Source organism: Pseudomonas sp. Pseusp9, from assembly GCF_059491265.1.
In genome coordinates this window covers 3,002,672-3,060,342 of record NZ_CP168500.1, presented here as the reverse complement: position 1 = coordinate 3,060,342, position 57,671 = coordinate 3,002,672, and the positions used below count along the sequence as shown (strand labels likewise).

46 protein-coding genes, 1 tRNA gene and 1 pseudogene (2 of these 48 running past the window's edge) are annotated in these 57,671 nt (G+C 56.6%); 11 read left to right on the top strand and 37 right to left on the bottom strand.

Annotation, left to right across the window (positions count from 1 at the left end; translation table 11 throughout):
• The 7 genes from ACEN8E_RS13730 to ACEN8E_RS13700 form a co-directional block, all read right to left on the bottom strand.
• Nucleotides 1-453, bottom strand: the 5' portion of a protein-coding gene (locus ACEN8E_RS13730) for a transporter substrate-binding domain-containing protein (RefSeq protein WP_495593086.1). It extends 279 nt beyond the left edge of the window; 453 of the gene's 732 nt are visible here — the first part of the coding sequence; the start codon lies at nt 451-453; the stop codon falls past the left edge of the window.
• A 31-nt stretch (nt 454-484) separates the two neighbouring features.
• Complete coding sequence (locus ACEN8E_RS13725; protein WP_495593085.1) at nt 485-1,738, bottom strand: OprD family porin; 1,254 nt, start codon at nt 1,736-1,738, stop codon at nt 485-487.
• Between the two features lie 168 nt (nt 1,739-1,906).
• On the bottom strand, nt 1,907-3,229 hold the full coding sequence (locus ACEN8E_RS13720) for an MFS transporter (protein WP_495593084.1): 1,323 nt from the start codon (nt 3,227-3,229) through the stop codon (nt 1,907-1,909).
• Nucleotides 3,230-3,288: 59 nt separating this feature from the next.
• The gene (locus ACEN8E_RS13715) at nt 3,289-4,341 is read right to left on the bottom strand and encodes a lactonase family protein (protein ID WP_495593318.1); all 1,053 of its coding nucleotides are present in this window, start codon (nt 4,339-4,341) and stop codon (nt 3,289-3,291) included.
• Between the two features lie 248 nt (nt 4,342-4,589).
• Nucleotides 4,590-7,268, bottom strand: coding sequence for an aconitate hydratase AcnA (gene acnA, locus ACEN8E_RS13710; RefSeq protein ID WP_495593083.1), 2,679 nt, complete (start codon nt 7,266-7,268; stop codon nt 4,590-4,592).
• Nucleotides 7,269-7,414: 146 nt separating this feature from the next.
• A complete protein-coding gene (locus ACEN8E_RS13705) occupies nt 7,415-8,326 on the bottom strand; it encodes a LysR family transcriptional regulator (protein ID WP_495593082.1) in 912 nt (303 codons plus the stop codon).
• Nucleotides 8,327-8,466: 140 nt separating this feature from the next.
• The gene (locus ACEN8E_RS13700; protein ID WP_495593081.1) at nt 8,467-9,042 is read right to left on the bottom strand and encodes a hypothetical protein; all 576 of its coding nucleotides are present in this window, start codon (nt 9,040-9,042) and stop codon (nt 8,467-8,469) included.
• A gap of 304 nt (nt 9,043-9,346) precedes the next feature.
• Between ACEN8E_RS13700 and ACEN8E_RS13695 the strand changes: the two genes are divergently transcribed.
• Nucleotides 9,347-9,595 (top strand): type II toxin-antitoxin system CcdA family antitoxin, encoded by a 249-nt coding sequence (locus ACEN8E_RS13695; RefSeq protein WP_495593080.1) that lies wholly within the window; start codon nt 9,347-9,349, stop codon nt 9,593-9,595.
• Nucleotides 9,596-10,125: 530 nt separating this feature from the next.
• Here the strand turns inward: ACEN8E_RS13695 and ACEN8E_RS13690 are convergent.
• The 3 genes from ACEN8E_RS13690 to ACEN8E_RS13680 all read right to left on the bottom strand — a co-directional run bounded on the left by ACEN8E_RS13690 (nt 10,126) and on the right by ACEN8E_RS13680 (nt 11,731).
• The gene (locus ACEN8E_RS13690; protein WP_495593079.1) at nt 10,126-10,482 is read right to left on the bottom strand and encodes a hypothetical protein; all 357 of its coding nucleotides are present in this window, start codon (nt 10,480-10,482) and stop codon (nt 10,126-10,128) included.
• Between the two features lie 49 nt (nt 10,483-10,531).
• Entirely contained in the window at nt 10,532-10,936 is a 405-nt protein-coding gene (locus ACEN8E_RS13685) for a DUF6957 family protein (RefSeq protein ID WP_495593078.1), read from the bottom strand.
• 66 nt (nt 10,937-11,002) lie between these two features.
• Nucleotides 11,003-11,731, bottom strand: coding sequence for a metallophosphoesterase family protein (locus tag ACEN8E_RS13680; protein ID WP_495593077.1), 729 nt, complete (start codon nt 11,729-11,731; stop codon nt 11,003-11,005).
• An 806-nt stretch (nt 11,732-12,537) separates the two neighbouring features.
• Between ACEN8E_RS13680 and ACEN8E_RS13675 the strand changes: the two genes are divergently transcribed.
• Complete coding sequence (locus tag ACEN8E_RS13675) at nt 12,538-13,005, top strand: helix-turn-helix domain-containing protein (RefSeq protein ID WP_495593076.1); 468 nt, start codon at nt 12,538-12,540, stop codon at nt 13,003-13,005.
• A 70-nt stretch (nt 13,006-13,075) separates the two neighbouring features.
• Here ACEN8E_RS13675 and ACEN8E_RS13670 read toward each other — a convergent pair whose 3' ends face one another.
• Both ACEN8E_RS13670 and ACEN8E_RS13665 read right to left on the bottom strand, forming a co-directional pair.
• On the bottom strand, nt 13,076-13,252 hold the full coding sequence (locus tag ACEN8E_RS13670) for a hypothetical protein (RefSeq protein ID WP_495593075.1): 177 nt from the start codon (nt 13,250-13,252) through the stop codon (nt 13,076-13,078).
• 175 nt (nt 13,253-13,427) lie between these two features.
• Nucleotides 13,428-14,255 carry a hypothetical protein gene (locus tag ACEN8E_RS13665; RefSeq protein WP_495593074.1) on the bottom strand — a complete coding sequence of 276 codons (828 nt, stop codon included), beginning with the start codon at nt 14,253-14,255 and terminating at the stop codon, nt 13,428-13,430.
• A 112-nt stretch (nt 14,256-14,367) separates the two neighbouring features.
• On the opposite strand from ACEN8E_RS13665, the gene ACEN8E_RS13660 reads away from it, so the two are divergent.
• Entirely contained in the window at nt 14,368-14,697 is a 330-nt protein-coding gene (locus ACEN8E_RS13660; RefSeq protein WP_495593073.1) for a tyrosine-type recombinase/integrase, read from the top strand.
• A 1,030-nt stretch (nt 14,698-15,727) separates the two neighbouring features.
• On the opposite strand, the gene ACEN8E_RS13655 is transcribed toward ACEN8E_RS13660, so the two are convergent.
• The 4 genes from ACEN8E_RS13655 to ACEN8E_RS13640 form a co-directional block, all read right to left on the bottom strand.
• Nucleotides 15,728-16,747: a hypothetical protein gene (locus ACEN8E_RS13655; protein ID WP_495593072.1), complete on the bottom strand. Its 1,020-nt coding sequence runs from the start codon at nt 16,745-16,747 to the stop codon at nt 15,728-15,730.
• Nucleotides 16,719-17,513, bottom strand: coding sequence for a hypothetical protein (locus tag ACEN8E_RS13650; protein WP_495593071.1), 795 nt, complete (start codon nt 17,511-17,513; stop codon nt 16,719-16,721). Before ACEN8E_RS13650 ends, ACEN8E_RS13655 begins: the two co-directional genes overlap by 29 nt.
• Nucleotides 17,514-17,543: 30 nt before the next feature.
• Nucleotides 17,544-18,434 carry a TniB family NTP-binding protein gene (locus ACEN8E_RS13645; RefSeq protein WP_495593070.1) on the bottom strand — a complete coding sequence of 297 codons (891 nt, stop codon included), beginning with the start codon at nt 18,432-18,434 and terminating at the stop codon, nt 17,544-17,546.
• Nucleotides 18,435-18,783: 349 nt separating this feature from the next.
• Nucleotides 18,784-20,580: a TnsB C-terminal domain-containing protein gene (locus ACEN8E_RS13640; protein ID WP_495593069.1), complete on the bottom strand. Its 1,797-nt coding sequence runs from the start codon at nt 20,578-20,580 to the stop codon at nt 18,784-18,786.
• 1,898 nt (nt 20,581-22,478) lie between these two features.
• On the opposite strand from ACEN8E_RS13640, the gene ACEN8E_RS13635 reads away from it, so the two are divergent.
• The 5 genes from ACEN8E_RS13635 (at nt 22,479) to ACEN8E_RS13615 (ending at nt 26,282) form a co-directional block, all read left to right on the top strand.
• Nucleotides 22,479-22,931, top strand: coding sequence for a histidine phosphatase family protein (locus ACEN8E_RS13635; protein ID WP_495593068.1), 453 nt, complete (start codon nt 22,479-22,481; stop codon nt 22,929-22,931).
• Nucleotides 22,932-23,669: 738 nt separating this feature from the next.
• Nucleotides 23,670-23,745, top strand: a tRNA-Phe gene (locus tag ACEN8E_RS13630).
• 193 nt (nt 23,746-23,938) lie between these two features.
• Complete coding sequence (locus tag ACEN8E_RS13625) at nt 23,939-24,394, top strand: VOC family protein (RefSeq protein WP_495593067.1); 456 nt, start codon at nt 23,939-23,941, stop codon at nt 24,392-24,394.
• A gap of 67 nt (nt 24,395-24,461) precedes the next feature.
• Entirely contained in the window at nt 24,462-25,430 is a 969-nt protein-coding gene (locus ACEN8E_RS13620) for an endonuclease (protein WP_495593066.1), read from the top strand.
• A 234-nt stretch (nt 25,431-25,664) separates the two neighbouring features.
• On the top strand, nt 25,665-26,282 hold the full coding sequence (locus ACEN8E_RS13615; RefSeq protein WP_495593065.1) for a 3'-5' exonuclease: 618 nt from the start codon (nt 25,665-25,667) through the stop codon (nt 26,280-26,282).
• A 126-nt stretch (nt 26,283-26,408) separates the two neighbouring features.
• Here the strand turns inward: ACEN8E_RS13615 and ACEN8E_RS13610 are convergent, their stop codons facing one another.
• The 5 genes from ACEN8E_RS13610 to ACEN8E_RS13590 form a co-directional block, all read right to left on the bottom strand.
• Nucleotides 26,409-27,437 carry a DUF1254 domain-containing protein gene (locus tag ACEN8E_RS13610; protein WP_495593064.1) on the bottom strand — a complete coding sequence of 343 codons (1,029 nt, stop codon included), beginning with the start codon at nt 27,435-27,437 and terminating at the stop codon, nt 26,409-26,411.
• Nucleotides 27,438-27,473: 36 nt separating this feature from the next.
• Nucleotides 27,474-28,880 carry a DUF1254 domain-containing protein gene (locus ACEN8E_RS13605; protein WP_495593063.1) on the bottom strand — a complete coding sequence of 469 codons (1,407 nt, stop codon included), beginning with the start codon at nt 28,878-28,880 and terminating at the stop codon, nt 27,474-27,476.
• A 142-nt stretch (nt 28,881-29,022) separates the two neighbouring features.
• Nucleotides 29,023-29,460 carry an acyl-CoA thioesterase gene (locus ACEN8E_RS13600; RefSeq protein ID WP_495593062.1) on the bottom strand — a complete coding sequence of 146 codons (438 nt, stop codon included), beginning with the start codon at nt 29,458-29,460 and terminating at the stop codon, nt 29,023-29,025.
• Nucleotides 29,457-30,608, bottom strand: coding sequence for an iron-containing alcohol dehydrogenase (locus tag ACEN8E_RS13595; RefSeq protein WP_495593061.1), 1,152 nt, complete (start codon nt 30,606-30,608; stop codon nt 29,457-29,459). Before ACEN8E_RS13595 ends, ACEN8E_RS13600 begins: the two co-directional genes overlap by 4 nt.
• Before the next feature lie 323 nt (nt 30,609-30,931).
• Nucleotides 30,932-32,044, bottom strand: coding sequence for an alpha/beta hydrolase family protein (locus ACEN8E_RS13590; protein ID WP_495593060.1), 1,113 nt, complete (start codon nt 32,042-32,044; stop codon nt 30,932-30,934).
• A gap of 318 nt (nt 32,045-32,362) precedes the next feature.
• Here ACEN8E_RS13590 and ACEN8E_RS13585 point away from each other — a divergent pair, with 318 nt between their 5' ends.
• Nucleotides 32,363-33,877, top strand: a complete 1,515-nt coding sequence (locus tag ACEN8E_RS13585; protein WP_495593059.1) for a wax ester/triacylglycerol synthase family O-acyltransferase — start codon at nt 32,363-32,365, stop codon at nt 33,875-33,877.
• Between the two features lie 52 nt (nt 33,878-33,929).
• On the opposite strand, the gene ACEN8E_RS13580 is transcribed toward ACEN8E_RS13585, so the two are convergent.
• The 5 genes from ACEN8E_RS13580 to ACEN8E_RS13560 all read right to left on the bottom strand — a co-directional run bounded on the left by ACEN8E_RS13580 (nt 33,930) and on the right by ACEN8E_RS13560 (nt 37,542).
• Complete coding sequence (locus ACEN8E_RS13580; RefSeq protein WP_495593058.1) at nt 33,930-34,511, bottom strand: DUF2889 domain-containing protein; 582 nt, start codon at nt 34,509-34,511, stop codon at nt 33,930-33,932.
• Nucleotides 34,512-34,559: 48 nt separating this feature from the next.
• On the bottom strand, nt 34,560-35,387 hold the full coding sequence (locus tag ACEN8E_RS13575) for an SDR family NAD(P)-dependent oxidoreductase (RefSeq protein ID WP_495593057.1): 828 nt from the start codon (nt 35,385-35,387) through the stop codon (nt 34,560-34,562).
• A 26-nt stretch (nt 35,388-35,413) separates the two neighbouring features.
• Nucleotides 35,414-35,833: a MaoC/PaaZ C-terminal domain-containing protein gene (locus ACEN8E_RS13570; protein ID WP_495593056.1), complete on the bottom strand. Its 420-nt coding sequence runs from the start codon at nt 35,831-35,833 to the stop codon at nt 35,414-35,416.
• A 10-nt stretch (nt 35,834-35,843) separates the two neighbouring features.
• Nucleotides 35,844-36,284 carry a MaoC family dehydratase N-terminal domain-containing protein gene (locus ACEN8E_RS13565; protein WP_495593055.1) on the bottom strand — a complete coding sequence of 147 codons (441 nt, stop codon included), beginning with the start codon at nt 36,282-36,284 and terminating at the stop codon, nt 35,844-35,846.
• Nucleotides 36,285-36,354: 70 nt separating this feature from the next.
• Nucleotides 36,355-37,542, bottom strand: a complete 1,188-nt coding sequence (locus ACEN8E_RS13560) for a lipid-transfer protein (RefSeq protein ID WP_495593054.1) — start codon at nt 37,540-37,542, stop codon at nt 36,355-36,357.
• A gap of 286 nt (nt 37,543-37,828) precedes the next feature.
• On the opposite strand from ACEN8E_RS13560, the gene ACEN8E_RS13555 reads away from it, so the two are divergent.
• Both ACEN8E_RS13555 and ACEN8E_RS13550 read left to right on the top strand, forming a co-directional pair.
• Entirely contained in the window at nt 37,829-39,736 is a 1,908-nt protein-coding gene (locus tag ACEN8E_RS13555) for a DUF1302 domain-containing protein (protein ID WP_495593053.1), read from the top strand.
• Between the two features lie 26 nt (nt 39,737-39,762).
• The gene (locus tag ACEN8E_RS13550; protein ID WP_495593052.1) at nt 39,763-41,133 is read left to right on the top strand and encodes a DUF1329 domain-containing protein; all 1,371 of its coding nucleotides are present in this window, start codon (nt 39,763-39,765) and stop codon (nt 41,131-41,133) included.
• A gap of 804 nt (nt 41,134-41,937) precedes the next feature.
• On the opposite strand, the gene ACEN8E_RS13545 is transcribed toward ACEN8E_RS13550, so the two are convergent.
• The 11 genes and pseudogenes from ACEN8E_RS13545 to ACEN8E_RS13495 form a co-directional block, all read right to left on the bottom strand.
• The gene (locus ACEN8E_RS13545; protein ID WP_495593051.1) at nt 41,938-43,635 is read right to left on the bottom strand and encodes an AMP-binding protein; all 1,698 of its coding nucleotides are present in this window, start codon (nt 43,633-43,635) and stop codon (nt 41,938-41,940) included.
• Between the two features lie 86 nt (nt 43,636-43,721).
• Nucleotides 43,722-44,828, bottom strand: coding sequence for a thiolase C-terminal domain-containing protein (locus ACEN8E_RS13540; RefSeq protein ID WP_495593050.1), 1,107 nt, complete (start codon nt 44,826-44,828; stop codon nt 43,722-43,724).
• A gap of 64 nt (nt 44,829-44,892) precedes the next feature.
• Complete coding sequence (locus ACEN8E_RS13535) at nt 44,893-45,774, bottom strand: MaoC/PaaZ C-terminal domain-containing protein (protein ID WP_495593317.1); 882 nt, start codon at nt 45,772-45,774, stop codon at nt 44,893-44,895.
• 33 nt (nt 45,775-45,807) lie between these two features.
• A pseudogene (locus tag ACEN8E_RS13530) lies at nt 45,808-46,710 on the bottom strand (SDR family oxidoreductase); the annotation flags it as partial.
• Between the two features lie 22 nt (nt 46,711-46,732).
• Nucleotides 46,733-47,872, bottom strand: a complete 1,140-nt coding sequence (locus tag ACEN8E_RS13525) for an acyl-CoA dehydrogenase family protein (RefSeq protein WP_495593316.1) — start codon at nt 47,870-47,872, stop codon at nt 46,733-46,735.
• A gap of 32 nt (nt 47,873-47,904) precedes the next feature.
• A complete protein-coding gene (locus tag ACEN8E_RS13520; RefSeq protein WP_495593049.1) occupies nt 47,905-49,050 on the bottom strand; it encodes an acyl-CoA dehydrogenase family protein in 1,146 nt (381 codons plus the stop codon).
• Between the two features lie 319 nt (nt 49,051-49,369).
• Nucleotides 49,370-52,051, bottom strand: coding sequence for a winged helix-turn-helix domain-containing protein (locus ACEN8E_RS13515; protein WP_495593048.1), 2,682 nt, complete (start codon nt 52,049-52,051; stop codon nt 49,370-49,372).
• 332 nt (nt 52,052-52,383) lie between these two features.
• Nucleotides 52,384-53,526: an acyl-CoA dehydrogenase family protein gene (locus tag ACEN8E_RS13510; RefSeq protein WP_495593047.1), complete on the bottom strand. Its 1,143-nt coding sequence runs from the start codon at nt 53,524-53,526 to the stop codon at nt 52,384-52,386.
• A 120-nt stretch (nt 53,527-53,646) separates the two neighbouring features.
• Nucleotides 53,647-54,708, bottom strand: a complete 1,062-nt coding sequence (locus ACEN8E_RS13505) for an NAD(P)-dependent alcohol dehydrogenase (protein WP_495593046.1) — start codon at nt 54,706-54,708, stop codon at nt 53,647-53,649.
• Between the two features lie 287 nt (nt 54,709-54,995).
• Nucleotides 54,996-56,453, bottom strand: a complete 1,458-nt coding sequence (locus tag ACEN8E_RS13500) for an acyl-CoA reductase (protein ID WP_495593045.1) — start codon at nt 56,451-56,453, stop codon at nt 54,996-54,998.
• 3 nt (nt 56,454-56,456) lie between these two features.
• A protein-coding gene (locus tag ACEN8E_RS13495; RefSeq protein WP_495593044.1) for a hypothetical protein crosses the window boundary here: on the bottom strand, nt 56,457-57,671 show its 3' portion. 216 nt of this gene lie beyond the right edge of the window; 1,215 of the gene's 1,431 nt are visible here — the last part of the coding sequence; its start codon lies off the right edge, out of view; the stop codon is at nt 56,457-56,459.

Here is a 57,671-nt window from a genome sequence, read left to right as displayed (position 1 = left end):
TGCAGCTCGTTCAAGCTGCGCATGCTTCAAAGTGCGAGAAAGAAACAGGTCATAGGCTGCGCCTTTGCCCACCGCGATTTTCAGCCCTGACTGGTCGAGATCCTGGACATGCTGGTAGGTCGACTCAGCTGCCACCAGGTAAGTACCCTCGATAATGACGTAAGGGTCGCTGAACGCGATCTGCTCTTCGCGCACCGGTTCAATGGCCAGAAACGCCACGTTCCATACGCTCTCCTCAAGCGCCGCAAACACTTTGCCGGCGGCGTCGAAGGTGACCATCTCCAGCCGCACGTTCAGCTCCTGAGCCAAAGCCTTGGCCAATGCCACCGATACGCCTTGAGGCGAACCATCCTGCCCCTGTTGAGCCAAGACAGGATTGCCGAAATTAATCGCGGCGCGCAGCACACCTTCCGGGGCCAGGTCTTCAAGCACATCACGGTCGAGAGAGGTCATTTGTTTGCTCCAAGTATGAGTTCAGTAGTCCTCACCAAATTGGCAAGGTGTAGGAAACAATCAGTCGATTTTCATCAATTCCGCGAGCAAAGCTGGAACGATAACTGGCATTACGCCATTTGAAGCCGACGTTCTTGAGAGCACCGCTCTGTATCACATAGCCGACGTCCGTATTGCGCTCCCATTCGTGACCTTCTGTTGTGGAGGTCTTGGCGTCTGCATGGTCGCCACTGACGTAACGCGTCATGAATGTCAGACCCGGAACACCCATTGCCGCGAAGTCATAGTCGTAACGCAGCTGCCACGAACGCTCGCCTGGCTCAGCGAAATCGTTGATCTGAATGTAGTTGGTCAGGTATGGGTCGGTACCGTTGATGTACGGCATCGATGTGGAGCCGTTCATCTTTTGCAAACCGACACCGAAGGCATGCCCACCCAGGATGTAGGTGAACATGCCATTGAGAGCACCGCTATCAATCTTCCCGCCGCGAGCCGCGCCAGCGTCATCGCTGAGCATGTAGCGCAGGTCACTTTTCAGCTTGCCAGGGCCAATATCAAGGTTGTTGACGAGACCGAAAAAACTTTGGCTGTAGACATCCTGAAGTTCGGCATGCTGGTAGCTGATCACAAATGACTTGTTGATCTGGTAATCAGCACCGCCGATCCAGTAGTCATCGCCTTCTGCCGTGGTGGTGAAGCGTCGGTTACGATTGTTGAGCGTGATATTTTGCGCATCGGTGGAGTCACGATCAGTCACTCGATTGAACCGAACCCCGGTCAGGGTTAGGCCATCGAATTCTTTCATCGTGACCATGCCGCCTTGGAATGTCTGCGGCAAAATCCGGCCAGTGTTGGCTTGCACCGTCGCCAGCTTTGGGATGAATGTTCCGTACTTGAACTCTGTTTTAGAAATCTTGGCCTTGGCGGTCAGCCCCAAACGACTGAACTCATCGGCTGCGCGACCATCATCATGCGTAGGTAGAAGACCAGAGCCAGTTCGATCAGGACTGGAGTCCAGTTTGAGCCCTAACATTCCCATTGCATCCAAACCGAAACCTACAGTGCCAGGGGTGTAGCCAGAACGATAATCAAGGATAAATCCTTGAGCCCACTCTTCGCGCTTGTTTTGGCCCGCGCCGTCACGAAAGTCACGATTGAAGTAGTAGTTTGTAGTTTGCAGAGTTGCTTTGCTGTCATCAACGAAGCCTTCAGCATTGACCATGCCAACGGCAAAGCACGGTGAAACTGTGATCAAAGTGCGAATTACATTTTTATTTTGATGCATGTCTGCTCCAAATGCGACACAGCAGAGCCCATCTCGGTCAGATGTGGCCGATTTCAAAGAACGCGAAAAATCAGAGAGTTGAACAACGCTTTCTGGGGATGGCGATGACGCCATTTACGAGACTTAGAACTGGCAGCACCGATCTGGATGCTGCCAGCCATAATTTGCTTAGTGAGCCTCTCGGGTTACCGGATTGCCCGCCTCCGCCTCGCTTTTATTGTTGACGCGCATCAGGATGGTCATGAGAAAACCGGCCACTAGCAATGCACTCAGGAACAACAGGCCAGTGGCTGCGCTTTGGCTATTGCCTTTGACCATGCCGATCAACGATGGCCCGGCGAAACCGCCCAGGTTGCCGATGGAGTTAATAACGGCAATCGAGACTGCGGCGGTGGTACGGTCGAGAAAGAGGGTTGGCAGCGCCCAGAACGGCGATTTGAAACTGTAAAGGCCGGACAGAGCGACACAGATCATCGCCGTTGCGAGGTAGGGGTTTTGCAACACACCTGCACCGACCATACCTAATGCCGCGATGAGCAACGGAATGGCGGAGTGCAACTTGCGCTCGTTGCGCTTATCGGAGCTTCGCGACCAGACAATCATTGCGGCAGTAGCAACGATGTAAGGCAGCATTGCGATCAAACCAATCTGGGTGTGCGTCAAGGACTCCGAAAAGCTCTTGATGATCTGTGGCATCCAGTAGCCAATACCCAGGCTTCCGCACTGATACACGAAGTAGATGAAGCTCAGGTACAACACCTTAGGGTTGGTCATCGTCTTGAGCACACTCAGATGCTTGACGTTTTTGCGGCTTTGACGATCACGCTCAAGCTCTTCGAGCAACCAGGCTTTCTCTTCGGGCTTGAGCCATTTGGCCTGCTCCGGTTTGTCCGTCAGGTAAAAGTAGCAAGCAACACCCAAGAAGACAGCAGGAATACCTTCGAGGAACAACATCCAGCGCCAACCACTCCAGTTGAACCAGCTGATGTTGTCCATGATCCAGGTGCTCATCGGGGCACCGATGATGTAACTCACGGGGATAGCTGCAGTAAACAGCGCAACCGTCGTGGCCAGCTCCTTGGAGCGAAACCAGAAGGTCAGGTAGACAATGATGCCCGGGAAAAAGCCCGCTTCAGCAACGCCAAGGAAGAAGCGAAGTATGTAGAGCTGATTGGCCGTTTGTGCGAAGGCAGTCAGTGCTGCAATCGCGCCCCAGGTTACAAGGATCCGGGCAATCCAGACCCGAGCTCCGAATTTGTTCAGCATCACGTTGCTGGGAACTTCAAACAGGAAGTAACCAATGAAAAAGATGCCCGAGACGAATCCAAAGGCCTCACTGGATAGCGCCAATTCTTTATTCATTTGCAAGGCCGCATAGCCGATATTGGCGCGGTCTAGGTAGGACACGATATAGAGCAGAAAAACGAACGGGATGATGCGCAACGTAACCTTACGTACGATGGCGGATTCATCAGGCTTGTTGTTATTCATGGCGACCTCATCGGAGCAGACCTTAGCCCGCTCCCTTCATTATTGTAAGACTCGACCGGTCAGGCCGAGAAAATCATGCAGACTGGGCTACCGGTTGAAACCGTGAATCCCGTCTTACTCAACGCACCGGTCTTGGCATCCGTCGCCATCGAGATAATGGTGTCGCTGTCCTCATTGAGCGCAAACAGGAATCGCTCGTTAGGCGTGAGGGTGAAAAAGCGCGGCGTCTTGCCGTCAGTGGGCATGAACTCCACCGAGCTGAGCATCCCGGTGCCCTGATCAATGGCGAATACGGCCACGCTGTCGTAGCCCCGGTTCGACGCGTAGAGGAAACGGCCACTGCGGTCGATCTCAATCTCTGAAGCACGGCTGTTGCCGGTGAAGGTCGCGGGCAATGACGGCAATACTTGTATCGGCGAAAGCGCTCCGGTCTGGCCATTGAACCGGTACGCGGTCACGCTTGAATCAAGCTCATTGATCACATAGGCAAACCCAGCCTTGGGGTGGAACGCCAGATGACGCGGCCCTGCGCCTTCTCGGCTGGTCACAAAAGGCTGATCTGCCGGATACAACTTGCCGTTGTCGAATTTAAAGCTGAACACCCTATCCAGGCCTTTGTCAGGCACCAGCACAAACTGGCCCGAAGGATCAAACGGGTTGAAATGCGGCTTAGCGAATGGCTGCTCGACGCGGTGAGGGCCTAGCGGGCCTTCCAGCTTAAGCAATTGGTTGATACTGCCGAGCGATCCATCCTCGGCGATGTTCATGACCGCTAGCGATCCACCAACGTGGTTGGAGACAACCAGAAAGCGCTGTGAGGGGTCGAGCGCCAGGTGAACCGGGTTCTTTCCTTCACAACTTTGGCGGTTGATGAACGTGAGCTTGCCAGTGGCTTTATCGACACTGAAAGCACTGACTTCTGTCAGGTCTCCATGCACCGTGTACAACCGATCTCCGGCCTTGTTGAGAGCAAGAAATGAAGGGTTAACCAGATCCTTAACGACCTGCACAAGGGCCAGCGTGCCGGCGTCCTGATCGACCTTGTAAACAGTGATCCCTTCACCGCGTGCTTTACGCTCACGTGTAGTGCGCGACCCGACATAGGCGTACATAGGGGTATTTCTCCGTGACTCAGTATTGTTATTAAGAAGGCTAGCGGCCTGCGCGAGACCAGAGGGCAATAACGCACCCAGCGCTGAAATACCGGCTACAGTGCCCATCTGTTTGAGTACAGTACGGCGGGTTGCGCCGTTTGAAGCAGGCAAGCGGGTGCCTGCGCCTTGATCATCGCTGTGCATAGATGCGTCCTTCTTATTGTTAATCGCATTTTGTCCGGCCCCTGAGCGAGGCCGGGGTCGAATCAGTGCTGCGTTCGCGCTACCACTTTGCGGATGACGAACGGGAGAACGCCTCCATGCATCAGATAACGAATCTCTTGCAGCGAATCCAAACGGACACTCAGCTCCACATGCTGTTGGCCACCATTGTCACGATGGATAACCAGGGTCACTCGGTTGTCACCTACAGCCAGGTCATCCAGGCCAATGAAATCGAAGCGCTCATCACCCGCAAGATGGAGGTCACTCACTGACTGCCCATTTTTGAATTGCAGTGGAATCACACCCATGCCAATCAGGTTACTGCGGTGGATACGTTCAACGCTTTGCGCCACCACCGCCTTAACTCCGAGCAGAGCCTGAGCTTTCGCCGCCCAGTCACGACTGGAGCCTGCGCCATAGTTGATCCCTGCAAAAACGACCATTGGGGTCTGCTGGGCAGCATAACTTTTGGCTGCCTCATACAGCGGCAGACAGGCACTGTGATCCGCGTTCCAGGCCCATACTCCTAGCCCTGGCTGGTTCTCACCCAGCTGCAGGTTCTTGACCGACTTATTGGTGAAGGCACCACGCAACATGACTTCATGGTTACTGCGGCGGGTGGAGTACTGGTTCAGGTCTGCCGGATCTTCACCGCGTTCGAGCAACCACTGGCCTGCCAGGCTATCTGCCGGAATGGAGTAGGCTGGGGAAATATGGTCGGTGGTCACGTTGTCACCCAGCACCATCAGCGTACGAGCGCCGCTGATCGCCAAGCTCGTTTTAGGTTCGCGAGCGATGTCAGCCAGGTATTGGGGCCGACGCAGGTACGTCGAGTCAGGGCTCCAAGGAAATTGCACGCTGCCCTCTGCCGACAGAGCTTGCCAGTGGTGGGTGCCTTCCCAAACCTTGGCCAGACGCTGCTGGAAGAACTCGGGCTTCACTGCTTTCGCAGCTTGCTCGGCAATCTCTCCGTCCGAAGGCATCAAATCGCGCAAGTACACGGGCTTGCCATCACGATCATTGGCCAGCGGATCAGATTGGAGGTCGATATCAATGGTGCCCGCAATGGCATAAGCCACGCACAAAGCCGGAGAAGCGAGGTATCCCGCTGGGATCTTCGGGTTTACTCTCCCTTCGAAGTTACGGTTACCCGACAGCACCACAACGCCTTTGAGGCCTTGATCTGCGAACCGATCTACATGCTCTTCAAGCGAGCCCGAGTTACCGATGCAGGTCATGCATCCGAAACCTGCCAGATCGAATCCCAGCGCCGAGAAATCCTCAAGCAGGTTTGCCTCCGCCAGATAGTCCGCAACGACGCGAGAGCCTGGAGACAAGGAAGTTTTTACCCAGGGCTTGCTCTGAACGCCCAGCTCGCGAGCTTTGCGGGCCAGCAAGCCAGCCTGGATCATCTGCGCGGGATTCGCGGTGTTTGTGCAACTGGTTATCGCCGACATCACCACCGCGCCATGAGTGATCGGCTGGCCGAAAGATGGTTCGAAAAAGCTTTGCTGCGTAGGAGCCGTGATCAACTTTCCTTCACCCATCACTTCCCGATGGAATGAAGCGGCAGCATTCGAAAGCTTCTGACGCTGATGCGGTTGGTGAGGGCCTGCGACACTGGGTTCAATCGCAGCCAGATCCAGATCGATCAGCTCATCAAACTCCGGCTCGGCGAACTCATCGCGACGCCAGAGAGGCTGAGCGCTCATGTAGCTGGTGACTTTCCGGCAAAGCTCCGGCGACCGGCCGCTGAGCTCCAGATACGAAAGGGTTTCGATGTCGAACGGGAAGAACACCACGGTCGCGCCGTATTCGGGCGCCATGTTGGAGACAGTGCCGCGTGCGGCCCAGCTCAGGCCGGAAAGCCCAGGGCCAGTGAACTCCACGAACTTACCGACGACTGAACGCTTGCGCAGGATTTCCGCCACATGCAATGACAGGTCGGTAGCAGTCACCCCGGGACACAGCGCATTGGTGACGCGGATACCGACAACCTTTGGAAAGCTGATTGGCACCGGTTCGCCAACCATGGCTGCCTGCCCTTCCAGACCACCGACACCCCAGCCCAGCACACCGATGGCGTTGATCATGGGAGTGTGGCTGTCGGTCGCCACCATATCGTCGGGATGCAGCAGCCGCTTGCCATCCTCGGTGGTGCTTTCCCACACCACTTGTGCCAAGGCTTCCATGTTCATCTGGTGAATGATGCCGGTGCCAGGAGGAATCACGCCGAAATTGGTCAGGCTCTTCTGAGCCCATTTGATGAAGCGGTAGCGCTCGCTGTTGCGGCGAAAATCAATGTCCAGATTCTGCTCGACCGCATCCGATTCGGCGTAGTGCTCAACGATTACGGAATGGTCAATCGCCAACACCGCTGGAATCAGCGGATTCATGGTTTTTGGATCGCCTCCCAGCTCAGCTACAACATCGCGCATACCAGCAAAGTCAGCCAACGCAGGCAGACAGGTGGTGTCATGGAACATCAATCGATTAGGCTGAAATGGCACTTCACAGTCAGGGCCTTGACCAGTGGCACGAGCCAGCACAGACGGCAATGCTTCAGGGGAGCAACGCGCTACGTTCTCCAGCAGAATTCGGATCGAATAAGGAAGTTTCGATACCTGTGCGGAGGAAAGCATCTTGGTCAGATCAACATAGGCAAATTGCTCTTCGTCGATCACCAGATGATTGATGAGGTCGTAGGCAGTCTCGGTCATTCTCGTATCGCTCAGGCTTTTTATAATGGTCGCGGGATTCGGGGGCTAGCCGATCTATACCGCTGATGAGCCGATACTAGGACTACTTCAGACTGGTGAAAATTGATGAATCGCCATAGCAGCGTTCTCCAAAGGAGAACGCTCAATTAGTCCTCTGTTAGCCTCAAATTGTCGATGAGAGTTTTGAGTGTGGATGAGGCCGTGTCGTATCTTTTGACGACTAACTGCAACGATCTGCGGGCCCAAGGCTCGTCCAGCGTCACCGCTTTCAACTTGTGGCTGCGCAGGTATTGGTTGATTACGCTACGTGGCAGGACGGCCAGCCCCAGCCCCGCAGAGACCATCCGACACATGCAGTCGAAGCTGCTGATCCTGATTCTAAGCTTGAGCGCCATGCCCAGTTTCTCAGCCTCGGTGGTCAGCAACGTGTGCATCGAGCTTTCAAGATGGGGCCCGACAAATTCGTGCTCCAGCACTTCCTTGAAGCGGATGGTCTTACGTCCCGCGAGCACATGCCCAGCGGGTACAACTAACGTCAGTTCATCATTGCGATACGGTATTGCTTCTAACCCTTGAGCAGGTGTCTGACTGGCAATGATGCCAAGATCTGCTCGGCCATCCGCAACCGCCCGAATGACCGCAGACCCGACTCGTTCCTCGATGTCGAACTTGATTTGCGGATAAAGCGAAACGAAGTCGGCGATGTCCTGAGGAAGGAACTGAGAAAGAGCGGAGGTGATCGCATGTATACGCAGATGACCTTTGACCCCCGCTGTATAGTCGCCAAGTTCTTGGTCAAGCTGCGAAAGCGTCTGCCTCACCTGCCGCGCATAGAAAAGCAGTGATTGTCCCGCCGGGGTGAGATCCACTCCTCGGGCGTTACGCACCAAGAGCGGCGATCCAACCTGGTTTTCGAGTTCAGATACGCGCTTGCTGATCGCAGAGACCGCCAAGTGTTTCATGCGGCCCACTCGCGTCAAGTTCCTCTCTTCCGCGACAGTGATGAAAATATCTAAGCTGGTCAGGTCATAACGCACGGCGGATTCCTTGATACCCATCGGAATGATCTACGGCTGCACGATACAACCGGAGAACAGGCTGATGGTAACTGTCGTTGGATGTCTATGGCTAACGGCAGAAAGAAACCCTGGGCTGAACGTCGAAATACGATCGCTCTGACCATGCTTATACCCTAATTTTATTTACTGATTGTGGGGCTCGGCTTTGTTGCCAAAAAAACCGCAGTCCATAGCTGTTCCGCCAACCACTGAGCTTCACTTCGGCTAAAGCTCCAGCCAACCCAACCAAAACACATTAAGACGTATTGGCCGTCTAGTCTGATCTGAAAATCATAAATAGGCTCATCACCGTCGTTAAATCCTATCGCCGGTTCGGGATCGAGCAGGGCTCCTTCCACCGAGAAATTTCCACCAGTCATCATAACTTGGAGCAGATCCGATCTTTCCTGAGATCCGAAAGACTCATGGCGCTCGATGAGAGCGCTCCAATGGTCATGAGTTGTTTGGATATTAGACTTATCCAGCTTTGGATAATTGTGATCAACCGAGCTGAGTACTGCTTTGATTAGACCAGACGCAACCTCGTAAGCTTGCTGTGTGGTGAAGCATGCTTTGAAGTGGTGAAGGGTTACACGTATGAGTCGAGACGGAGTGAGTTTGACCGTCGCACGATAATGATCGTCTGTTCCCAGAAAAGTGAAAAAAACAGAGGACTTGAAGGTAAGGCGGGATTTCAAACGGTCGTTGTCGCTCATAGCACTCTCGAAAAATTGGCTTACTAAATGCCAATCGGCTCAACTCCTACGAACCTTTAACAGGCTCCAAAAATTTTATTGAGCACGTCAGCCTGAGGGATGAGTCGAAATTGACCAAGCTCTTCTGAGATTGAACCAAAAAACTACTTTCAATGTGCCATCAGCAGTAAAGCAATCGCTTCTTCGCGTAAGCGGCTAGCCGTGCGGGCTGGAATGTTGCAATCAGGAACGGTCTTAATGGCCATATAAAATGGGGTGTTTGCTTAAGTGTAAGCTTGGTTGTCGCGGCTGAGGACGCAACACCATGCAGAGTGAGGAGGAAATTCAATTTGAGCTGGCTCTGGCCGAGGCACTGAGGAAGAAGCAGTGCGAGCAATGGCTGGCAGAGAACAGCGAGGCCGTAAAGCCCACGGCGTTTTTAGCGACGACGTACGGAGCTTCTGATGCCTATCTCTCGCTACGTGGCTGTTTTTCGGCCTGCAACAACGGGCCTCAGATGAATATCGGGGGTTTCATCTCCCACCTGGAGACGCGGGCCGAATCAGCTGGCTGAAACGAATATCGAGGGTTTGATCTCTCGCCTCCAGGGCTGCTGCGACCCGCAACACCTAGTCTCAGAGGAATATCGGGAGTTTCATCTCCCACCTGGGGACGCGAGCGAATCAGCTGGCTGATACGAATATCGAGGGTTTTGTCTCTCAGCTCCAGGGCTGCTGCGACCCGCAACACCGGGTCTCAGACGAATATCGGGAGTTTCATCTCCCACCTGGAGACGCGAGCGAATCAGCTGGCTGATACGAATATCGAGGTTTTTGTCTCTCAGCTCCAGGGCTGCTGCGACGCGCAACACCGGGTCTCAGACGAATATTGGGGGTTTCATCTCTCACCCGGTGGCGCGGGCGAATCTGCCTGGCTGAAACGAATATCGAGGTTTTTATCTCTCGGACGCGAGGCTGCTGTTAGCAACACAACAACCAGTTACAGGCGCTTTGGTGTGCGCGTGATAGCTGATGAAAATCACAAGATAGAGCCGACCAAATGAAGGGCTCCGAATTGCGGCTTCGGAGCTCCTTGACTGAATACTCAGATACGCTCGCCGGTGCGCAAAAACTTAAGAAAACTCACCCGCCCGACACCCCGCAGAAAGCTGCCAATTACGTAATTGCCGTCTCGTGTTTCAAGCAGCCAGAAACGCCCTTCTTTCCGTACGGTGTGAATTTTTCCTGTGCGAAGGATGGCGCCATCTGCTTTGCGGTATCCCTCGTGTTTCTCTGCGTGGTCAAAAGAAACACCTGCACATGTATCCTCAGCGATGAAAGCATCACTAAGGAAAGCTGTAATAGGCACGCTGTATTTTCGATGGCTTGCTCGCACCAAGCGACTCAGTTGAAAGTCACTCACATCCTTACCGTGGATCTCCACTGCAATTTCTTCAGGCATCCGGCCAAAGCTCCAAAACTATTCAAGATGTGTTTTACCGCGTCAACGCTCACCCGGCGGACATCGAAAACGCGGCAGCTAAGCTTGCTTCTTTTCTTTGGCCTGCTGCAAGGAGCAGGTACACCGTATTTTTGGTTTCAAACATGCAGCCTTCGGTGAGGGATTTTCCGAAGTTGCTGCGCACCCACATGCCTGGTTGGAAGCGGCCTCTGCTGTCCAACACTATCTCGTGGGCGAATAACGTGGCGGGCAACAGTCCGAGAGTCGTCAGCTTTTCCGCCTCCTCAGATGTCACTGTGAGGTCGATCAAGATCCACTGCCGAACGACGCAGAATGCTTTGTCAGGGAATACCTTTGCCGCCAAGGAAATCAGGTCTTCCTGAGAGCCTTCCCAACCATGAACCTCTTCCCCTGTGCCGTAAAACAGTTGCGAGATTTCTTCCAACGTCACCATCAAAAAAACTCCATCTCGTCGAGCGTGGCCATCCACGTGAGCTTGCCCATTGACCGATCACCAGCATCAAATCTCGATCAAAAAATCAGGATTGAAACCAGTGTGCTGCCCTGGGTAACCGCGAGGATTTGAAACCACATGGCATCCACATTTGGTGAAGCTTGCTGCTACGTGAGTGTGCCCATATACCCATAGATCGGTGTTACCCAGAAGCTCAGGCCAGTCATTGGCGTAGGCTGCGTCTAGGTGTTCGGGAAGATCATCAGCAACCTGATCCAACACGGGAGCGTGATGCGTAACTACAACGGTTTTGCCGTCGAAGGACTTGGCCAGTTCTTCAGAAAGCCAGGCATAGGCTGTCTTTGATTTAGTGATCAAGTCATCCGGACGCAAGCGCCTAAAATTTGCATCAGTTCTGATAACGGTGAAATCGTTCATCCATTCCCAAGCAATACGTTTCGCGGCGACGACATCTCCGGTAGACGAGTAATCTGTCCACGCTGTCGTGACCAAAAACCTAGTTTGGTTCAGGATCAAGACTTCGTTTTCAAGGACGTGGACATGTGGCGCTGCCGCGCCCTTCATCTTCCGCAGCGTGTGATCAATGTGGCCACCGTAAAACTCGTGATTGCCACACACGTAGATCACAGGGCACTGGAACACCTCGTTCGCCCATTGCACGCCGCGCGTTTTGACATCAATGTCACCGGCGAGGATGACTACGTCAGCGTCGCTCGAGCCAGGCTCGAACGGTGCGAACTCATTGTGCAGGTCTGAAAAGATTCGTAACTTCATTGGAATCGCCGTGTTGGTCAGTCTTAAGCTGATTCCGAAACTGATGAAGGTGCAATTTTCGTGTCTTCGTAAATCGTCCGAACGCCGGTGAGTGAACCTACGTCGAGGCTACCTCGAGCGCTGCTGTAAACAGATCCGCCCGCAACCTTATGAAGCAAGATGCACTCACCGCGTTGGTCGTAACCAATGACCAGGCTCACTAGCTTCTCCATGCGGTCTGAGTTACTCCCGTTCAGCTGAGGTGCAGTCACTACCTGAACCTCCTCTACCAAGAAGGTTGGGCCCTGCTGTACCAGTAGGTCAGACAGCAATGAAGCATCTGTTGGCATCACCTTTTTAGTGCGCTGCCTGTCCCCCTCAGTGACCCGGAGGATGACGTGATACCAAGGATCCATTGATTCCCGCTCAATCATTCGCCACGCGGTTCGTCCTGGCCCAGGGAAACCAGGTTGGCCCACCAAACATGACTCGTGTGAAATAAACATTTTTAGATACCCGCCTGTGGTACGCGCATGAGCAGCACCCCTCTTAAATTGTTGCTTCCTTGCTTCTGGAAAATCAGATCGCCGTTTCCTTGGTCATGGGAAATTCCTTCGTTTACTGGATTTCATCGCGTCAATACATCCAATATGTTCACGATCCTCGCGAACCCGAATTTTTGGTGTCGGGCTCTGCGGGGCGCCAGGACGCGAGTAGTTCGTTCAGTTCAGAGAGCCTCTGCATTCAACTGTCCAGAATAATAACACCAATCGACGTTTATCTAAACACCTCAAGTGTGGCCCTATCCTCGCTTTTTAGGGACAATCATGTCGCTCAAGAAAGAGATCGCCGCAACGATCCGGGTAACCCGGTCGGTGCGTGGGCTGGCATACGAAGACTTGGCGTCTGTCACTGCGCGTACGAACGTGAGTGCGCTTGAGCGTGGGAAGATCAACATCACCGTTGATAAGTTGATCGAGTTATCCACGTCTCTGAAGCTTGACCCTGTGACCCTCCTAGCCATTAGCATCTCTTTGAGCAATGGCGAGACCCCCGAAGCAGCTTTGGAGCGAGCCCGCGTCGAGCTAGATCGTTTCCGATCAGAAGGAGGTTTGGATCTTCTTGCAGCGCAGATTGTTGACGACACTCTAGTCCAGCGCTCCCGAGGGAAACCGGAAGGTTCCAAAAATGCGCAAGCTATTCAAGAGCTCAAGGCGGCAGGATTTAGCCGAAAGGATGTGATGGAAAAGCTCGGGCTATCCAGGTCGACGGTGTATGGGCATTGGAAGGCTTAAGGCAAGCAGCATCGACCTGCCTCCTTGCTACTTTATGAAGCAATGGCGATCAGCGCCCACAGAAACGCACTCAACATACTCCCTGCCGAGAAATTGCGGCTTGTTTTCGTGGTGTTCTGTTCGCCAACTGCTGAAGCAATCCCGCAATATCAGCCGAAGCGAACATTTCATTCAGGCGCTCATGGGCGTGCTTCGGGCTTGGCTGGCCAGGAAGCCAAATAGCTCTAGCTATGTCTGCATTTTTCATTAAGCCTCTCCTTTATTGTTGGCCGGAGCTTGGGCCCGTTTCGGGCCGCGTGCAAAGATCTGGAGCAGCAAGCCCTTCGCCTGAAGGAGCTGGTCGGCAGCTTCCGGATCTAATCCCGGCTGAACGAAAACGCCCCCTCTTAGGGGCGTTTTTTTGGGTACAGATCACGAAACGCTTATGGCGCGTTTGCCGTCATAAACGGCGCGTAGGCGTCTTTGATGGCTTCCACACTCTTGTCGCAGTTGTTATCACCGCATGTCAGGGGTAGATCCGGCATGGTGATCGCCGAGTCTGGAGAGCGCATGCCGAACATATTATGGTGATTCATGAATACTTCCGTGGTGCCATCCATGATGATGAACCAACAGTAGTTTTCGGCCTTCTCGCCTAGTTGGCGAGAAGCGCATGCGGTGGCGACCAAGGAATCATCGGTGGAAAAATCCAGGTTGAACTTGCCATCGGGGGCCGTCTGCGCCGTTATGTGGGTCTTCGGCAGGGCATTGGCGTACGCCTGGGCATTGGTCTTGAGTAGCAGGTCATTGTAGGCCGCAATCCGCCCCGGAATTGTCGCGTTCAAAATATGAACGGCCTTGACAAGTTCACTCAATGGCTCGTCTTTTCCAATTTTTTTTACCGCATCAACGGCATTAGTTGAAGCTTTGTCCCTGGCTTCAAACACCGGTACCAGTTCTGCGACATCCTTGCCAATCTTTTGATAGATGCTCGGCAGCAGCTCCTGGAACTGCTGATAGGTGTAAAAGGACACGATGACCCCACCGAGGGGCACGCTCTCGCCACCACGGGTGACGATGAAGATCTGTCCGCGAAAGTTCTTTTTCGTCACCATGGGGCTGGGGGGAGTACTGCTACGGTCGGTAAACCTGCCGAGCAGGTCGCCATCCTTGTTGAGCAGGTTGTCATCTATCTTCAGGTACAGGAGCACTGTGGTTGCGCCAAAGAGCACCATCAGTGTGCCAAATATGAACAGCAGAGCGTTTTTCATCGCTTCAATCCCCCAGCGTGAGCTGATTGAAGCCTAGCCAAGGATTTTCAAAGCCGAGAAATTACGTCGCCATTGTAAGATGTGGCGATGCTCGCTGAGAGAGGTATTTTTTGTGGTCAACACCTATAGTTCTGGTGTGATTGTGCACGGGCCCGTGTTTAGAAAAGTCGATCGCTGGGGCAATCTTGCTAAAGGCGGCATCAACTCGAACAGCCTGATCCCCCTGCTTCGCCGTATCCTCAACTCGGCCGACCTCTATAGCAGTCACTCGATGCGCCGGGGCTTTGCGACCTGGGCATCAGCAAACGGATGGGACATCAAATCGCTGATGAGCTATGTAGGATGGAAAGATGTGAAATCAGCACTGCGCTACGTAGATGCAGGTTCGTCGTTCGGAGGGCTTGCGATTCGAGCGCAAGCGCCAGAAATGGAGCGTCTTTAAGAAGCTGTTTGTCGAATTTTTCGATGGCGTGCCGGTATTTGCTGATGAATGCAGGAAAGGTGCGCCTGGAATGTGGGGAATGGTCGCAGCGAGATGCTGGCGGCGGCTAAGAACATAGCGAAATCGGATTATCTGGGTGTTCTAGATCAATTGGCCGCTCTTAAAAACCAGTGGGTGCTAAAGTCGACCAGAAACAGGCCGCTACTATAGACCACCCAAAAGAGAGGAACCGCTCGAGTCCCATACCTTCCCGCGGCGGACATTTTTCTTCATCCTCAATCCGTGGATTCCCCGGACAAGCAAGGGCCCCAGGAAGTAATCGCCAGACTGTTATCCGAGTAAAATATCGACAGTGGTCTGTGGCAGCCAATAGAAAGCATCCTTTAGTACAGCCATATCGCCGACTAATGCTGGATCTATAGTTAAGTAATATTGAGATTCCCGCCGAGACAGATCCCTGAAATACTCAGGGCATCACCATGTAAGCAGTCCAAGGAACTCCTGCTCCATGCTTCTTTTCATCGAGTGTTAAGCTGGTTCATTCGCGTAACCGTGGCCGACAGGATTCTTAAAAGCGCTTCCAAACTGATGCTATAGGGATCGTTAATCAAAGCTAACTCATCACGCCCCCAATCAAACAAACAACGTAGAAGGCGGTTCTGAAACACCTGTTCGTCGATCAAATTCAACTTTCGCATGTACCTCCAGTTGAGGGAGGCACATACTCGATCTGCATCTGGATACCGGTTCGAAAAATTTGGATCTGCCGGCATAATGCCGGAAAAATTCATGGCCATCCAAGTTATTGTTGAAGGCCATGAAGACCTTCCTAACTCCTGTCCTCGAAGGTTGAACAATGCTCGTTGGTAGAGATCAACACCCGGATAGCCGAACGATGCCGAATAAGTAAGGATGTGTCTGGTTCTCGCGTTTCCTACAAAACACAGGGTCACTTGGCGTGTGTCGAAACTCCTTGGTAATCTGACGCGGATCGATGTCGTTAAATAAACAGGAAATAGATACGTCAGCATCATTCGCTTCCGCATCGCGCTTGAACGCCCATATCTGATGTGCCGAGGAGACTGGTCTCATACAACTCCAACTGCTGATGGAACCACCTACCTAGCCGCGAATTTTTTTCGATGGTATGCCATATCTGCACGCGATCAGTGACCATATAATAGTCCCTCCCCCTCGCAGTTTTAGCTTCGCCGGGATCGATCCAACCGAGCAACAACCCACTCAGATACAGTGCCCTTGCTCTCGCACTGCACGATACCCTGTAAATCTCGAAATAAAATTTCACATAGAAGCTTTGGCCATGCTTTGGAAAACAATCAGGGCCGCCCCATCCTGACATATCAACATTGCAGTACGAAGCGTGGAAGCAAGGTAGAAGCATCACCCGCATGAGAGTTAGCATGAAATTGTCCAGTTGCTGGGCCACTTCGGGATGGGGTGCCCGTTGCCGGAGATCCATGTACCGCCGCTGCACTTCCCAGGACAGTGTCAGCAACTCTGAATCAGCTTCACATGCCAGATCATATTGGTCGAAAATCCTTACTCTATTATGGTGCGACATAAAAAGCCGGAGTCCGAAATCTTTGTTAGTGCAATATTCCTCAGGTGCGTCTCGTAATAGAACTCGGTGCGCAGAACAAAAAGGTTGAAGGAGATACCGCCATTCCAACTTGCACACAAAGCTGCGGGTAGTTTTCAACCCTTCCTCCATGCATGTATAACAATAAGAGCGCCGATATTGAATCGGGACTAACGGTCGCTCGCAAGGGCTGAATTTTTCGGCCAAGCGATCTCTCGATATACCGTGGCGGTTGATGAAAAATGGTAACTCCATGTTAGTTTCCAAAAAATCGGGATCGTCTGCCACTGAAAGCATTTTATCAGTCCCCGCCTGGCCGCCATCAAACCTCCCAATGCAACTCACTTTGTCAGGTCTATTACGCTCTCCCAGCAAAGCAATTCGATACATCCAGGACGACAGACTTTCCCCCTCTGAAACTTCAGGAATAGACATTTGATTGAATTTCAAACTTGATATCCTCTCTTGATACACATCTATCAATAATCTCCTGCGCGCCCTTCCCAAATAGAACGCCGAGCACATAAAGATCCTGAAGAACATCGATTACGTGATCAATCTCAAATTCCACTTCCTTGCAGAGGGTTAAAACTGATCTGTTCATGGGGACTTTTAAGCGAAATTTACTGTTATTCCAACGCCAAAAAGATTCTATAATTTCAGAGCAGCTCGAAATATTAAGTTGACGCGCCAGTGTTACTTGGAGAAACCTTGAGCTACTGATCATTATCTGAGATTGTAACTCTGTTGATCGCGTTGAGAGAATAAAGCAGAACCGCCCACGACACTCAGTCATTTTTTTTATATGATTTACGACATGCAGTAAGCCCCTGCCATTTTCCACAAACACATCCAGATCATCGATGACGATCATTCTCCTGGCAGTAAGAAATGAATACTCTGCTAAGTATGCTGGAACGTCTTTCTGGGAAACGAAAGGCTCTAAATATAAAAGGGCAGCACAGACTCTATCTATCAAAGTTACATCATATTCATATAGACTATGCGTCACGGTAACCCCAGAAAAAAATGGGTAGGACACCATAACTCTTAAAAAAGTCGTAATGCCGCTTCCTGCAGGGCCGTCAATTAGTATTACTTGGCCACCCTCTTCGTCCTCAATAAACTTTAGCATTTGAGAAAACGCGACGCGCCAAGTCTCGCTAACATACTGGAAGCCGTGACGGCCTTCCAGTATAGTGCGAGCAACTTCCATAGAATGCTCTAGCTTCAAAATATACTCTCTCTATGCTTCAGCATCTTGGGCTCGCAGGGCGAAGCTGAAGTCGTCCATGATCGATTCGATATTATCGATATGAGAATGAGTAATGTGCTCGCTCCCGTCGATGATCGCTGCCATCGCTGCGGTCTGGAGAATCTTCACAATGTTGTCAGTCAGCCCCAAGCCTTTATCCATAATTTTCAAATACAGGATCTGGTCTTTCAGATTTGTTGCCCTCTTCAAAGGCAGTCGATGGATGTAGCTTGCAACGAAATTTCGGAACTCGGGGCCGTTTTCCCATCTGGAAAAGTATTTGACCGCATAGCGCCGCTCCAATTGCGGGTCGCGACGAAGAACTTCCGCAGCATCTTCTACACCGAATGCGAAAACCGACAGCCCATAAATCTCACTAGAGAGATTTTTCAAAAGTGATAAGTTCGCTCTTTGCTGTGCGGGCGTCAAAGTCAAGGCGTCATGCACTTCATCGATAACAATACCTCTAATGTTTTGCGATTGGATCCTGTTTTGTAGTTGTGGCGTTAGATTACCACCTTGGCGTGCATTCTTGCCGACCCCAAGTCCCATCGCAACAAGTATCAGATCGCGCAAACTATAATTATTTGGGTTTTGTTGCATGGTCACAAATATCAACTTATCACTAGAATTTAGGTTGCGCTCTTTAAGTTGATTCACAATAGCGGATTTGCCCGTACCACCTGCTGCAGCGATGATCATGCACGGTGCTACGATCCTGTTTTTCATTTTCATCGAGAATTGGATCTGGTTGATAACTCGCTCCGCTGCAGGGTACTGCACCCAGAAATCGTTAGAACACGCGATCATTCGATCCTCGTCGGAAAGTTCAAAATACTGCTGACCAGCCGCATGCACGTGCGGATAAATAACTTCGCTCACAATAGATCTTCCATTTAAGTATAGATTTTAATTTTAATTGAACATCAAGCCGATCTCTCTTGCATAGTATCTGACATAGCAGCGCACAAAAAAGAAAGCTCAAACAAGCAAGATCCTCTTCTTTCGATGCGGATCGCTCGGACAGCGAATAAGGTCAACACTATATTCTTCTGTTATTAGATCACCCCTATTTCAAGGCGTAGACAATATTAGCCCGTGCTCGCACAACTAAATCATGCAAGTTGTTGATGTAATTGTTTATACCATTTATGATGCTAATATTAATTAGCTTATATCAATACTCAAAGCAATTGTCCGGCCCGGAATACTCAAGTTGGACTTTCTTGTCTCACCACCGAATCGGGGTGCTGTCGTAGATAACCGGGGACTCATCATCGCAAGCAATTTGCTGCTTACGCTGCAAGAACGATGTGACATCATAAACATTCGACTTTGTCTTCGTGGTAACTTTCCCAGACTTCGGCTGTGGTCTGGGGTTGCTGGAAGTATGGGATTTTTCCGATTCAGTTGTTTTGTCGGAATTGGTTGCAGCAGAGCCAGATTTAGCGTTTTGCTTTCTGTAGTCCTCCAGTCCTTTCTCACGCTTTTTCCTCGATTTCTCTTGGCGCGTAAGCTTGGATTCATCTTTGGCAGCTTGGTGAAATTTCCCGGCCGACTGTGCTCCTGCTGTGCTCATGGTTCCATCTCGCTCTCCTCTCTGTTGACGCTGCCAACGATAAGTTTCTAAATCGGTGCTCCTGTTAAATTTGTTCCTTACACATGGAATTTTCTCCCATTTATCATCAAGCTTAACCATTACATAGCTCATATCGTAAGGGTCATATTTGACTAAAACCTTTTGTCGAACTTTACCCTTCAAGGCCGATGAGGAATATTGTCTACGAAACATACCGATCCCATCAGGGGTGATTTCCTTATCTGAGACTTCAGGATAAAAAGTATACTTAAAATTCTCATGCTGAGCTTCTGACAGGAGTCTATAGGCTGGATGCTTTTCGTAATGTTTGTTCCAAGCTTGGCTAGGACTCTGATCTAATGCTGAGTGCTTCGTCTCATGATAAGCATGTATCGCATATACCATCATCTGACGAAGCCTTGTTAGCGTTATGCTGGCAGTTTTCTCACTGCAAAGTGACTTGCGTTGAACCGTGTTCGAACCAGTACTACCAGGTAGTTGGTGGATCAAGTGGATCATCTGTTTGCCAATCAGGCTTTCAATGTGCCCACCCTGATGCTTCTTTCCGATCATCCTATGCTCAACCGTGATACCGAAGCCTTTCGCATTAAGAACGAAAACGTCCGACGTGAACTCCTTCGCATTGTCGGTATGGATTGTCTCCGGCAACCCATGCATGGGCCACAAATACGCCTGTAATCCCCACCTTTCCAGCACTTCATCTTTCGGCAGGACGCAATTCTCCAATAACATGGCGACTGTCACAGCACTGGGAGGCAGGAAGGACAGGTAGAAACCGAGAATTACGCGGGTATGGATACAGATTGCCAAGCTGATGTAGGGCCGGCCAATGATTTTTGTCCGATCTTCTTCATCGACCAACAGCATATCCATGACTGTATGGTCAATCTGTACCCATTCCAAAGGGCGTTTCGTTACCTTGTAGCCGGGACGAAGCTCAAAACGCTGAACAGCCGCTTCCTTCCCGTGCTTCATCTTGTAGAGAAGCTTATACGGTTGCTTTTGAATCCATCGTTTGACCGTATGGTAGCTCGGTCGCAAAATTTGTCGGTTGTCTCCCTCGGTCTGACAAGCTTTCCAGACCGCGGAATAGGTTCTGGCCTTCGGGTAGTGCTCAAGGAACATGTCCTCGATGAGTTTCTCCACGTCACTACGGATCGTATTTGCGCCGAATTTTCTTCCGCTTCGGTCAGATACAATGGCGCGGTAACTGAGCGCCCCCCTCGTCCGTTTGAGCAATTTGTAAAACTGTGACCGGCTAATCGAAAGGATTTCTAGAGCCTGTTGTAGTTCAAGTGAGCCCGCTTTGAAATCTCGAATGACCGTGTAACGATTGTTCGCCAACTCATGTCGTGCTATATCTGAGTCGAGGCTTCGTGAGTTCAAAGGCGGTGTTTCATGTAGCTTTGCGCTTTGGGATTCGTTCATTAACTTCCCTTCCACTATTTACTCGACGTGGCACGTCATATTACTCCGAAGAGCAACAAGCGAGCGCACATCTGAGTCTGTACTTAGTTTTTAAAGAGCAAGGATTGCAGCTAAAAGCAGCACGTCACCGTCTACTAATTCTGGTATCTAAGGGCTAATAGTGTCTAACCGAAGACCTATATATTCGACCTGAGCGGTACCCCCCTCGAATTTGAGCGTCGCCTGGCTTGTGATTTGTGGCCTTTGAAGTTTCTACTCAAGGTTTTTCCTCCTCATTTGAATAATCTCTCTTTTCTGGCAAAGGGTATAATTTCCCTGCCAGCGATTCGAAGTCGAATGCATTTTCGTATTCAAGAAAATTAACTCATACAGAGTTCCTCTGAAGTCTTGGGTCTCGTACATCGGTCTGTTCTCATGTCGTGAAAGCCAATCTAGTAAAACTTTCGATAGCTCGACTTGTCAACCTTGACTTGCCGATCAAGATTCGGCCGTTATAGATTTTTAATCTTTATGTATGTATTGACTTAAAAGGCAATTTATTCAAATTGTTTTAAGGCGCCAAGCCCCGTAACCCGGGGCTTCTCGGATTTTTTGTTCTGCTTTCAACTCGAATACACTCATCTATGACGACGATCCGATTATGACTTCCGTTTTAAAAATTTGCGGGATTAGGGATCGTAACCTGGCAAACAAATCGAAAAGTTCTATGTGATTTTATTTTCGCGATATATTTCAGAGTCCACAGGAATATTTACATACAAATTGACAAATCTAAGGCTGTAACTCGCCTGAACCGCGCCAATCATTTATTGTTTAATGACATCAAAGGATGGAAAACTAATTTGATAAAGTGACATCGAAGGAGAGAGAACAATTTTGATAAAATGACGCAGTTACCTCGACGGCTCAGGCACGCACCCAGATTGTTGGTACACGGAAATCGGCGCGAATAGGAGCTGCTGGACTGACTATCCTGATCAAGGTGAACCTTCCCGATCGGCTGGGCTTACGCCTCCACGCGGCCCTGAGAAGCGCATGAATGTCCAAAATCGCTAGTTGCTTGTGATTTCGCTGACTATTCCTTGACGGTAACAGGTCGAGCATCACTGACGCCGGATTTTCCACGTAGCTGCCGATATTAATAGGAATGCAGACTTCAAAGCGCATTAACCTTGAACGATTGTGGCCAACGCGCTCGTCAACCTAGCGCACGTCATCATGAGCTTGTGATAGCCATAAACCCCTTTCCATCCAAGAACGGTTACTCAAACTGAGCAGTGGATGATCGTCCTTGGCTAGGGCACTTGATACGGATAACCACGCATAGTAGCCGCCGGGATGAACCTGCGACGCCAGAAGAAGCCGTAAGACGGAGTAGGCACCCGCAAGCCTTGTTAAAGACGTATTACGACTGCACTCATTGGCAAAGTACGGATCGGCATTTTTAAGATGTCTCCATCCTCCGTCACCCGTTTTAGCACAACACGTAGGCAGCGATGTTCAGCGCTCTGATCGTCCTTCCGAAGGTGCTGCTCATAGTGCGCGGTGTAGTTTTTAACTCAAGCATAGAGACTGTGCATGGACGCACCCAATCGATCCGCCACCTGTGAAACAGGAGGTTACTTTGCGGTTAATTGATTGACCACTTGGATTTTTAATTGGTTGCTCATGGTGTCTCCTAAAGAACCTTACCTTAAAGCTTGGAGGCGTGTAAGAAACCTGAGGCGACACAGGGGCGTTAAAAATCATGTCAAACAATCGCGAGACTTTTTTGTAGTGCGGTAAAATAATCGCGAGAATTATCCGAAGAAATGGCTTTCTTCCTGAGACAAAACCAGAAAAAGTCGCACAATTAGCGAAATGGGGGCTGCCCCACACCGGAATTCAGGACTTTTGCAATGTCTCATGATTTCGCGACTGCCTCAGTTTTGGTGATCGCTCCCGCATTCATCTTGTCTGGTTTTGTTGACGGGATTTCCTACCGCGAAGCGATGAAGGTCTCGTTGCAAGGTATGCAAAAGATGATGGGCTTTCCATACGAGATGGCTCAATTTCTGAAGCCGGTCGTGGCGTTCGTTGCTCAGCTTTTGCCAGCATCTCAGAACATCCTGGGTTTTAGCCATGGGCAATTCATCAGAGCTGCCGCTTGGCTGATCAAGCATGGAAGCTACGCTCATTCATACGACCTGATGCGTGAGTTTCGGTCGCTCGATGTGAGAGCGCCGTTTAGAAATTGCTGGAGTTATCAGCTTGTGTTTAGCGACGGCCGCTGGACAGTTGAATGTCAGATCGACTCTTCTGATCAAGAGAGATTTAGCGACACGTTCTGCACAAGCGAGCGTTCTCGGTGACACCGTTTCAGCCAAGCTTCGCTGTCTCGCCAGCAAGCCAGGAAGCTTCGGTGTAACGTAATTTTGTGCTTCGTAACAGTCGCAACGTTACACATGGAAAATTGCGTTACAAGCCAACAAACACAGGGTTAAGACCTCAAAACAATCATTCAAATCCATCTGCGTAACTGGCTCAAGCGCACCTCAATGTAGCACTCTCCCCTCCCGGAAAATCCAAACCAAGCTTGGCCCTGCCCAAATCAGCGATAAAACGATCAGCGTCTCTTTTGAATGAAGCGAATGACGAAACTCAAATGACGACTCCTCTCTCCAGTTGACCGATAAAGTCGAACACAGCATTCGTTTCCGACCTCGGCTTTCCAGCTTGATGATGCGTTACGACGAGCCGGGCCTCTTCGGCTCGAAGGTGCGATAGTAACAATCAGCATCAGCATCAGCATCAGCTTCCACTGCCAAGTGCAGCGCGATGGAGCTCAAACACCCCCTCTCTAGTCGACCGATCAGATAGAGGACTGCTTCTGTCTCTACTCTCGTGTCCAGCATTTCCAAGTGACACCACGAACCCAGTCCTTGCACGGGTGACTTCATACTCGTTCATGGTCTGGGCCAGATAACCACCTCCAGCTCATGGTTTTTGAGATTTCCACATTACGGACAATCGTAAGCTTAGGTATTCATTGGTTTTTTTTGATTTCGTGCTTGACGCCTCAGCTGTAAAAAACGTTTAATTCCGCCGCGGCCCAGATAGCTCAGTCGGTAGAGCAGGGGATTGAAAATCCCCGTGTCGGCGGTTCGATTCCGTCTCTGGGCACCATTACTTCTAAACCCCTGACTCCTTATGGCTTCAGGGGTTTTCTATTTGCGGGCACCGCAGCTGTCTGTAATCACACGATCTAGCCACCCCCTTTAAGAGCGCATGCATTTAAGTCTCCGATTCGAGGGCTTAGTGCCAGGCGTCCTGCTACGCTAGCCCCTTTCATGGACGCCGGCTCAACAGGAGGGCTGCGATGGATCTGAAGTTCAGTCACGTAGATGTACTGGTCAAGAATCTCGACGAAGCCTGTGCTTACTACGCGCAGATACTCAACGCCAGGATCTCCAAAACGCTCGTCTGGGAACGAGGTGGTCTGCATGTGCGCTACGCGATTGCGCGGATGGGCCAAGAGCGTTTCATGTTGGTACAGCCGTTGGCGGGTAACCTGAAAGAGCTATTGGATACGTCGGGTGAAGGGATGATTTACCGCCACTGTTACTCGACACCGGACATCGAGAAAGCCTATGACGAATTGATGGCCGCCGGTGTTCAGCCAGAAGACGAAAATGGAAAGCCATTGGATCGTGCGAACCTGCAATCCCCGTCTGGGGCACGCATCATTTGGTTGCCCAAACGCTTCGGGCACTTCTCTATTGAGATACTGGAAGATAAAGCGCTGGAGGCATTTATCGAGGCTGCGTTTTCCTAAGAAAGTTCTGCAGTGGGCGTGGGCGTCATGAGTACAATGCGCGCCCTTAATTGGCTAATGCTTTCCAATGAAAAAACTGCTTTCCGTAGTAGCGCTGCTGACCTTCTCAGTAATCACTCCCGCCTTCTCAAGCCCTCCATCGACCTTTTCCGAAGCGAAGGTCATCGCCAAGCAAAAGATCTACCTCGACCAGGCGAACAGTGCCATGGGCGAGCTGTACTGCGGCTGCAAATGGACATGGGTAGGCAAGTCGGGTGGCCGGATTGATGCTGAATCTTGCGGCTATCAAACCAGGAAACAACAGAGCCGCGCGGAACGGACTGAATGGGAACACATCGTTCCTGCCTGGACATTCGGTAACCAGCGCCAATGCTGGCAGAACGGTGGTCGAGAGCATTGCGTGGATGATGATCCCGTATTCCGAGCGATGGAAGCTGATCTGTTCAACCTCTACCCATCTGTTGGAGAGGTGAACGGCGACCGTAGCAATTTCAACTACGGCATGGCCTCCGGGGTAGCGCCGCAGTATGGGCAGTGCAAGACGCGGGTTGATTTTGATCAACGCGCTGCGGAACCGCGCGACGAGGTCAAAGGGCTGGTCGCGAGGACAACCTTTTACATGTTCGACAGATACAAACTGAGCATGTCTCGTCAGCAGCAACAGCTATTGATGGCCTGGGACAAGCAGTATCCGGTTTCGTCTTGGGAGAAAGAGCGAGATCGACGCATTGCTGCAATCATGGGGCACTCCAATCCATTCGTAACTGGCGAGCGTCGATGGTCACAAGGGTACAAGGTGGTTGGTGATGGGGTGGTTAGCGCCATTGCGGTTAATCCTCCGCGGACACCAGTCCAGCCAACCCTGGCGAGCGCGAGCGGAGTAGGATCGATCATTGGCAACCGGAAAAGCCAGGTCTACCACCTCTCGATGGGGTGCCCTGGTTATGGACAGGTGTCTGCGAAGAATCAGATTTCCTTCACATCAGAAGCTGAGGCTCAAGCGGCGGGATATCGAAAGGCAGGCAACTGCAAATAGCTGCGTCTCGTTGAAATCTGGCCTCGCGAAACCGAGGCCGTTTCCAATTAGTACCGATGGCCCGGCTCCATCGAGGTCATGGCCTTTAAGAGTGTCGCTGATCCTCCGTGATCCCCCAGAGGTGGCTGTGTGGTGTTTGCTTACTGCTCTACAGTTTTCCCCTGCCCCCCAATGCTGCATCGGGTGGATGGCTCGGTGTAACCTGAGCAGACTCCAAGTAAGGTTTCCCCTGCCATGAGCATTGAAGCAAAACTTCATCATCTCCAAGTTATCCAAAACCTCCTCGCGCCATACCGCTACCTCTATTGCGTGGACCTTGAGGCAACCTGTGACGAGGTTGATGAGTCGGAATCGCCAAGGCCGCTCGCAGTCGTCCCCGATCAGATGGAAACAATCGAAATTGGCCTGGTGGTGATTGATCTGGAAACGCTTGAGATCGTCGATGAGTTTCAGCGCTTTGTCCGGCCTCAAATCAACCCCATCCTCACCGATTTCTGCAAAAGGCTCACATCAATTCAACAGGCTGAAGTGGACAGTGCCCAAACCTATCAGGAGGTTGGCGAAGAGCTACGAACGTTCACTGCGCATTATCCAAACGCGGCCTGGGCGTCATGGGGTGACTACGATGCACGACAGCTTGAACGCGATGCTGGCTTTGCTGCCTGCCCTTCCCTGCTCGAAGGCCTGCCACATTTCAATGCCAGGAAATGGCATGCAGGCGTATATGACAATCAACCGAAATCACTTAAGCAAACGGTAGAGTCGATGGGCTTGGTTTGGCAAGGTACCTATCACCGAGGGATAGACGACGCTAGAAATGTCGCATCCATCGTTATAGAAATGCTCTCCTGACTAATTGAGCCTGGCCCAGGTGCCCGAAGTAGCGAACACCCAATCTAAGGCTACTGTCTCACCAATGCCGAGCGAAAGTAGTGATTCCAAGCGGCTCGCAGACAGTGATATTCCCGTCAGCCCGCCTCACCCGGCAGGCACCGCCTCAGGAAAATGCCAGGTGCCATCCAGTACATTTGCACGCGGCTTATACAGTCGCACCATGTAGTTCCACCCTGCGGTGACAGGCAAGCAGTTGGCGACTTCACCATTGCAACCGCCGAATTGCACGGCAATGCTGCCATCGCTTTCGCGTTTTGCGGTCAGGTTGTTCAGGGTGTAGGCATTCTGCGAATTGCGTTCGAAGTAGCCGGCCGCGTTGTACACGCTGATCGACCAAAACGCGTCGACCGGCACATCCTTGACCGTCAGTTTGTATCGGGTAGCGCCATCATTTCCTGCTGGCGTCACATTGAGGTAGTAAGCATCCTGCTCGGGGTTTCCTCCCCAGGCAGACGCACTGCCGATGTAATGACGTACCGGGTCGATGTCGGCGGGTTTGCCGAACATTCCCCGGGAATCCGGCACCGTTGCGGCCAATGTCAGTAACGAACCGCGTATCTCATCGAGGCGCGCCTGGTCCCATTGCGGTACTTCAAACTGCCCCGGTCCACTGGGCTGATCGACTTTGATCTGGTCTTGCAGTGCCTGGCCGCGTTGCATGTCATCGGACGAAGCCGGGTCGACCAGGGTGCGCACACCCAGCAGGACATAGCGAGTTCCGATGGCCTCGCGGGTGAAGTGATAACTGCCGGGCTTGTACATCAACGGCTGGGTGTATTGATCTTCGTTGATAGCGATCAGCGAAAAGTATCGCTGGCCGGCATCAGGCAGCGTGACGGTCACCGGTCCCGCATCCAGGTCGAACACGGCCGATGAGTACAGGGTGTCACGGTTCGGACGGATGACCACCTGACTGTCGACTGGTACCAGTTCACGGTTGTGCACGAACTTGCCGAACCCGCCCCGCCCAACGACCCGGGAAAAGAATTTATCGGACTCGGCGCGCACGAAATTGTCCGCCGTGACTGGCGTGGTCATTTTCGGCACGACAGTACCGAAGCACAGCGGCGCGATAAGAATGAGCGCGAGTATGGGTGCTTTTAACATCTGCATGGTCTGCATCCTGTGGTGTTTGTCGCGAGAACGGGTTCAATCGACGCGCTGAACCTTCGGTGCTTGCCACCGACCTTCAAGGGCTTCGGGTTTTGGCCAGTAGAGACGGCCCGCGATGTAGAACGGACCGTCGGGCGCTGGCAACCAGTTGGCCAGTTGTTCACCCTCCGGCTGCTGGTGCTGGATATACAAGGTGATGCCGCCATCGGAGTCGCGCTTGAGATTGGCCAGCATCGGCGAATTGATCAGGTAACGGTTCAAGGGATTGGCGACCAGGAACCGCTGGGCGTCGTACAGGGTCAACGACCAGAAGGCGTTTACCGGCGGCAACTGCCCCGGCGCAAAACGCAGGGTGTAACGATGCCGCGAAGCGTCGAGCTTCTGTCCGCTGGCGTCGAGATAGAACGGTGGATACAGGGTCTCTTCCCGGTCATTGCCGTAGAGGCCTGTGACGGTCGCCCGCATGCGATACAGGTAATTGTTGCCAATGAACTCGCGGCTACCGAGGAAGCGCGAAGTAGAAATCTCCCCTCGGGCGACCTGCTGGCCAAGCGCCTCGAAGTCTTTCCATGCGTCGGCAATGCCCGCCTTGATGGCCTCACGAATGTCATCGGGTAATGCTTGCTCATCAAAGGTCAGGCCCGGGCCAACACCCAGTTTTGCAAACGCCTGCATCAGCCCGGTTTCGGATGGATGTATCGGACAGAAACCGAGGACGAAGTTCAACTGGTTGAAGAACGCCAGGCTGCTTCGTTCTGCTTCGGCGCTCAGCGGCACCAGGAAATCGACCGGGGGCGCTGGCTCAGGTGCCGGTTTGCCGAGGAACGCGGACAGTGGCTGAACTTTGTAGCCGGCCTGTATCCGCTTGACGTTCTCGAGGTCGTCCGGCCCCTCCAGCTGGGTGCGGTAAAAGACGAAGGCAAAGCGGGTTTCGGAGCGAAAGACACGGTCGATGCCCGGCGGCACTGTGCCTTTCCAATCGGGCCCTGCCAGCAGGAAAGTACCACCTGCGTTACCGGTTGTACGGCTGCCGACATAGCCGAAGTTATAGGTGTAGGCATCGACAAACTGCGCCGAGTAGTAGCGTCCCTTCTCCACTGCCGGCAGGGTCAACACCAACGGTTCGCTGCGCAAGTCCGCACCGAGTTGGGAGTACGGTGTATCGGCGTTGGGTGTCGGATAGGCCTTGTCGTCAGGGGTGTAGATGCGCGCCGTGTTGTGCAGGGTATTCCACGGAGCCTTGTATTCCGGGTGCTGCCGGTCCTGGAAATAGGTGTATTGGACGCGGTAGTGGTCCACCAGGGGAAACCCGTAAATGTAGGCTTGCCTGGCGATGACACGGGCTTCGGCCGGTGTCAGTGGATTTGCAACGGACAGTTGTGCCTGGGAGAGCAATGCCAGCAATGCAACCATGACAACGCGTTTTATAGTGTTCTTGTTCACGAGGAAGTCCTTGTAACGAGCTGACGAGCCTGAAGCAGCGCGTACCCTGCTCTGCCACAGTGCACCGATGGTCACCCGCCGCGGCAAAAGGGATACCCCCTCAAGTCGAGGGGGATTGACCGCTCACACGTTGATGCAGGTATCAGTCGGCAAGCCGGCGCAATTGCTCCCGAACCATTTGTGGTATGGGGACCGGGGCGTTGCTGGCGCGATCCACGTACACATAGACGACATATCCCAGCGCGGACGCCTCGGACTCTTCGTTGCGGAAAATGCCGAGTTCGTATCGCGCACTGCTGTTGCCCAGATGGTTGATGCGCAAGCCCACCGTCACCCGGTCGGGAAAGGTGATAGGCGAGAAGAAAGTACAGCTTGACTCGACTATCAGGCCGATAACCGGGCTGCTGTTGATTTCCAGGGTGCCCTGCTCCACCAGAAAATGACTGATCGCCGAATCGAAGAACGAGTAGTAGACGATGTTCTGCACATGACCATAGGAGTCATGGTCTGCCCAGCGCGTACCGATGGTGTGGAAGTAGCGAAAATCCTCGCGTCGGGGACGGTAGGCCTTGATGCTCATAGCACCTCCCGGTAAATGGCCCGAACATCGGCCAGATTTACCGTGCGCGGGTTGTTGCCGAGCAGGCGTGATTGCTTCATCGCATCTTCTGCCAAGGCCTCTATGTCGGCCTCGCCGATACCCACGTCACGCAAGCGGGTCGGCAGGTTCAACTTGCCTGCCAAGGCACCCAGGTGATCGGCCAGTGCTTGCGCCTTCTCGCGTTTGCCACCGCAAACGTCCGGCAGCACGATCTCGGCCAACTCCGCGTAGAGAGGCGTCGCCTCCTCCAGATTGAAACGCATCACTGAACCGAGCACGAGGGCGTTGGATAGCCCATGCGGCACATGGAAACGCGCACCAATCGGGTAGGCCAGCGCGTGTACCGCCGCTACCGGTGAATTGGCAAAGGCCATCCCGGCCAGGCACGCCCCCAGCAGCATGTTTTCCCGAGCGACCAGATCGGCTCCATCGTGGCAGGCTTGATAAAGGCTGCCGCAGAGCAGGCGCAACGCATCTTTGGCGAGGCAGTCGGAGATCGGATTTTTCAGGTGGCGGCTGGTGTATGCCTCTACCGCATGGACCATGGCATCAATACCGGTCGCGGCGGTGATATGCGCTGGCAATCCCAGCGTCAGCTCGGCATCCAGCACCGCCAGATCCGGCAGCAGGGTGGGTGAGATAACTACGTTTTTTTCACCGGCACCGGTGGTAACCACCGAGACTGCAGTCACCTCGGAGCCGGTGCCGGCAGTGGTCGGCACCAGGATCAGCGGCAGGCGCGCACCCTTGCTCTGGTTGATGCCATAGATCTGTGCCAGCTCTTCGCCGCCACGTAGCAGCAACGCAGCCAGCTTGGCGGCATCCAGCGAACTGCCGCCGCCAAAACCGATCACGCAATCCGCGTCACAGGCCCTGCCCGCTTCAACCGCCGCGAGGATCACCGACTCCGGCGGGTCTGCCAGTACCTCGGCAAATACCCGGGCCGGTACTCCCGCTGCGGCAAACCCGGACAGCACCGGATCGAGCAGCCCGGCTGCCATGACACCTGCGTCGGTCACTATCAGCACAGAGCTGGCCCCCAGATCAAGCACCTGCGAGGCAAGACGGGTGGCGGCACCGCGTTCGATGATGATCGAGCGGGTGGTATTGAATGCCATTGATAGCATCGGAAAGTATCTCCAGGTGGTGCTTTTGACTTCCTCCGCTTGTCTGGCGTGAGGCTCCAGGCCGATACCGTAGCGGGTCGCCTTGGTGTCCCTCCCCCCTCCTTCCGAGTGGGTACCCCGTTATCCGGAGACGTCGCCAATCCGCCTTCAGCCGACAGCAAATAAACCCGTATTTTCAGTGAGTTGGATGTCCTTGTTCGACTCCGCGAATCCGGAGGCGCGCGCCCACCTGTTGCTTATACTCGCCGTACGAACCACTTCGCCTGACGGGCCCTGTCTGGATGATCGCGTTGTCCGGGCGTTTTTCGCGAGCAAGCTCGTGCCTACGGTTTGGCGTATCGATCCATCAATTCGCCCATGCGCGCCAGATACTCACCTCGGCCCAGATGCAGGATGTGATTGCCGGGAAACCAGTGCAACGCGCTGCCCGACCAGTGCTGGTGCAGCAGGCGCACATGTCGTGGCATGGTGACCCGGTCTCCCGCGCCGCCAATGATCAGCATGCGCCCGCCGTCCAGGCACGGGGCATAGGTCAGCGGGTTGTGCACCGCAAGCAATCCACGCATTTGGGCGACTCCAATGCCCTGGCTACGCATCAACCGGGAGAGCAGTAGCCCTGTGGGCTGCCACTCAAGAAACACATCAACCGGGCTGACCGCGGGCACTATCGGCACGCACCAGGCCAGCCGCTCGTCTACGGCCGCCAGCAGTGCCGCGGTATATCCGCCGAGAGAAATGCCCGTCACACCGATACCCTCGACACCGCGCCCCTGCAGATAGTTGATGAACACCCGCAGGTCGTGGATCGCATGAAGCGGTGCTTCGTTAAACGCCACCAGCCCACTGCCGAACAGTCCCTGGCCGCTGAACCAGTTGCCAGGTTCGGCGCGCAGGCCGTGGTGCGGGTAAGTGAACAGCAGAATGTCGTAGCCCTGCCGATATAGACCAGTCAGCGACAGGGCATGGGCGTTCAGCCAGTGCGGGTCGGCGGCGAAGCCATGGATGACGATCAGCGTCGGCCGCGGCCGGTCGCCATGGCACCAGTGCTGGGCATGAGCGCACGCGTTGCGTTGCATAGCCTCGAACTGCTGGCGGGCGAACGGATTAAGCGGTTTGAACGGGCTTGCGAAACGCAATTGGACGCGGCGTATGTCCTTACCGGGCAACACGCGCTCTGAGATGACGATGTCCTTCGGTGGTGGCAGGAATACACAAGAGGCGTCTGCCGCTCGCGCCAGCGGTTCATAGAAGCGCAAAGCCTCGAACTCGCGCTGCAGGCGGCCACGTTTGGATAGCGTCGCGAGTGCGCTCACCGCCACCGTAGCCGACAGTGAAGTGCGCATCACCCGCTCGATGGCGGCGGCTCCATGGATCATCAACGGGTGCCGGGCATCCAGTTCAGTCCCATCGGATTGCCGCCAGAAGTCTTCGGACAAACGCTCCCACCAGGGACTGCGAGCAATACCAGCCCCTGCGTCACTCAAGTATTGCTGTTCATTCCACACGCAAAATCCTCTCCCCGGACGAGGGTCGACTTGTGCACCCCAGCGACGCGCAGGTCCCTCCGATAACCAACAGAATAAAGACCGCGCCGGCCGCGCATGCCCCCCCTTTTGCAGGGGGACGGGTGAGTTACAGATCGACGAATCTGCCAAACATCGACCTTCGTCGCCTTGACGGGGCCCGGACGAACTCGTCGGTCAGTTCTTCGGATTCAGCCAGTTCACATCCACCACCTAGCGAGAGCTTCAACGATGAGCAAACTGAGTGGGCAAGACGCCCTGTTTCTGAACGTCGATCGTCCCCATGCCGCGTCGCACTGCACCATGATCTACATCTATGATCAGTCGACGGTAGAGGGGCAACGCCTCGGCTTTCGGGAGATCGTTCACCATATCTCCGAGCGCCTCGACGTTTCACCGGTGTTCAAGCGCAAGATCGTCCAGGTCCCCTTCGGTCTCGGCTATCCCTATTGGGTGGAAGACGACCTGTTCGACATCGACTTCCACGTTCGCCATTTCGCACTGCCCAAGCCGGGCGACTGGCGCCAGTTCTGCATCATGGTGTCTCGCATCCATGCCCGCTCGGTGGATCTTTCCCGGGCACCCTGGGAGATGTATGTGATCGAGGGCCTGGACAATATCGAGGGCATCCCCAAGGGCAGCTTCGCCATCCTGACCAAGACACACCATGCCGCGATGGACGGCGCCGCAGCAGCAGAACTGACCTGGGCCTTGCACGATCTGGCCGGCGCGCAGGGAAAGCCCGTCGCGGTGGTTGATAAAAAGCCGGCGGCGGCCAGCTCGCCGCTGCGATGGGGCCCGCTGGACACGGTCAGCCGCATGCTCACTGACAACATCACGGCCTCCGCACGTATGGCCCTGCCGCTGGCCCGCGTGCTGCCCAGGCTCACCGTGGCCAGCCTGCGCAAAATTGTTCATTCGGTACTTGGCTCCGAAGGCGGCGCGCCCCGCACCCGCTTCAACGGCAATGTGACGTCCAGTCGAGTCTGGGATTCGGTCACCCTCGATCTCACCGTAGTGAAACAGATCAAAAGCCTGGTACCCGCAGCGACGGTCAACGACGCAGTCCTGGCCTTGGTCGGCGGGGCAATGCGTCGCTACCTGATTGCGAAGGATGAACTGCCGGAGAAGTCATTGGTGACCCTGGCACCGGTCAATACCCGCCAGGGCAATGAATCCGTCGCCGCTGGCAACACTGTGTCGATGCTCACCTTTCCCCTGCGCACAGACATCGAGGACCCGGTCGCCCGGCTCCAAGCGTTGCAGGCCGCCACCTCGCAATCCAAGGCGATCCAGAATGCGGTGGGTGCGAATGACTTGACCAACCTGCAGAAATTCGCGCCCCCGGCTACCCTGGGTCTCGCCGGTCGCCTCGCGACGCTGATGGGCATGGGCGGCAAAGGTCCGGTGGTGTTGCACAATTGCATGGTGACCAACGTCCCGGGCCCCAATGTTCCGCTCTACATGCTCGGCGCCAGGCTGGTGTACTGGTGTGGCGTTGGCCCATTGGTCGATGGCCTGTCGTTGATCTGGAACCCCACCAGCTACTGCGGGAAGATGTTCATCTCACTGACCAGTTCACCGAATGTCGTTCCCGACCCGGACTTCCTTGCACAGTGCCTGAAGGACTCCTACGAGGAAATGAAGGCCGTGGCGATCAAGGCAGCTAACGTCGAGACACCCGGGGCGGTGAAAGGCAGACGCGTTGCCAGAAGACAGACGGCGCAGAAAATCGACGAAAAGTAGGCGCTGCAGCCCCCCCGCCATGCCCCTCTGCTGGAGCATGGCGCACACCATTTCAGCTCTTTGACGAGTCATCGCCGGGGCGCCACGCATTGACGCGGCGCGCGGCATCGCCATCGGGATGGTAGGCATGGCAGGTGCCGACCACCCAGTGATCGGGCATCTTGAAATCCGGATCGGCAGCAGCACGCTGGCGCAGGCGTTTTTGCATCACGGGGGCCATGGTCTGGATGGCGGTGGTTGCCATCGGGCCAAGCAATTCGGTGAGATGGGTACAGCCCTTCAAACCGCCGACGCGCTCAGCGACGCGTTTCTTGAAACCGGCGCCGATGCGCAGCCCCACCAATGCCGCGTAGGCTCGGTTGATATGGCTGCACACGGGCGTAGGCGCCTGCTCGGAGACGGCTTTGAGCTGGCGGATTTCCATTTTCTGGTCGATGGTCATGGTGATGCGCATGTAATGCAGCACACCATCGGCGGGAATGGTTCCGTAGGCGAACTCGGTGTCGACACCCTTGGTATCGAGCAAGCATCCTTCGATATCGAAAAGGCCGTCATCGCGCTCATACCCGGTGCAAACCACCTTGCGGGTATGCAGCAGGCGTCGTTTGGGGTTACCGGAAATTGGCACTGTCATGGCCATGCACTCCAGGATGGCGGAGCGCCGGAACGCCCCGCCCGGTTCTCAGACGTTACCCAGACCACCGCCGCAGACCAGTACCTGGCCGCTGACGTAATCCGATTCCGGGATGCAGAACAGATACACGGCACCGGCAGCCTCTTCGGTATTGCCCGGACGTCCCAGCGGAATCATGTTCCTGGACTGCTCGACAATGGCCGGACTGATGCCCACCTTGATCTCGCGGCCTTCGATGTTGATGAAACGCGGATCGCCTTCCACCGGTTGCGTCTGACGGGTCTCGATATGGCCGAAAGCAACAGCGTTTACGTTGACCTTCATGCGTCCCCATTCCTTGGCCAGGCATTTGGTCATGCCCAGCACGCCGGCCTTGGCCGTGGAGTAGTTGACCTGCCCCGGGTTGCCGCCAGCGGAGGTCGACGCGATGTTGACCACCTTGCGATTGACCACGCGACCTTCGGCGGCCTCTTTCTTGGCCATTGCGCTGATGATCGGCTGAGCAGCGCGCAGGATGCGGAACGGCGCGGTGATGTGGCAGTCGATGATCGCGTACCACTGCTCGTCGCTCATCTTCTGGATCACGTTGTCCCAGGTGTAGCCGGCGTTGTTGACGATGATGTCGATAGCGCCGTAGTTGTCGACCGCGGTCTTGACGAAACGGTCGGCAAAATCGGCCGCCGTGACGCTGCCGACACACGCGACGGCATCGCCGCCAAGGGCTCGGATTTCAGCGACCACTTCTTCAGCGGGACCAGCGTCCAGGTCGTTGACCACGACGCGCGCGCCGTCACTCGCCAGTTTCAGGGCGACACTGCGGCCGATGCCGCGGCCGGAACCGGTCACCAGGGCGACTTTGCCTTCGAGTTTTTTCATGGGGATATTCCTTGCTTTTGTTGGATTCAGATAAAGGCGATGGTGGCTTCGCCGACCAGTTTCTCGTCGCCGTATTGATTGACGCAGCGGATCGCCAGGCGCATGCGTCGTTCGCCGTCGAACTCGAACAGTTCGACGACCTTGCCGTGACACGCGGGTATGTGGGCGAGCTGGGTGATACCGGTAAATCGCACCGCCAGGCTGCGGATCTGCCGCTGCGGTACCCAGGCAGTGAGCAGGCGGCCGAGGTAGGCCACCGAGAGCATGCCGTGAGCGAAGACATCGGGCTGGCGGGCCTTGCGGGCGAAGTCCAGGTCGATGTGCACCTGGTTGTGATCACCCGAGGCCCCCGCATACAACGCCAGCGTAGTGCGATTGACGGCTGGTAACGTCAGCGGCGGCAGTTCGAAGCCGATTTGCACATCACGCAACTGGGATAGGTTCATGACGGGCTCCTCAGCGCTGCACGAGTGACGAGCGGATATCAGCGATGTGCCGACCTTCCTGGTTGGTGACGCGGGTCTGTTGCACCACGAAGGTCAGCGCGCCGCCTTTCTTTTCGTAGACATCCACCACCCGGGTATCGAAGGTGAGCACGTCGCCGGCGTAGGCCATCGCGTGATAGTCGAAGCCCTGCTCGGCATGCAGGATGCGCCCCAGATCGAAGCCGAAAATGTCCTGAACGATATGGTCGCTGTCACGCCCTTCGGCTTCCAGGCACATCAGGAAACTGGGCGGTACCGGCAATGACCGGTGCCCGGCCTGCCGAGCGGCGTTTTCATCGGTGTACACCGGGTCGGTTTCGCCGATGGCCTTGGCGAAAAAGCGCAGGCGGCCCCTTTCAACTTCGCAACGGGTCACGCCCAATGAGCGGCCGATCAGACTCTTGTCTGGCATGTCAGGCAGTCCTGTCAGTCAGTCTTGTCAGTCAAGGAAAGGACGCGCCCAAAACGGGCGCGCCGTATCATCAGCCGCGACCGAAGAGGGTCACGATGCCGGCGCCGCCCAGGCCCAGGTTGTGCTGCAAGGCGTGCTGGATGTTTTCCACCTGGCGTTTGTCGGCAGTGCCGCGCAACTGGTGGGTCAGCTCGTAGCATTGGGCCAGACCGGTGGCACCCAGCGGGTGACCTTTGGACAGCAGGCCGCCCGACGGGTTGATCACCACCTGCCCGCCATAAGTGTTGTCGCCGTCCATCACGAATTTTTCGGCGCCGCCTTCAGGACAGAAACCCAGCCCTTCGTAGGTCAACAGTTCGTTATGGGCGAAGCAGTCGTGCAGCTCGCAGATGCGAATGTCTTCAGGGCCGACGCCGGCCTTCTCGTACACTTGTGTCGAAGCCTGACGGGTCATGCCGACCCCGACGATGCTGATCAGCGAAGGAGGATCGAACGCATCCGGCTGATCGGTCACCAGGGCCTGGGCGAGGATGCAGACGTCGGTACGCAGACCGTGTTGCCTGGCGAATCGCTCGGAAACGACGATAGCCGCGGCACCGCCGCAGGTCGGCGGGCACGCCATCAGTCGGGTCATGACGCCGGGGAAAATCACCTGGTCGGCCATGACTTCTTCAGTAGTCAGCACCTTCTTGAACACCGACAACGGGTTGTTGGCGCCGTGACGGCTGGCCTTGGCGCGAATGGCGGCGAAGGTTTCCATCTTCGTGCCGTATTTCTCCATGTGCTCTTTGCCCGCGCCACCGAAGAATTTCAGGGCGTCCGGCATTTCACGGCCTTCCGGGAAGATCGCGTCAGCCACTTCATGGCCCTTGCCGTAGGTGATCGGACGGTCAAGCCAATGGGCCTTCAGGGCACCGGGTTGCATCTGCTCGAAGCCAAAAGCCAGGGCGCAATCCACGGCGCCGCTTTCCACAGCCTGGCGCGCCAGGTAGAGCGCGGAGGAACCGCTGCCGCAGTTGTTGTTGACGTTGATGACCGGAATCCCGGTCAGGCCCACTTCGTAAAGCGCCGACTGGCCGCTGGTTGAGTCGCCGTAAACATAGCCTGCGTAAGCCTGTTGCACCTTGCGGTAGTCCAGGCCGGCATCCTGCAGAGCCTGGCGAATGGCTTGCGCACCCATTTCGATATAGGTACCGCTCTGGCCGGGCTTGGCAAACGGGATCATGCCGACACCGGCAACAAATACTTTCTGCGACATCACTTTCTCCAAGGTCAGTTATCAAGGCTTGTGCCGCTCGCCCCAGCCTGGAGGAGAGCGCAGCAAACCGTCGAACGATGGTCACGTACAGAGGAGTTCCCCATGCCCCCCCGGGTGGAGGGGGCATGACGGCCTGGTCTGCAGCATTCAGGGGAAGCGACAAGAGGGGGGGTATCCCCCCCCACTTGAGGGGGAGGCACAAAGGATCCCGGCGTTAGCGTTACGTGGCGGCACACCATAACAACAAGATCAGAGGGGTAACCAACACGTGACTTTCGTAAGACATATGAGCTCCCAACGCCTGCGGTCCTCTACCAGTACGCAAATCGTATTGCGCCCTCACCTGCTGGCCCTGGCGGTGGGCCTTGGGACATGCGCCAGCGCCAATGCCGTCGATTTCCAGATCGGTGAAATCGAAGGTCAGTTCGATTCGTCCCTGTCCGTCGGCTCCAGTTGGGCCCTGCGCGGGCCGGACCCCAAGTTCGTCAACGCCGCGAACACCGTTGGCTTGCGCGGTGAGTCGGCCACCCGCACGGCGGATGACAACCGGCAGAACTTCAAGAAGGGCGAGACCTTCTCGAAGATCTTCAAGGGCGTGCATGATCTTGAACTGAAGTACGGCGACAGCGGCCTCTTCGTGCGTGGCAAATACTGGTACGACTTCGAATTGAAGGACGAACACCGACGGTTCTACGATATCGACGACAGCGGGCGTGACGATCTGGCCAAATCGTCCGGCGCCGAATTCCTCGATGCGTTCGTCTACCACAACTACAACCTCGGCGATCTGCCTGGCAACGTGCGCCTTGGCAAGCAGGTGGTGAGCTGGGGCGAAAGCACCTTTATCGGCAACTCGATCAACAGCATCAACCCGATCGACGTCGCTGCCCTGCGTCGTCCAGGCGCCGAGGTCAAGGAAGGCCTGATTCCGGTCAACATGCTCTATGTGTCCCAGGGCCTGGCGGAAAACCTCACGGTCGAGGGCTTCTATCAGCTCGAATGGGCCAATTCGGTGGTCGACAACTGCGGCACTTTCTTCGGTTCCGACCCCCTGCCCCAGGGATGCAACGACCGCCTGGTGTTCGCCGGGCCTGACCTCGCCCCTGGCGTGGCACGCAACACCGCGACCGCCGCGCAAATTCTCGGCGGTAGTGTGGTCGACGACGTCTTTATGCCTCGCGACAAGGACAATGATCCGCGAGACAGTGGCCAATACGGCATCGCCTTGCGCTGGTTCGCCCCAGACCTGCACGACACCGAGTTCGGCTTCTATGCCATGAATTACCACAGCCGAAACCCTTACCTGAGTTTCAAGCAAACCACGGTCGCACCGATTACAGCTGCCCAGGTGGCCGCCCTGCCGGCGGCTGCCCGAACGCTTGGCGTGGCCCAGAACCAATTCGACCGGGTGCGCGCCGCGCGTTACTTCGTCGATTATCCGGAAGATATCCGTCTTTACGGGCTGAGCTTCCAGACCACTCTGGGCGAGACCTCTGTGGGTGGCGAGCTGAGTTACCGTCCCAACATGCCGCTGCAGATCAACACCGCCGACCTGAACCTGGCAGCGATCCAATCCACCGATACCAATTTCCGTACCCAGACCTCGCCGCTCTTCACTTCCGGCGAAACCGCGCAGGCCCTGGGCGGTGACCTTCCCGGCTACAAGCGGATGCCGGTGATGCAGGCGCAGGTGACGGCCACACAGTTCTTCGATCAGGTCCTGGGGGCCAGCCGTCTGACCCTGATAGGCGAAGTCGGCTACAACCGCATCAATGGCCTGGGCCCGGCTGATGGCACCGACGTCCGTTTCGGCCGTAGCCCGGTGTTTGGCGCCGGTGAGTTCCCCGGTACCCAGAATGCGACCGTCTGCGCCACCGCGACCAACCCACAGAAAGAGTGCAACAGCCACGGCTTCTACACCACCGACTCCTGGGGTTATCGAGCGCGAGCGAAGCTGGACTACACCAACGTCATCGCTGGCATCAACCTCTCGCCGAACCTGGCCTGGTCCCATGACGTGGACGGATGGGGACCTAACTTCGAGGAAGGCGCCAAAGCCGTCAGCGTCGGCGTGGATGCCGACTACCTCTCCACCTACACCGCAAGCCTGAGCTACACGGACTTCTTTGGCGGCCATTTCAACACCACCACCGACCGGGACTTCGTCTCGCTCAGCTTCGGCGTCAACTTCTGAGCCGCAACAGAACAGAGGGTATATCCATGAAAGCAAGCAAGATCATCACCTGCGCAGGCCTGGCGCTCTCCCTGCTGGCCACCGGCGTCATGGCCGCCGTCAGCGAACAGGAGGCGGCACAACTCGGGACTACCCTGACGCCACTTGGCGCGCAGAAGGAAGGCAACGCCGACAAAAGCATTCCCGCTTGGGACGGCGGCCTCAAAGCCGGCGCGGCACCGGTGGACGGCAAGGGTTTCCTGGCTGACCCCTTCAAGAACGAGAAGCCCCTGTTCACCATAACGGCGGCCAATGTCCAGCAGTACAAGGACAAGCTGACGCCTGGCCAGCTCGGCATGTTCCAGCGTTATCCGGATACGTACAAAATCCCGGTCTATCCGAGTCACCGTACCGCTGCGGTGCCCGTGGGTATCTACGCTGCGGCGAAGAAAAGTGCGGTCAATGTGCAGACGGTCAACGAAGGTACTGGCCTGACCAACTTTGCCGATTCGCGTTATTACGCCTTCCCGATCCCCAAGAGTGGCGTCGAGGTCTATTGGAACCATGTGACCCGTTTCCGCGGTGAGAACGTCGAGCGCTGGTCGGTTCAGGCTGTGCCGCAGGTCAATGGCGACTACACCATCGTCGAGACCCACGACCAGAACAGCTTCCCGCAATACATGGATGGCGTAGACCTGCAGGCGGAGAAGAACATCCTCTACTACTACATTTTCTCCGTCGACGCGCCCGCGCGCCTGGCTGGCACAGTTTCCATGGCCCATGAAACCATCGACCAGGTGACAGAGCCACGCAAGGCCTGGGCCTACAACGCCGGTCAACGCCGTGTTCGTCGCGCGCCACAGCTTGCCTACGATGCTCCTGGCCTGGCCTCGGACGGCATGCGCACGTCCGACAACGCCGACATGATGAATGGCTCCCCGGATCGCTACGACTGGAAGCTGATCGGCAAGAAGGAGATGTACATTCCCTACAACAACTACAAGCTGCAGTCGCCAAGCCTGAAGTACGCGGACATCATCAAGCCCGGTCACATCAACCAGGACCTGACCCGCTACGAGCTGCATCGCGTATGGCAAGTGCAGGCGACGCTGAAGGCCGGTCAACGACACATCTATGCCAAGCGCGACATGTACTTTGATGAAGACACCTGGACGCTGGTCGAGGTGGACCATTACGACGGTCGCGGCCAGCTCTGGCGTGTGGCTGAAAACTACACCTACAACAATTACGAGAAAGGCCTGAATGCACCCGCCGCACAAGGGTTCTACGACCTCCTCGCCGGGCGCTACATCGTCGCGGCGATGAGCAACGAGGCTAAATCGGCACCGCAGTACGGTACCCGCACCAAACTGGCGGACTTCACCCCCGCCGCGTTGCGTAACGCCGGTATTCGCTGACCCGGGAAACAACGCTTGAAGAGACGCCCCGCTTGCGGGGCGTTTTGCGTTGGGCGTCCCTGCAGGAGCAAGCTTGCTCGCGGTGAGGCCGGTACACCCAACATCACTGGCGACTGACACTCCGCTATCGCTGCGATGCGGCGACCCGGCAAGCCAGCTCCCACGGGGGATCGGGTACACCCGAAAAATCAGGTCGGCTCGTAGGCCGCCTCGCTTTGGCTTTTGACCTGGCTTTTGATTTTCTTGCCCCCTCGAGAGGCCGAGTGGAGGTTCTGCGCAGTGGGCAACCCGGCATGGATGCCGGGTTAGCCGCGTACGGCCATGGATGGCCGATCGCGGCGGGCCCACGGAGCAGGACCGGAGCGAGGGCATGCCGAGCCACAGCGAGGCACCGAACGTCAGGGGCAAGAGCCCTTGGTTACTTGGGGCTCTTCCAAGTGACCCGCTGTAAGAGCGGAACCATAAGTGACCGTTACCGCAGGAATGGATATGTACACCGACAACAAACAATAGGTCCGCTGTCAGGCCGCCTTCGCGAGCAGGCTCGCTCCTACAATTTGATCGGTACGACCGCGAGTGATTGGTCGACTATGAGGCCGCCATCGCTGGCAAGCCAGCTCCCACAGGATTTGCGGAGTATGTTGAATTTGTGGTGTGACACCCATCTGTAGGAGCCGGCTTGCTGGCGATGCAATGGTGGTCATCATGCCGCTATCGCAGGCAAGCTCCCACAGCCGCCCCCAGACTCGCCAGCTAAAAAAAAGCCGACCCAAAAGGTCGGCTCGGTTACAGCGGTGTGAAGCACTACTCGAAAACAACCTTGTTGCGACTCGCGTCCCACGCTTCGATCTGGCTCTGATAGCGGTCTTCGATCAAGTTGCGGCGTATCTTGAGGGTCGGTGTCAGCAGCGCATTGGTGACAGTCCAGGGTTCAGCGACAACCACCAGGCACCCCAGTTGCTCATGAGACTCGAACTGGGCATTGACCTCTGCCAGGAACACCTCAAGCTCGGTGGCAACCTTGTCACGGCCCTCGGCCGTGGCCAGGGCGGCGCGGGTCTCGGCTGAGACGTTGAGCAAGGCCAGCGGCTGCGCCAGCCCGACGCCGGTCACGCAGGATGCCTCGACACGCGGATGATTGCCCAATTTGGCTTCGATCGGCACAGGCGCGACATACTTGCCCTTGGCGGTCTTGAACAACTCCTTGACCCGCCCGGTGATCCGCAGGCGCCCCTGCTCGTCCAGTTCGCCACGATCGCCGGTGCAGAACAGGCCGTCGGCGGTGTAGCTCTGTGCGGTCAGCTCAGGTCGCTTGTAATAGCCCAGCATCTGCGCCGGGCTTTTCACCAGAATTTCGTTGTCGTTACCGATACGGCATTCGACACCCGGGATCGCGGCGCCAACGTAGCCGACACGGACCTGGCCCGGCAGGCTGAAGTGCGAGGTGCCGAAATTCTCCGACATGCCATAGCCTTCAAGCAACTCGAGACCCAGCTCGCGGTACCACTCCATCACCTTGACCGGCAAGGGCGCGGAACCGGACAGGCCGGTATGCACCTGGTCAAGCCCAAGGGCCGATAGAATCTGCTCCTTCATCAGCTTGCCTGCTATCGGATCGGCAAAGGCGGCGGCCTGTTTGGCAGGATCGATCCGTTCGTTGATGCCCTGATAGAACTTGCCCCACAACCGCGGCATGGACAGGAAAATGGTTGGACGCGCACGGCGCAGGTCGTCACTGAAGGTTTCCAGGCCCAGGTTGAAGAACACCCGGCATCCGCTGTACAGCGACACCGCTTCCACCACCGCCCGTTCGGCGGTATGAGCCAGGGGAAGGTAGGAAAGCAGCCGATCACTGCGACTCGTGCCCTGGCCGTTGGCATACATGCAGCCGGTCGCCGCCGGTGCGGTGTACATGGCACCGAAGCTGTGCATCACACCCTTGGGATCGCCGGTGCTGCCCGAGGTATAGATGATGGTGGCAAGTTCGCCTGGTGCCGGTTCGACCACCGCCTGCAGCGGCGACTGACTCAAGACGATGCGCTCCCAGGACTTACCCTTGCCGCAGCCGGACATAGGCAAATCAATCAATGGCAAGTCGGGCGCAATCGAGGTACACACAGCATTCCAGCCAGCCGCGTCGCCTTCAAGGCGACCGACGAAAAGCAGCCGTATTTCTGCATGCTCCAGCACATAGCGCACGGTGTCGCTATTGGCCGTTGTGTACAGCGGGACGCTGACGTGTCCGGCCATCCAGATCGCCAGGTCAGCGATGATCCAGTGGGCCGTGTTCTTGCCGTAGATGCCAATGGAAGATTTCGCTGGCAAATCCAGGCTCTGCAGGTGAGCGGCCATACGCCGCGCCTGGTCGCCCACTTCACGCCAGCTGAAGTCTTGCACACTGCCATCGGGCAAGGGTTGAGTCAGGTAAATCGAGTCTGGCGTGCTGTGCTCCCAATGAAGGAAGCGATGTAACAGTGTCGGGTGGTTATTGTTGTTGTTCATGACAGATCCCGCATTTGAAGGGTGGTCTTCCACCTATTGAAATTATTCTGTTCCTCGCCCGTCGAAACGCCTGTTCGCGGCAATATTCAACCGCGTTGAAAAAGCGTCGTCGTCACCGTGCCGTCGTTACCTGTCTGGTGCTGAAGGGCCAGTTGCGCATCGGCGACCTGCCGCCGGCCGGCGCTCCCACGCAGCTGGTGCACCAGCTCTATACATTGTGCCAAAGCGCTTGCCGCCCCCGCATGACCCAATGTCAACAGGCCACCGGAAGGATTGATGACCAGATTGCCGCCGTAGGTATTGTCGCCATCTTCGACCATTTTCTCACCGTTGCCTTCCGGACAGAAACCCAGCGCCTCATAAAGCAGCAACTCGCTCACGGTGCTGACGTCGTGCAGCTCGCAGACGGTAATTTCCTGCGGCCCCCTGCCCGCTTGCTCATACAACTCTCGGGCGGCGGCGACATTGACGTCATAGTTTACGCCAGTGAAGCTCGCCCCCCGATCGAAGCCATTCACCTGGTGCGGGGACACGCATGCCTGGGCAGCAAGGCAAACGACCGCGCCGTTGCTGCGGCGTTTTGCAAATTCACTGGAACACAGCAATACCGCTGCGACCCCCGAACTGGCCCACGCAAACTGCGGATGGGTGAGCGGGTCGGCAATTATCTCGGCGGCCAACACCTGATCCATGGTGAGTGCGCCTTTGAATGCGACCAGCGGATTGTGCATGGCATGCTGGCGCGCCTTGACGGCGATCATGGCGAGGGTCTCTCGTCGAATCCGGTAACGCGCCATGTACTCCCGCGCCCCGGCACCGAGGCTTTCGAAGTCGAGGTTTGAAGCTGGCATGGCCGGTGCGCCCTGAATGCCCAGCACCAGAATGCTTTGCACCTGCCCGAGGGCAATGGCCTGACAAGCGCGTGCCAGCAAAGCACTGCCATCGGTGCCATCCTCCGGAAAATGACACAGCGGAACATGCGCTAGCCCCACTGGTTGCAGAGCACGCTGCAATGTTGCGCTATCCATTGTCCCCGTAACGGCATAGACCGCCGCTATATTGCTCGCGGACAAGCCGGCATCGATGAGCGCCTGCCGTATCGTAGTGCTGATCAGGACTGGCGGATCGGGACCCAGCGCTGCAGGACTGAAGGGCGACATACCTACGCCAATCACATTGACGCAACGTTGCATCGTGCTCTCCTGAAATAGAAAAACTGCCGCCTCCCGTTCATGGAAGCGGCAGGTGGCCAGGGAATCAGGCCGGCACGGACTCGAACAATTCGACCGCACCATTTTTCAATACAACGACGTCCCGCTCGACCGCACGCATCTCGACGATGATGCGTGTCGGCGATTCGCGCCACATACGGGTTTCCAGGGTGTCGCCGGGCATCACGATGGAGGCGAAACGCGCGCGAACGCTTTTGAACAGACGCGAATCGTTGCCGCAGAACGCCTTGATCACATGGCGGCCGAGGTAGCCGAAGGTGCACAGACCATGCAGGAACGGTTTCTCGTAGCCGGCCCGGGCGGCGTAGTCCGGATCGACGTGCATCGGGTTCCAGTCGCCGCACAGGCGATAGAGCAATGCCTGGTTGACTTCGGTTTTGTCGGCCAACACCGCATCGGGCTCACGCTCCGGTGCGACGTTGATCTCTTCGCTGGCCACACGCTGCAGGCCTGCACCCGGCACGCCAGGATAGAAGCCGGTCACTTCGTTGTAGAAAAGCGGCGTGCCGTGTTCGTCGGTGGTCTCGATAGCCAGGATGGTCACGGTGCTCTTGCCTTTGTCGATCGCCGACTTCAAGCGCATGGTGTGCTTGAGCTTGGCTTTAGGCGGCAATGGGCGATACATCACGGTGTATTGCTCGCCATGCAGGCCTTTGGCGAACGGCACGTTCAGGCCTTCAAGCTGTGGTTCGCCGGACTTGGCGGCGCGCAGGAATACTTCGGTCGCCGGCAACACGGCCATGGTCGGCAATACGCGGAACTCGTCGCCGAGGAACTCGTTGACGTACTTCAATTCATCGCGGTCCAACGGGTCCTTGGCGGCGCCAACGGCCAGTGCATAGAGCGCGGCATCGTTCTGGTCGTATTCGGTTTCCAGAAGGGAGACCGCGTTGCCCGCCACTTCCATATCGATGTAGGCATTGCCGCCCTTGGTAGGCGACTCCATGCGGACAAACAGCTCTTTGAGGCCGTCGGCGCCATCGGTGTGATGAACGCTGTGCTCATCGAATTGAGTGATGCGCGACCAGTTATCGCGAACCAGTTCCGGGCTCAGGGTGTTGGTGTGCAGGAACCGGCCCTGGGAACGCTCCCAACGGTATTTCGCATGGAAACCACCACCGACCTCGAACAGGCCGCCGGTGTCCGCGCATTCCTCGCTGCACAGCCAACCCACCAGTGGCGCACAGTCTTCGACTTTGATTTTGTCGTGCAGCTCCTGAGGGAACAGGCCGCTGGCGATGACCATGCGGGAAGCGGCGATCGGGGCAATGGTGTTGACCCGGATGTTCTTGTTCGCGCCTTCAATGGCCAGCGAGTTGGCGAAACCGATCAGGCCGGACTTGGCAGTGGAATAGTTGCACTGCCCGAAGTTGCCGAAAATGCCAGCGCCGGAGGCGGTCATGATGATGCGACCGTAGCCCTTGTCGCGCATGATCGGCCACGCGGCGTGGGTCAGGCGGAAGGCGCCCTTGACGTGTACTTCCTGGATCAGGTCCCACTGCTCTTCGGTCATCTTGTGGAACGAACTGTCGCGCAAGACGCCGGCATTGTTGATGAGGATGTCGACAGTGCCGAACACCTCAAGCGCGGTGGCGACGATTTTCTCGCCCTCGGTCACCGAGTTGTAGTCGGCGACAGCCTCGCCACCCATGGCGCGAATTTCCGCGACCACGGCATCGGCTGCGGAGCTTGAAGTGCCCAGGCCTTCGGTGCTGACGCCCAGGTCATTGACCACGACCCTGGCGCCTCGGGAACCCAGCAGCAAGGCGTGGGCGCGTCCCAGGCCGTTGCCGGCGCCGGTGACAATGGCTACTTTGCCGTCGAAGCGAATTTCTTGAGACACGTTTGCTCTCCTATGATCGCGCTCACAACGTGCGAGCGATGATTTCCTTCATGATTTCGTTGGTACCGCCCCAGATCCGGTTGCCACGGGTGTCCAGGTACAGCCGGGCTATCGGGTACTCGGTCATGTAGCCGTTGCCGCCATGCAGTTGCAGGCACGCATCGACCACGCGGCTGCTGAGCTCCGCGGTCCAGTACTTGGCCACCGCGGCCGCTTCGGCTGTCAGCTCACCGCGCAGCAGCAACGCCATGCAGCTGTCGACCCATGAGCGGCCGATCTGCACTTCGGTCTTGAGTTGCGCCAGGGTGAAACGCGAGTTCTGGAAATCCAGCACCGGTTTGCCGAAGACGATGCGCGTGCGGGTGTATTCAATGGTTTGATCCAGCGCGGCTTCGGCCTGCGCCTGAAAGCCCACGGCGCCGATGATTCGTTCCCACGCCAAGTCGTGCATGAGCTGGAAGAAGCCCTGCCCCTGCACGCCACCGAGGACGTTTTCGACGGGCACACGGCAGTCGTCGAAGAACAGCATGCTGGTGTCCTGGGCGTGCAGGCCGATCTTTTCCAACGGTTGCGAACGGGCGAATCCGTCGCGCTCTTTTTCGACGATGATCAGCGAGATGTCCTTGGCGCTACCGCTGTTGCCGGTCTTGCACACCACCACCGCCAGATCGCAGGAGGCACCATTGGAAATGAACGTTTTGGAACCGTTGAGGACGAACTCGTCACCGTCCTGCACGGCGCGGGTGCGCACCGCCTGCAGGTCTGAACCGGTGTTGGGTTCGGTCATGGCGATGGCGCCCACGGCTTCCCCGGCGATCATTTTCGGCAGCCATTTGTTCTTCTGCGCTTGTGTGCCGTAGTTCAGGATGTAGAACGCCACCAGGCCGTGCACACCGAAGCCGATCAGGCCGGTGGCGCCGATGCGCATGAATTCCTCGGAAAAGACCATGTCGAACAGGCGATCGGCACCCGGCCCGCCATATTCCTCTGGCATCGAAGGCAGCAGCATTCCCATTTCGCCGGCCTTGCGCCAGACGTCACGGGGTACGCATTTGTCTTTTTCCCACTGGGCGTGGAAAGGCGCGACCTCCTGCTCCATAAAGCGGCGGCAGGCGCGTCGAAATTCGTCGTGCTCGGTGCTGAACAATGTACGGGGGATCAGGTATTCCATTGGGTAGTCCTCTGTAACCTTGATCAGAGCGTGCGTCCGACCAGATCTTTCATGATGTCGTTGGCGCCGCCGGCGATACGCAGGACGCGGTGATCGAGGTAGTGACGGGCCACCGGATACTCGAGCATGTAGCCGTTGCCACCGTGCAGCTGGACGCATTCGTCCACGACCTTGGTGTACAGGTCCGAGCACCACAATTTGGCGGAGGCGGCGGCTTCGGGGCTGAGGGTCCGGGACAGGCATTGCTCCATGCAGCGGTCGACGTAGTTTTGCGACACCGCCAATTGCATCTTCAGGTCAGCCAATTTGAAGCGGGTGTTCTGGAAGGCGAAGATCGGTTTGCCAAACACCGTGCGCCCCTTGGTGTAGTCAAGCGTGCTTTCGAGCACCGCCTCGGCGCCGGCGACGCTGCTGATGGCGATGGACAGACGCTCCCAGGCCAACTCTTTCATCAGCTGGATGAAGCCCTGCCCCGCCACGCCACCGAGCAGGTTTTCCTTCGGCACCCGGACGTTTTCGAAAAACAGCATGGTGGTGTCCTGAGCATGCAAGCCCACCTTGCGCAAGGGCCTGGACCTGCTGAAGCCCGCACGGTCGGCTTCGACCAGGATCAGCGAGATGTCCTGGGCACCCTTGCCCGTGTTGCCGGTTTTGGCGACCACTACCACCACATCGCAGTTGCTGCCGTTGGAGATGAACGTCTTGGAGCCATTGATGACGTACTCATCACCGTCGAGCACGGCGCGGGTCTTGACCGCTTGCAAGTCGGAGCCGGTATCAGGCTCGGTCATCGCTACCGCGCCAATGGCCTTGCCTGCCGCCATCTTCGGTAGCCAGGCCTGCTTTTGCACTTCACTGCCGAAATTCACCAGGTAGCCGGCGACAATGTCATGTACCCCGAAACCGATCAGGCCCGATGCCTGGCCCGCACGGTAGATTTCCTCAGTGGCAATCATCGAAAAACGACGATCCAGTCCGAGCCCGCCATAGGCCTCCGGGGTCGTGGCGTTGAGCATGCCCAGCGCGCCGGCCCTCTCCCAGATAGACCGCGGGACCCGATGGTCTGTTTCCCACTGTTCAAGGCAAGGAGCACATTCCTGAGCCAGGAAGCGCCGCACGCTGCTGCGGAACTCCTCGTGCTCATGGTCAAACAGGCTGCGCGCAATCATGGGGTGGTTCTCTCCTTGGGTCGTCGTTCTGCCACCTTTACAGGGGCTCTGAATCGATCATAGGAGGAGGTATCGCAGAACCGCCCCCTCGGGGAGGGGGGGATTTGGCAAGATCAGCTTGCCTGGAGAAAAACGATCACGCCTCTGACGGATCAACCTGATCGGGTAAATGCTGGCCAGCATCGCTTGACGCCCCCCCTATCAGGGTTGGCCGTCAATTCGAAACCAGCCTTAGACTCTCTCGGCGAAATACCAGCCAACAAAGAAAACGAAGCGTCCACGCAACGCTCCCCTCCTTCGCTGTGCTGGTGTTTCGCGCTTATTCGATCAACGCATTCTTGCGGGCCCAGGAGACGGCATCATAACGACTGGAAACCCCCAGCTTGGCGTAGATGTTCTTCAGGTTCCACTTTACCGTTTCCAGTGAAATGTTCAGCGTCAGGGCCACGCGTTTGTTTGCCATTGCCTGACTGATCAATTGCAGGATGGCCAACTCCCGTGGCGTGAGCATCGAAGACGCACCATGGGTCGACGACTCGCTGGAGCGACCGACGCTGCCAGGACCGAAGCGCTCCAGCAACCTTCCCAGGTACGCCTCGTCTTCACTGGCCAGCGGCTTGCTCGCAAGCGCAACAAGCATCTTGCGCAGCACTTCGCCTTCGTCGAGGAAGGTGCGCACAAGTCCCAGGCGGCGGCCCAGTGACAAGGCTTCCAGCAAGTGCGCTTGAGCTTGTTCCGGCTGCAACAGGTCGGCCCTCGCGCAAGCTTCGAGCAACTGGCCGGTGACCAGCAATTGTCCGCGACTGAATGTCCTTGCGTAAGCGCCCAGGATTGCCAGCTCTGCGAGGGCTTTGTCCGGGTAGTTGGTGGCCAGAAGCAAACGCGCTCGCGCCAATGCCGCAATCGCCGGAATATCTGCCTGGAAGCCCAGGGACTCGCGGTGTTTTTCTGCAAGTGTTTGCAGCTTGGCGACCCTGTCGCTGGCCAGTGCCTTGTCGTTCTCCAGCATGGCTATGCGGGCCTGTTCGGCCAGGCAGTGCGCCAGGGCACGATCCTGGCTGATGGTGCGAAAGTGCCGTTCCTGCCGCTCCAGGAAGGCCATGGCCACCGCCGCGCTGTCCTGAAGCAGGTCCAGGCGCGCTCTACAAATCGTGGCGCGCAGCATGGTGTCAGGCATGGCCCATTGCAGCAGCCCATTGCGATTGGCGAGAATTTCCCGCGCTTCGTCGGTACGGTCCACCTCGCGGTAGACCTCGGCCAGCGTGGCTGCCCCCAGATAGGCACTGGCGGCACGGTGGCCATGCACTGACACGGCGCGAGCCAGCTGTGCCGCACCGATCCGTTCGGCCTCACGCATCTGGCCGGCCTGCAGGTAACAAAGGGTCCGCGCCCCTTCGGCCACCAATGCCATCTCGCCATTGCGCTCGGCCTCAGGGATGGGATTGTCATCCAGACACTGCAGCGCTTCCTCGATCCGTCCCGCCGCCAGATAGGCAATGGTCAGCAGCGCCGGCGCGCCGAAACGGGTCACGGAGTAGTCATCCGGCAACGCCTGGAAATCCTTGAGCAAGCCAATGATTGGCTCGGTACGATCACGCTGGACTTCGATTGCCGCCTGCACCAGCGGCAATCGATTGGCGACGTCGGCGTGTTGGGCCGCTCCGCTGCGATGAAACTGCTCCAGCCAGGCTTCTGCCTTGGCCGGACGGGCCGTGAGCGCGTAGGCCAGGCAACCGAGAAAGAACAATCGGGGACGCGAGAACAGGATTTCCTGCGGCAAACGGTCAAGCAGGCGTAGCAGCGGACTCAGTTGACTCAGGCTCCAGGTCGCAGGGGCTGCCCGTTCGATCAACTCGGCGGCATAGCTGAGGTCGCCCGCCAGGGTGGCGTGGCGGACTGCTTCCGCCAGCAGTTTGCGCTCGGCGAACCAGCGTGCCGCCCGATTATGCAGTTCGGTTAGCGCGGCGCTGTCACGACGAGCGAGTCGCGTGGCCAGGAAATCGCTGAACAATGCGTGGAAGCGATACCACGGCTGGCGGTCATCGGCTTCGACGCGAAAGATCAGCAGGTTTTCTTCATCCAGCCGCTTGAGCATCGCCTGTGCCGAACTATCGCCCGTAATCGCTTGCGCCAGAGAGGCGTTGAAACGGCGGCAGATGCTCATGCTTTCCATGAACGATGCCAACTCGGGCGGCAGGTGGGCCATTACGTCTTCGGCCAGGTAGCTCTGCAGATCGTCGGAACGCCATCCCATTTCGCGCAAGGCGCCGCGGGAGTCAGGATCACTGCGCAACAGGATGATCACCAGCTGCAAAGTGGCTGGCCAACCGCTGGTGAGCTCATGGATCTGATGAAATTCTTCCGGGCTGAGCTTCAATGCTGCCAGGCTTTGCTCGAGAAAGGCGCGAGACTCGGCCAGATCGAATGGCAAGGTGGCGCAATCGAGTTCCAGTAACTGCCCGCTCAGGCGCAGCCGACTGAAGCTCAGCGGCGGTCCGACACGGGACGAGATGACGAAGTGCAGGTTCTCGGGACTGTGATCCAGCAGCTTTTGCATGAGTTGGTGGGAGCGCGGGTCGGTGACGTGTTGATAGTCATCGATAACCAGAAACAGCTCTTTGTTGATACTGGCGGCACCTTCGACAATGGTCGCCACCACCTCGTCGATAAACTCCGGTCGCGCACCTTCCAACGGGACCCCGCTGTCCAGGACGATGCCAAGGCGTTGCAACGCGCCGCGTAAATAGGCGAAGAAAATCGGAACGTGCTTGTCATCGGCACTCAACGCCAGCCAGGCCACCTCCGCCCCGGAGCGCATCATCACCTGCCGCCACTGGGCCAGAAGCGTAGTCTTGCCGAAACCCGGACTACCGGTAATCAGGCCCACGCGGCATTGCGTCATGCCACGCAGATCCTCGAGCAGGCGTTCGCGCAGGATGGTCTGGGTGCCAATGCGCGGTGGAGCGAATTTCGTCGATACGAGCAACTTGTCGGTATGCATGTCCTGCCTGGTCTCCGATCGTGCCCAATCCAATGAAACAGCCAGTCGGGCGCTGCATGATACGGATCGGCGAGGTGTGGCCACGTTCTGGCGATTGTCGGATTATTTACCCGAACACAGCTGAATGTCAGCACGTGTCGTTGTTGCAAGCAGGTGTCTGGCAACCTCGGGATCCGCCTTGGCACAGATGGTGGCGGGGAAAACACAGGCCCTCCCCCCCACAATCGAGGGGGGGGGCTGCAGGAGCGAGCTTGCTCGCGATGGACGTCAACGATAACGCGTGCCGTCTGATGATCGTGTTGCCTGGATGACTTTCGCGAGCAGGCTCGCTCCTACAGGGTTCGCGCCACGAGTTCACGCATGATGTCGTTGGCACCACCGTAGATGCGGTTGACGCGGCTGTCCAGGTAATGCCGGGCAACCGGGTATTCCAGCATGTAGCCGTTACCGCCATGCAATTGCACGCATTGATCGACCACCTTTGAATACAGTTCGGTGCACCAGAGTTTGGCCGCTGCCGCTGCCTCCGGGCTCAGTTCGTGTTGCAGGATGAGTTCCATGCAGCGATCGGTGTAGGTCTGCCCCAGGACGATTTCAGTCTTGAGATCCGCCAGTTTGAAGCGTGAATTCTGGAATTCGATGATCGGCGTGCCGAACGCCTTGCGATCGCGGGTGTAGGCAATGGTCTGCTCCAGTACCGCCTGGCTTGCCGCAATGGAAAGAATTCCGATACTCAGGCGCTCCCAGGCCAACTCCTTCATCAACTGGTAGAAACCCTGGCCAGGTTCTCCACCCAGAATATTCGCCTTTGGCACCCGCACGTCCTGGAAGAACAGCATGGTGGTGTCCTGGGCATGCAGGCCGACCTTGCGCAGCGGCTTGGACTTGGTGACTCCGGCCCGTTCAGCCTCCACCAGGATCAGCGAAATGTCCCGCGAGCCTTTACCGGTGTTACCGGTCTTGGCGATCACCACGATGATGTCGCTGTTGGTGCCATTGGAAATGAAGGTCTTGGCACCATTGATCACGTAGTCATCGCCGTCGAGCACGGCGCGGGTCTTGACCGCTTGCAGGTCGGAGCCGGTATCCGGCTCAGTCATGGCCACGGCGGAGATGACCTCGCCACTGGCCATCTTCGGCAGCCATTGCTGTTTCTGTTGTTCGGTGCCGAAGTTGATCAGGTAGCCGGCACAGATGTCATGCACGTTGAAGCCGTTCAGGCCCGACAGCCCGGCACGAGCCACCTCCTCGACAGCAATCATCGAAAAGCGCCGGTCCAGGCCCAGCCCGCCATAAGCCTCCGGGGTCGTGGCGTTGAGCATGCCCAGTTCACCGGCACGCTGCCAGATCTGCCGGGGAACCCGATGATCCTCCTCCCACTGTTCGTGGAACGGCGTACATTCCTCCGCGAGAAAACGCCTGACGGTATTACGGAACGCTTCATGCTCATGATCGAAAAGAGTGCGCGGAATCATTGAATGACCTCGGGTTGGGATGGGTTCGGACGGCGGGCGCCTTTACGCCACCTTAAGACGCTCCAGGCTCGTCCTGCCCCCTCGAAGCGGGTAGGCCGAGCCGGGCGCGCGGGGCTGGGGTCAGGAAAGTTCGACGTCCTTGAGCGACGCCATGTCGATCACGAAACGGTACTTCACATCATTGTTGTGCATGCGTGTGAACGCTTCGTTGATGTCCTTGATGTCGATCATTTCGCAACTTGGCAGCACCTGATGCTTAGCGCAGAAGTCCAGCAGTTCCTGGGTCTGTTCCAGGCCGCCGATCAACGAGCCGGCAATCGAGCGGTTGTTGATCGCCAGCAATGCGCCGTGAATCGGCTCCAGCGGTTCCAGAGCGCCGACCAGCACCAGAGTGCCGTTGCGGGCCAGCAGCATCAGGTAAGGGTTGACGTTGTGGGTGCGCGGGATGGTATCGAGCACCAGGTCGAAACTGCTGGCAGCACCCTTCATTGCCTGCGGGTCGGTGGACAGCAGTACATGATGCGCGCCAAGCGCCAGGGCATCGTCGGCCTTGCCTGGCGACGTAGTGATCACGGTGACCTGGGCACCGAGCGCGACGCCCAGCTTGACCGCCATGTGCCCAAGCCCGCCGAGGCCGACGACCGCCAGGCGCGTACCGGCCTGGACGTCCCGCGCGCGCATCGGCGCCCAGACGGTAATGCCCGCGCACAGCAAGGGGCCGGTGAAACGCGGGTCCAGTGCGGGTGGCACACGCAGCACGAAACGCTCACGCACCACGATGTGTTGGGCGTAGCCGCCGCGGGTCACCTCACCGCTGATGCGGTCCAGACCGTTATAGGTCGCTGTCATGCCCTGGGTGCAGTGCGGTTCCTGATGATCCTCGCAGGCCTCGCATTGCTGGCAGCTGTCGACCAGGCAACCGACAGCGACCCGGTCGCCGGTACGGTAACGACTGACCGCCGAGCCCACGGCAGTCACCCGACCGACAATTTCATGGCCCGGTACACAGGGAAAGCGCGTGCTTTTCCAGTCGTTGTGCACGTAATGCATGTCGGAATGGCAGACACCGCAGTAGTCGATGTCGATGGCAACATCGTCGACGCGTAGCGCACGGCGTTCGAATTGCAGGGGTTCGAGGGGCGCGTTGGTTTCGTGCACGCCGTAGCCGATACAGGTGGTCATGTTCATTTCTCCAGATATTGAATCAACAACAACCCCTTGTAGGAGCGAGCCTGCTCGCGATGGACGTCAACGTTGACGCGGGCTGTCTGAATGCCCGCGTTGTCTGGACGTTTTTCGCGAGCAGGCTCGCTCCCACAGGGGTTATGCGGTGTTCTCCCTGTAGTAGCGAGCCTGCTCGCGATGGACGTCAACGATGACGCGGGCTGTCTGAATGCCCGCGTTGTCTGGACGTTTTTCGCGAGCAGGCTCGCTCCTACAGGGGTTATGCGGTGTTCATGGGATTTGAGTCAGATCGACGGGCGAAGCCAGGGCGCCGCACTGGTCTCGGGCGAGGCGATCTGGTTGGAGACCCACTTGCCCATGCGCCGCATCGGCTCGATGGAGTCCTGCGGCGCCGCGAACTTCATGGCCGCGGCATAACCCAGCGAGACGATGCGTTGGGCGCCATACAGCGGCAGCACATCCTTGAGCTGGTCCTTGATGTTCTCGGGATAGACACCGACGGTCTGGGTGTAGGCATCGACCGCCGCCATCATTTCGCTCAGGTCATCAACCGGCACCAGGTTGGCGGTACGGTCGTCGAGGCTGGCGGCAAAGGACACAGGCTCTGGCAGTTGCGAACAAATGATTGCGCCCTCGCCCTCCTTGCCGCCGATGACCCGGTACCACTCGTCATCCAGGCGCAGCGCATCGACGTGGGCCTTGAGGCCCTGGTCATAACGTTTGGGCGAAGTACTGAGGGTGTTGGGTAAACCGATCATGGCTTGATAGACGTACTGGCCGAAGGTGTTGAGCCGTTCCAGCCCCTCTTCGTCCGTGCCACTCTGCACATACACCACCCGCGCGCAGACACAGCCCTTCTGGTTGATTGCGCCGATATCGGCCGCCAGGCGCACAGCCGCTTCGCGCATGTTCGCTTCACTATCGAAGGTTTCTTTGCCGATGATGCTGGCACTGCGCTTGGGATCCAGAGAAATCAGCTCCAGGCCGGGCTGGATGTATCGGGTCACATGCTTCATCGCGGCAAACCCGCCCCAGGCGACGATTTTTTCCAGGTTCTGCGGTTGATACAGGCGTTGCTCGAACGCCTGATCGCCGCCTTTCCAATAGGCCACGCTCAGGTGTTTGGTCAGCGGATGGTCCGGCGCCATGTCGACCATGGTGCGCGCGATGGCCAGCGCGGTGAACGGGTCATTGGACGGTGCCTTGATGATCGCATCGCTGCGCAGGACCATGTTGCGGATGATGGTCCACAACGACAGCGACACCGCGTTACCGGCGACGATGTGCAAGGTCCGCGCGCCGAAACAACGCACTTCCAGCTCGGTGCCATCGAGCAATTTTTGCGACACCCAACCTTCCAGGTATTTGATCCCTACCGTGGTTTGCGCCATCTCGCGGATGAACTCACGCGAGAGCATGTTCTGCAGCCCCATGTAGGAGCCCTTGACGATGCTCGGCGTGGTGGGCGCGGTCAGGTACGACAGCTCGCAGGCTTCCTGCAAGTACTGGTTTTTGTGCAAGGCCAGGCGCTCGCCGAGCTCGACCGCATAATCGAGAATGTCGTCGAAACTCAGGGTGTACAGGTCGGCGAGTCTGGCCGGATTGCCCAGCGGCAACCGGTCGATGTACTGGTTGGCGTCAGGCGTAAGGAAGCTCAGGTCGTTGCCGCGACCACCGACTTCAATCAGGTTATCGGTGATCACTTGGCCACGAATGATCATGGGTGCAATGGGGTGGGTCATGGCTCAGCCCTCCAGGGTGTTGAGAAAGTCCATCGCTTCGCGATGGGATTGTTCGGAGGCCGCGCAGGTGATCTTGTCGTCCCCGCCATTTTTTTCGCTGTAGCGCTGGATTGGACCGACTGCATAGCGACTGTGGCGCCCGCATGTGCAAGGCTCATCCCACTCGATGGTGACTTCGTCTCCGGTGATGAAACCGCCCCAGTGAATGTCGGCCCCGAGATCGAAGAATGCCGCGCGCCCGGTCTGGCGCCCCCGGCGTGGCAGCGGCTTGCTGGTTTCGGGATCGAGCAGGAACGCGATCGCCGTAGGGGATAAGTGGTAGTTACCCTGCTCGCAACGCATGTGTGAGCCGCTGACCACTTCCGACATGGCATAGGACTCGTGCAGAACCTTCACGCCCATGAAGCGCATGACCTCTTCACGCCAGTTTTCGGGCGGCACCACACCTTTGGCGCCGCCAGTGGTGGCGATGTAGGAGTCGGGATGGAACACGCCTTCGAGGCCACGCTCCAGGCCGGCCGTGGCCATGTTGTGCAACAGATTCCAGGTTCCACCGATGTACACGCGCTTGCCCTTCAGGCGAATGGCGATGTCGTCGAAGAAAGCCGCCAGGTGTTGCGGCATCTCGGCCTGTTGCTGGTCGAAGGCTTTTTTCTTGGCCAGCAGCTCGGGTGCGATCACCAGGCGATCCAGCGTGCCACTGGCGTGGGCCGCACGAAGCCGGGCGCCCAGGCGCAGCACGTCGCTGGACAGGGTCGACGGATAGGCAGGGTGGAAATGCGACAGGTCGGGCAGCAGCACTTTGGCCAGCGCGCCCATGCCGCGCAAATGGCTGAGATAGCCATGACGGTAGTAGGGGTAAGCCGTGTGCAAGTCCGGATCCGGAGTGTCTGCGCCAGCCATGTTCCAGGCGTAGAGCTTGCGAATTTCGCTGGCCTTTTCGAACTCGCGGGTGCTGCACGGCAGGAACGACAAGGTGCCGGAGGTGCCCGACGTATGGCTCAGGCATAGTTCGGGGATGTCACGGTCCATGGTTTCGAACCAGTCGTCCAGGCCCTTGCAGGCGCTGACATCGACGGCGACGATCTTCTCGGCCAGTTCCGGAATCACCAGTTTGCCGAGCCATTTGTTGATGGCGGCGAAGTTGTTCTTTTCCAGCAGTGATGGCGGGTACGACTTGAACATCGTGTGTTCGAACAGCAGCGGCACCACGTCGTC

Coding starts and splice junctions, on each gene's coding strand:
- ACEN8E_RS13725 (WP_495593085.1), bottom strand. CDS start 1,738: ATGCATCAAAATAAAAATGTAATTCGCACTTTGATCACAGTTTCACCG.
- ACEN8E_RS13720 (WP_495593084.1), bottom strand. CDS start 3,229: ATGAATAACAACAAGCCTGATGAATCCGCCATCGTACGTAAGGTTACG.
- ACEN8E_RS13715 (WP_495593318.1), bottom strand. CDS start 4,341: ATGTACGCCTATGTCGGGTCGCGCACTACACGTGAGCGTAAAGCACGC.
- acnA (WP_495593083.1), bottom strand. CDS start 7,268: ATGACCGAGACTGCCTACGACCTCATCAATCATCTGGTGATCGACGAA.
- ACEN8E_RS13705 (WP_495593082.1), bottom strand. CDS start 8,326: ATGGGTATCAAGGAATCCGCCGTGCGTTATGACCTGACCAGCTTAGAT.
- ACEN8E_RS13700 (WP_495593081.1), bottom strand. CDS start 9,042: ATGAGCGACAACGACCGTTTGAAATCCCGCCTTACCTTCAAGTCCTCT.
- ACEN8E_RS13695 (WP_495593080.1), top strand. CDS start 9,347: ATGCAGAGTGAGGAGGAAATTCAATTTGAGCTGGCTCTGGCCGAGGCA.
- ACEN8E_RS13690 (WP_495593079.1), bottom strand. CDS start 10,482: ATGCCTGAAGAAATTGCAGTGGAGATCCACGGTAAGGATGTGAGTGAC.
- ACEN8E_RS13685 (WP_495593078.1), bottom strand. CDS start 10,936: ATGGTGACGTTGGAAGAAATCTCGCAACTGTTTTACGGCACAGGGGAA.
- ACEN8E_RS13680 (WP_495593077.1), bottom strand. CDS start 11,731: ATGAAGTTACGAATCTTTTCAGACCTGCACAATGAGTTCGCACCGTTC.
- ACEN8E_RS13675 (WP_495593076.1), top strand. CDS start 12,538: ATGTCGCTCAAGAAAGAGATCGCCGCAACGATCCGGGTAACCCGGTCG.
- ACEN8E_RS13670 (WP_495593075.1), bottom strand. CDS start 13,252: ATGAAAAATGCAGACATAGCTAGAGCTATTTGGCTTCCTGGCCAGCCA.
- ACEN8E_RS13665 (WP_495593074.1), bottom strand. CDS start 14,255: ATGAAAAACGCTCTGCTGTTCATATTTGGCACACTGATGGTGCTCTTT.
- ACEN8E_RS13650 (WP_495593071.1), bottom strand. CDS start 17,513: ATGGAAGTTGCTCGCACTATACTGGAAGGCCGTCACGGCTTCCAGTAT.
- ACEN8E_RS13640 (WP_495593069.1), bottom strand. CDS start 20,580: ATGAACGAATCCCAAAGCGCAAAGCTACATGAAACACCGCCTTTGAAC.
- ACEN8E_RS13635 (WP_495593068.1), top strand. CDS start 22,479: ATGTCTCATGATTTCGCGACTGCCTCAGTTTTGGTGATCGCTCCCGCA.
- ACEN8E_RS13625 (WP_495593067.1), top strand. CDS start 23,939: ATGGATCTGAAGTTCAGTCACGTAGATGTACTGGTCAAGAATCTCGAC.
- ACEN8E_RS13620 (WP_495593066.1), top strand. CDS start 24,462: ATGAAAAAACTGCTTTCCGTAGTAGCGCTGCTGACCTTCTCAGTAATC.
- ACEN8E_RS13615 (WP_495593065.1), top strand. CDS start 25,665: ATGAGCATTGAAGCAAAACTTCATCATCTCCAAGTTATCCAAAACCTC.
- ACEN8E_RS13610 (WP_495593064.1), bottom strand. CDS start 27,437: ATGCAGATGTTAAAAGCACCCATACTCGCGCTCATTCTTATCGCGCCG.
- ACEN8E_RS13600 (WP_495593062.1), bottom strand. CDS start 29,460: ATGAGCATCAAGGCCTACCGTCCCCGACGCGAGGATTTTCGCTACTTC.
- ACEN8E_RS13595 (WP_495593061.1), bottom strand. CDS start 30,608: ATGCTATCAATGGCATTCAATACCACCCGCTCGATCATCATCGAACGC.
- ACEN8E_RS13585 (WP_495593059.1), top strand. CDS start 32,363: ATGAGCAAACTGAGTGGGCAAGACGCCCTGTTTCTGAACGTCGATCGT.
- ACEN8E_RS13580 (WP_495593058.1), bottom strand. CDS start 34,511: ATGACAGTGCCAATTTCCGGTAACCCCAAACGACGCCTGCTGCATACC.
- ACEN8E_RS13575 (WP_495593057.1), bottom strand. CDS start 35,387: ATGAAAAAACTCGAAGGCAAAGTCGCCCTGGTGACCGGTTCCGGCCGC.
- ACEN8E_RS13570 (WP_495593056.1), bottom strand. CDS start 35,833: ATGAACCTATCCCAGTTGCGTGATGTGCAAATCGGCTTCGAACTGCCG.
- ACEN8E_RS13565 (WP_495593055.1), bottom strand. CDS start 36,284: ATGCCAGACAAGAGTCTGATCGGCCGCTCATTGGGCGTGACCCGTTGC.
- ACEN8E_RS13560 (WP_495593054.1), bottom strand. CDS start 37,542: ATGTCGCAGAAAGTATTTGTTGCCGGTGTCGGCATGATCCCGTTTGCC.
- ACEN8E_RS13555 (WP_495593053.1), top strand. CDS start 37,829: ATGAGCTCCCAACGCCTGCGGTCCTCTACCAGTACGCAAATCGTATTG.
- ACEN8E_RS13550 (WP_495593052.1), top strand. CDS start 39,763: ATGAAAGCAAGCAAGATCATCACCTGCGCAGGCCTGGCGCTCTCCCTG.
- ACEN8E_RS13545 (WP_495593051.1), bottom strand. CDS start 43,635: ATGAACAACAACAATAACCACCCGACACTGTTACATCGCTTCCTTCAT.
- ACEN8E_RS13540 (WP_495593050.1), bottom strand. CDS start 44,828: ATGCAACGTTGCGTCAATGTGATTGGCGTAGGTATGTCGCCCTTCAGT.
- ACEN8E_RS13535 (WP_495593317.1), bottom strand. CDS start 45,774: ATGGAAGTGGCGGGCAACGCGGTCTCCCTTCTGGAAACCGAATACGAC.
- ACEN8E_RS13520 (WP_495593049.1), bottom strand. CDS start 49,050: ATGATTGCGCGCAGCCTGTTTGACCATGAGCACGAGGAGTTCCGCAGC.
- ACEN8E_RS13515 (WP_495593048.1), bottom strand. CDS start 52,051: ATGCATACCGACAAGTTGCTCGTATCGACGAAATTCGCTCCACCGCGC.
- ACEN8E_RS13510 (WP_495593047.1), bottom strand. CDS start 53,526: ATGATTCCGCGCACTCTTTTCGATCATGAGCATGAAGCGTTCCGTAAT.
- ACEN8E_RS13505 (WP_495593046.1), bottom strand. CDS start 54,708: ATGACCACCTGTATCGGCTACGGCGTGCACGAAACCAACGCGCCCCTC.
- ACEN8E_RS13500 (WP_495593045.1), bottom strand. CDS start 56,453: ATGACCCACCCCATTGCACCCATGATCATTCGTGGCCAAGTGATCACC.